The organism is Streptomyces sp. NPDC037203, from assembly GCF_055605065.1.
The window spans coordinates 335,608-390,262 of sequence record NZ_JBVJUC010000005.1 but is presented as its reverse complement, the minus strand read 5'-3'; the positions used below and the strand labels follow the sequence as shown (position 1 = coordinate 390,262).

Annotated in this window: 54 protein-coding genes, 1 pseudogene and 1 riboswitch (2 of these 56 running past the window's edge); of the genes and pseudogenes, 25 read left to right on the top strand and 30 right to left on the bottom strand. The window is 71.8% G+C overall.

The window, feature by feature from the left end:
* Positions 1-153: the 3' end of an alpha/beta hydrolase gene (locus ACZ7EC_RS17815; protein ID WP_471063470.1), read on the top strand. The gene continues 612 nt to the left of window position 1, outside the view; only the last 153 of its 765 coding nucleotides appear in the window; the start codon falls outside the window, past its left edge; it ends in the stop codon at positions 151-153.
* A gap of 23 nt (positions 154-176) precedes the next feature.
* On the opposite strand, the gene ACZ7EC_RS17810 is transcribed toward ACZ7EC_RS17815, so the two are convergent.
* Positions 177-1,130 carry a LysR family transcriptional regulator gene (locus ACZ7EC_RS17810; RefSeq protein ID WP_471063469.1) on the bottom strand — a complete coding sequence of 318 codons (954 nt, stop codon included), beginning with the start codon at positions 1,128-1,130 and terminating at the stop codon, positions 177-179.
* A gap of 62 nt (positions 1,131-1,192) precedes the next feature.
* On the opposite strand from ACZ7EC_RS17810, the gene ACZ7EC_RS17805 reads away from it, so the two are divergent.
* The 3 genes from ACZ7EC_RS17805 (at position 1,193) to ACZ7EC_RS17795 (ending at position 4,814) form a co-directional block, all read left to right on the top strand.
* Positions 1,193-2,464 (top strand): MFS transporter, encoded by a 1,272-nt coding sequence (locus tag ACZ7EC_RS17805; protein WP_471063467.1) that lies wholly within the window; start codon positions 1,193-1,195, stop codon positions 2,462-2,464.
* 102 nt (positions 2,465-2,566) lie between these two features.
* A complete protein-coding gene (gene dnaN, locus ACZ7EC_RS17800) occupies positions 2,567-3,691 on the top strand; it encodes a DNA polymerase III subunit beta (protein ID WP_471063465.1) in 1,125 nt (374 codons plus the stop codon).
* 106 nt (positions 3,692-3,797) lie between these two features.
* A complete protein-coding gene (locus ACZ7EC_RS17795; protein ID WP_471063463.1) occupies positions 3,798-4,814 on the top strand; it encodes a sigma-70 family RNA polymerase sigma factor in 1,017 nt (338 codons plus the stop codon).
* On the opposite strand, the gene ACZ7EC_RS17790 is transcribed toward ACZ7EC_RS17795, so the two are convergent.
* Positions 4,698-5,057 (bottom strand): STAS domain-containing protein, encoded by a 360-nt coding sequence (locus ACZ7EC_RS17790; protein WP_471063461.1) that lies wholly within the window; start codon positions 5,055-5,057, stop codon positions 4,698-4,700. The genes ACZ7EC_RS17795 and ACZ7EC_RS17790 overlap by 117 nt on opposite strands.
* 101 nt (positions 5,058-5,158) lie before the next feature.
* Here ACZ7EC_RS17790 and ACZ7EC_RS17785 point away from each other — a divergent pair, with 101 nt between their 5' ends.
* Positions 5,159-6,079 (top strand): AEC family transporter, encoded by a 921-nt coding sequence (locus tag ACZ7EC_RS17785; protein ID WP_471063459.1) that lies wholly within the window; start codon positions 5,159-5,161, stop codon positions 6,077-6,079.
* 104 nt (positions 6,080-6,183) lie between these two features.
* On the opposite strand, the gene ACZ7EC_RS17780 is transcribed toward ACZ7EC_RS17785, so the two are convergent.
* The 7 genes from ACZ7EC_RS17780 to ACZ7EC_RS17750 form a co-directional block, all read right to left on the bottom strand.
* Positions 6,184-7,467 (bottom strand): thymidine phosphorylase, encoded by a 1,284-nt coding sequence (locus ACZ7EC_RS17780; RefSeq protein WP_471063457.1) that lies wholly within the window; start codon positions 7,465-7,467, stop codon positions 6,184-6,186.
* Positions 7,468-7,545: 78 nt separating this feature from the next.
* Positions 7,546-7,950: a cytidine deaminase gene (locus ACZ7EC_RS17775; RefSeq protein ID WP_471063455.1), complete on the bottom strand. Its 405-nt coding sequence runs from the start codon at positions 7,948-7,950 to the stop codon at positions 7,546-7,548.
* Complete coding sequence (locus ACZ7EC_RS17770; RefSeq protein WP_471063453.1) at positions 7,947-9,239, bottom strand: ABC transporter permease; 1,293 nt, start codon at positions 9,237-9,239, stop codon at positions 7,947-7,949. Before ACZ7EC_RS17770 ends, ACZ7EC_RS17775 begins: the two co-directional genes overlap by 4 nt.
* A complete protein-coding gene (locus tag ACZ7EC_RS17765; protein WP_471063451.1) occupies positions 9,239-10,369 on the bottom strand; it encodes an ABC transporter permease in 1,131 nt (376 codons plus the stop codon). Before ACZ7EC_RS17765 ends, ACZ7EC_RS17770 begins: the two co-directional genes overlap by 1 nt.
* The gene (locus ACZ7EC_RS17760; protein ID WP_471063638.1) at positions 10,366-11,925 is read right to left on the bottom strand and encodes an ABC transporter ATP-binding protein; all 1,560 of its coding nucleotides are present in this window, start codon (positions 11,923-11,925) and stop codon (positions 10,366-10,368) included. Before ACZ7EC_RS17760 ends, ACZ7EC_RS17765 begins: the two co-directional genes overlap by 4 nt.
* A gap of 192 nt (positions 11,926-12,117) precedes the next feature.
* Positions 12,118-13,173, bottom strand: a complete 1,056-nt coding sequence (locus ACZ7EC_RS17755) for a BMP family lipoprotein (protein WP_471063449.1) — start codon at positions 13,171-13,173, stop codon at positions 12,118-12,120.
* Positions 13,174-13,534: 361 nt separating this feature from the next.
* Positions 13,535-14,764 carry an amidohydrolase gene (locus ACZ7EC_RS17750; RefSeq protein WP_471063447.1) on the bottom strand — a complete coding sequence of 410 codons (1,230 nt, stop codon included), beginning with the start codon at positions 14,762-14,764 and terminating at the stop codon, positions 13,535-13,537.
* A gap of 587 nt (positions 14,765-15,351) precedes the next feature.
* Between ACZ7EC_RS17750 and ACZ7EC_RS17745 the strand changes: the two genes are divergently transcribed.
* Genes ACZ7EC_RS17745 through ACZ7EC_RS17735 form a run of 3 tightly spaced genes read left to right on the top strand, consistent with a single transcriptional unit; the run spans position 15,352 to position 17,095 of the window.
* Positions 15,352-16,050 carry a dual OB domain-containing protein gene (locus ACZ7EC_RS17745; RefSeq protein WP_471063444.1) on the top strand — a complete coding sequence of 233 codons (699 nt, stop codon included), beginning with the start codon at positions 15,352-15,354 and terminating at the stop codon, positions 16,048-16,050.
* Positions 16,047-16,661, top strand: a complete 615-nt coding sequence (locus ACZ7EC_RS17740; RefSeq protein WP_471063442.1) for a DUF488 domain-containing protein — start codon at positions 16,047-16,049, stop codon at positions 16,659-16,661. Before ACZ7EC_RS17745 ends, ACZ7EC_RS17740 begins: the two co-directional genes overlap by 4 nt.
* Positions 16,658-17,095 (top strand): DUF488 domain-containing protein, encoded by a 438-nt coding sequence (locus ACZ7EC_RS17735; RefSeq protein ID WP_471063440.1) that lies wholly within the window; start codon positions 16,658-16,660, stop codon positions 17,093-17,095. The genes ACZ7EC_RS17740 and ACZ7EC_RS17735 overlap by 4 nt, the downstream gene beginning before the upstream one ends.
* 7 nt (positions 17,096-17,102) lie before the next feature.
* On the opposite strand, the gene ACZ7EC_RS17730 is transcribed toward ACZ7EC_RS17735, so the two are convergent.
* Genes ACZ7EC_RS17730 through ACZ7EC_RS17715 form a run of 4 tightly spaced genes read right to left on the bottom strand, consistent with a single transcriptional unit; the run spans position 17,103 to position 21,980 of the window.
* Positions 17,103-18,407 carry a hypothetical protein gene (locus ACZ7EC_RS17730; RefSeq protein WP_471063438.1) on the bottom strand — a complete coding sequence of 435 codons (1,305 nt, stop codon included), beginning with the start codon at positions 18,405-18,407 and terminating at the stop codon, positions 17,103-17,105.
* A gap of 35 nt (positions 18,408-18,442) precedes the next feature.
* Entirely contained in the window at positions 18,443-19,381 is a 939-nt protein-coding gene (locus ACZ7EC_RS17725) for an N-acetylneuraminate synthase family protein (RefSeq protein WP_471063436.1), read from the bottom strand.
* Positions 19,382-19,392: 11 nt separating this feature from the next.
* Positions 19,393-20,652, bottom strand: coding sequence for a cytidylyltransferase domain-containing protein (locus ACZ7EC_RS17720; RefSeq protein ID WP_471063435.1), 1,260 nt, complete (start codon positions 20,650-20,652; stop codon positions 19,393-19,395).
* Positions 20,653-20,669: 17 nt separating this feature from the next.
* On the bottom strand, positions 20,670-21,980 hold the full coding sequence (locus ACZ7EC_RS17715; protein ID WP_471063432.1) for a DUF6716 putative glycosyltransferase: 1,311 nt from the start codon (positions 21,978-21,980) through the stop codon (positions 20,670-20,672).
* A gap of 199 nt (positions 21,981-22,179) precedes the next feature.
* Here ACZ7EC_RS17715 and ACZ7EC_RS17710 point away from each other — a divergent pair, with 199 nt between their 5' ends.
* From ACZ7EC_RS17710 to ACZ7EC_RS17700, 3 genes are read left to right on the top strand one after another with little or no spacing between them, the layout of a single operon-like run.
* Positions 22,180-23,157, top strand: a complete 978-nt coding sequence (locus ACZ7EC_RS17710) for a glycosyltransferase family 2 protein (protein ID WP_471063430.1) — start codon at positions 22,180-22,182, stop codon at positions 23,155-23,157.
* Positions 23,154-24,488, top strand: a complete 1,335-nt coding sequence (locus ACZ7EC_RS17705; protein ID WP_471063429.1) for a polysialyltransferase family glycosyltransferase — start codon at positions 23,154-23,156, stop codon at positions 24,486-24,488. The genes ACZ7EC_RS17710 and ACZ7EC_RS17705 overlap by 4 nt, the downstream gene beginning before the upstream one ends.
* Positions 24,489-24,492: 4 nt before the next feature.
* Positions 24,493-25,635 (top strand): acyltransferase family protein, encoded by a 1,143-nt coding sequence (locus ACZ7EC_RS17700; RefSeq protein WP_471063427.1) that lies wholly within the window; start codon positions 24,493-24,495, stop codon positions 25,633-25,635.
* 13 nt (positions 25,636-25,648) lie between these two features.
* Here the strand turns inward: ACZ7EC_RS17700 and ACZ7EC_RS17695 are convergent, their stop codons facing one another.
* Positions 25,649-26,302: a TetR/AcrR family transcriptional regulator C-terminal domain-containing protein gene (locus ACZ7EC_RS17695; RefSeq protein ID WP_471063425.1), complete on the bottom strand. Its 654-nt coding sequence runs from the start codon at positions 26,300-26,302 to the stop codon at positions 25,649-25,651.
* Between the two features lie 72 nt (positions 26,303-26,374).
* Between ACZ7EC_RS17695 and ACZ7EC_RS17690 the strand changes: the two genes are divergently transcribed.
* Complete coding sequence (locus tag ACZ7EC_RS17690) at positions 26,375-27,760, top strand: FAD-dependent monooxygenase (protein ID WP_471063423.1); 1,386 nt, start codon at positions 26,375-26,377, stop codon at positions 27,758-27,760.
* A gap of 159 nt (positions 27,761-27,919) precedes the next feature.
* Here ACZ7EC_RS17690 and ACZ7EC_RS17685 read toward each other — a convergent pair whose 3' ends face one another.
* A complete protein-coding gene (locus ACZ7EC_RS17685) occupies positions 27,920-29,500 on the bottom strand; it encodes an acyl-CoA mutase large subunit family protein (protein ID WP_471063421.1) in 1,581 nt (526 codons plus the stop codon).
* A gap of 81 nt (positions 29,501-29,581) precedes the next feature.
* On the opposite strand from ACZ7EC_RS17685, the gene ACZ7EC_RS17680 reads away from it, so the two are divergent.
* On the top strand, positions 29,582-30,346 hold the full coding sequence (locus ACZ7EC_RS17680) for a L,D-transpeptidase family protein (RefSeq protein ID WP_471063418.1): 765 nt from the start codon (positions 29,582-29,584) through the stop codon (positions 30,344-30,346).
* Positions 30,347-30,588: 242 nt separating this feature from the next.
* Here ACZ7EC_RS17680 and ACZ7EC_RS17675 read toward each other — a convergent pair whose 3' ends face one another.
* From ACZ7EC_RS17675 to ACZ7EC_RS17645, 7 genes are all read right to left on the bottom strand, one after another.
* Positions 30,589-31,764 carry a serine/threonine-protein kinase gene (locus ACZ7EC_RS17675; protein ID WP_471063416.1) on the bottom strand — a complete coding sequence of 392 codons (1,176 nt, stop codon included), beginning with the start codon at positions 31,762-31,764 and terminating at the stop codon, positions 30,589-30,591.
* A complete protein-coding gene (locus ACZ7EC_RS17670) occupies positions 31,764-32,486 on the bottom strand; it encodes an RNA polymerase sigma factor (RefSeq protein ID WP_471063414.1) in 723 nt (240 codons plus the stop codon). Before ACZ7EC_RS17670 ends, ACZ7EC_RS17675 begins: the two co-directional genes overlap by 1 nt.
* A 405-nt stretch (positions 32,487-32,891) precedes the next feature.
* A complete protein-coding gene (locus ACZ7EC_RS17665) occupies positions 32,892-33,497 on the bottom strand; it encodes an RNA polymerase sigma factor (protein WP_471063412.1) in 606 nt (201 codons plus the stop codon).
* A 152-nt stretch (positions 33,498-33,649) separates the two neighbouring features.
* Positions 33,650-34,039, bottom strand: coding sequence for a hypothetical protein (locus ACZ7EC_RS17660; RefSeq protein ID WP_471063636.1), 390 nt, complete (start codon positions 34,037-34,039; stop codon positions 33,650-33,652).
* A gap of 225 nt (positions 34,040-34,264) precedes the next feature.
* Entirely contained in the window at positions 34,265-34,837 is a 573-nt protein-coding gene (locus ACZ7EC_RS17655) for a hypothetical protein (protein ID WP_471063410.1), read from the bottom strand.
* Positions 34,838-34,929: 92 nt separating this feature from the next.
* Positions 34,930-35,373 carry a DUF4328 domain-containing protein gene (locus ACZ7EC_RS17650; protein WP_471063408.1) on the bottom strand — a complete coding sequence of 148 codons (444 nt, stop codon included), beginning with the start codon at positions 35,371-35,373 and terminating at the stop codon, positions 34,930-34,932.
* Positions 35,374-35,777: 404 nt separating this feature from the next.
* Positions 35,778-37,400: a beta-N-acetylhexosaminidase gene (locus ACZ7EC_RS17645; protein WP_471063406.1), complete on the bottom strand. Its 1,623-nt coding sequence runs from the start codon at positions 37,398-37,400 to the stop codon at positions 35,778-35,780.
* A 157-nt stretch (positions 37,401-37,557) separates the two neighbouring features.
* Here ACZ7EC_RS17645 and ACZ7EC_RS17640 point away from each other — a divergent pair, with 157 nt between their 5' ends.
* The 9 genes and pseudogenes from ACZ7EC_RS17640 (at position 37,558) to ACZ7EC_RS17600 (ending at position 44,071) form a co-directional block, all read left to right on the top strand.
* On the top strand, positions 37,558-38,106 hold the full coding sequence (locus ACZ7EC_RS17640) for a 2-oxo-4-hydroxy-4-carboxy-5-ureidoimidazoline decarboxylase (RefSeq protein WP_471063404.1): 549 nt from the start codon (positions 37,558-37,560) through the stop codon (positions 38,104-38,106).
* Positions 38,107-38,298: 192 nt separating this feature from the next.
* A complete protein-coding gene (sdhC, locus tag ACZ7EC_RS17635; RefSeq protein WP_145483083.1) occupies positions 38,299-38,679 on the top strand; it encodes a succinate dehydrogenase, cytochrome b556 subunit in 381 nt (126 codons plus the stop codon).
* Positions 38,680-38,684: 5 nt separating this feature from the next.
* A complete protein-coding gene (locus ACZ7EC_RS17630; RefSeq protein ID WP_070026209.1) occupies positions 38,685-39,167 on the top strand; it encodes a succinate dehydrogenase hydrophobic membrane anchor subunit in 483 nt (160 codons plus the stop codon).
* Between the two features lie 19 nt (positions 39,168-39,186).
* Positions 39,187-40,941, top strand: a complete 1,755-nt coding sequence (gene sdhA, locus ACZ7EC_RS17625) for a succinate dehydrogenase flavoprotein subunit (RefSeq protein ID WP_471063402.1) — start codon at positions 39,187-39,189, stop codon at positions 40,939-40,941.
* Entirely contained in the window at positions 40,941-41,720 is a 780-nt protein-coding gene (locus tag ACZ7EC_RS17620) for a succinate dehydrogenase iron-sulfur subunit (protein ID WP_471063400.1), read from the top strand. Before sdhA ends, ACZ7EC_RS17620 begins: the two co-directional genes overlap by 1 nt.
* Positions 41,721-41,816: 96 nt before the next feature.
* Entirely contained in the window at positions 41,817-42,335 is a 519-nt protein-coding gene (locus ACZ7EC_RS17615) for a hypothetical protein (protein WP_471063399.1), read from the top strand.
* Between the two features lie 53 nt (positions 42,336-42,388).
* Positions 42,389-42,799 carry a VOC family protein gene (locus ACZ7EC_RS17610; protein ID WP_471063397.1) on the top strand — a complete coding sequence of 137 codons (411 nt, stop codon included), beginning with the start codon at positions 42,389-42,391 and terminating at the stop codon, positions 42,797-42,799.
* A 37-nt stretch (positions 42,800-42,836) separates the two neighbouring features.
* Entirely contained in the window at positions 42,837-43,577 is a 741-nt protein-coding gene (locus ACZ7EC_RS17605) for a TetR/AcrR family transcriptional regulator (protein WP_471063395.1), read from the top strand.
* A 90-nt stretch (positions 43,578-43,667) separates the two neighbouring features.
* Positions 43,668-44,071 (top strand): annotated as a pseudogene (locus ACZ7EC_RS17600) (Uma2 family endonuclease).
* A 9-nt stretch (positions 44,072-44,080) separates the two neighbouring features.
* Here ACZ7EC_RS17600 and ACZ7EC_RS17595 read toward each other — a convergent pair.
* Both ACZ7EC_RS17595 and ACZ7EC_RS17590 read right to left on the bottom strand, forming a co-directional pair.
* Positions 44,081-45,625 (bottom strand): ABC transporter substrate-binding protein, encoded by a 1,545-nt coding sequence (locus ACZ7EC_RS17595; RefSeq protein ID WP_471063393.1) that lies wholly within the window; start codon positions 45,623-45,625, stop codon positions 44,081-44,083.
* 227 nt (positions 45,626-45,852) lie between these two features.
* Entirely contained in the window at positions 45,853-46,101 is a 249-nt protein-coding gene (locus tag ACZ7EC_RS17590) for an SCO4848 family membrane protein (RefSeq protein ID WP_471063391.1), read from the bottom strand.
* Between the two features lie 16 nt (positions 46,102-46,117).
* Between ACZ7EC_RS17590 and ACZ7EC_RS17585 the strand changes: the two genes are divergently transcribed.
* On the top strand, positions 46,118-47,392 hold the full coding sequence (locus ACZ7EC_RS17585) for a D-alanyl-D-alanine carboxypeptidase family protein (protein ID WP_471063389.1): 1,275 nt from the start codon (positions 46,118-46,120) through the stop codon (positions 47,390-47,392).
* Here the strand turns inward: ACZ7EC_RS17585 and ACZ7EC_RS17580 are convergent.
* Positions 47,340-48,251 carry a YihY/virulence factor BrkB family protein gene (locus tag ACZ7EC_RS17580; protein ID WP_471063387.1) on the bottom strand — a complete coding sequence of 304 codons (912 nt, stop codon included), beginning with the start codon at positions 48,249-48,251 and terminating at the stop codon, positions 47,340-47,342. The genes ACZ7EC_RS17585 and ACZ7EC_RS17580 overlap by 53 nt on opposite strands.
* Positions 48,252-48,412: 161 nt before the next feature.
* Here ACZ7EC_RS17580 and ACZ7EC_RS17575 point away from each other — a divergent pair, with 161 nt between their 5' ends.
* The gene (locus ACZ7EC_RS17575) at positions 48,413-49,168 is read left to right on the top strand and encodes an SDR family NAD(P)-dependent oxidoreductase (protein WP_471063634.1); all 756 of its coding nucleotides are present in this window, start codon (positions 48,413-48,415) and stop codon (positions 49,166-49,168) included.
* 7 nt (positions 49,169-49,175) lie between these two features.
* Here ACZ7EC_RS17575 and ACZ7EC_RS17570 read toward each other — a convergent pair whose 3' ends face one another.
* The 5 genes from ACZ7EC_RS17570 to ACZ7EC_RS17550 form a co-directional block, all read right to left on the bottom strand.
* Entirely contained in the window at positions 49,176-49,760 is a 585-nt protein-coding gene (locus tag ACZ7EC_RS17570) for a 2'-5' RNA ligase family protein (RefSeq protein WP_471063385.1), read from the bottom strand.
* Between the two features lie 202 nt (positions 49,761-49,962).
* A complete protein-coding gene (gene trpS / locus ACZ7EC_RS17565) occupies positions 49,963-50,979 on the bottom strand; it encodes a tryptophan--tRNA ligase (RefSeq protein WP_471063383.1) in 1,017 nt (338 codons plus the stop codon).
* A gap of 170 nt (positions 50,980-51,149) precedes the next feature.
* Positions 51,150-52,598 (bottom strand): glycine hydroxymethyltransferase, encoded by a 1,449-nt coding sequence (locus ACZ7EC_RS17560; protein ID WP_471063381.1) that lies wholly within the window; start codon positions 52,596-52,598, stop codon positions 51,150-51,152.
* Between the two features lie 33 nt (positions 52,599-52,631).
* A riboswitch (ZMP/ZTP riboswitch) is annotated at positions 52,632-52,719 on the bottom strand.
* A gap of 84 nt (positions 52,720-52,803) precedes the next feature.
* A complete protein-coding gene (locus ACZ7EC_RS17555; RefSeq protein WP_471063379.1) occupies positions 52,804-53,988 on the bottom strand; it encodes a glutathionylspermidine synthase family protein in 1,185 nt (394 codons plus the stop codon).
* A gap of 13 nt (positions 53,989-54,001) precedes the next feature.
* Positions 54,002-54,382 carry a hypothetical protein gene (locus ACZ7EC_RS17550; protein WP_471063377.1) on the bottom strand — a complete coding sequence of 127 codons (381 nt, stop codon included), beginning with the start codon at positions 54,380-54,382 and terminating at the stop codon, positions 54,002-54,004.
* Between the two features lie 128 nt (positions 54,383-54,510).
* Between ACZ7EC_RS17550 and ACZ7EC_RS17545 the strand changes: the two genes are divergently transcribed.
* A protein-coding gene (locus ACZ7EC_RS17545; RefSeq protein WP_471063632.1) for a DMT family transporter crosses the window boundary here: on the top strand, positions 54,511-54,655 show its 5' end (the start). 698 nt of this gene lie beyond the right edge of the window; the window shows 145 of its 843 coding nt (coding positions 1-145); it begins with the start codon at positions 54,511-54,513; its stop codon lies beyond the right edge, outside the window.

The window sequence follows — 54,655 nt, the reverse complement described above, 5'->3', positions numbered from 1 at the left end:
GAAGTGGAGTGCCTGGCCGCCGACTTCGTGCGCGGCGCGCTGTTCGGGCACCCGTTCTCCCGGCCGGTCGAGGACGCGCTGGCGGCGCCCCCGCCGATCGGGCTGCGGATGCCGCTGGCGGTGGGGTTCGGCAAGTCGCTGCGGCAGCGCTGAGCCACCCGGTCCGCAAGGGGGGTTCAGGAAGGGAGCAGGTTTCCCCGCCTGGACAGCAGGAACTTCTTGAAGGCGGCGACCGGCGGGGTGTCCGGGCGGTCGGCCGGCCAGGCGACGCCGATCTCGCGGACGGCGCGCGGCGCGGTGACGGTCAGTTCCACCACCCCCGGCCTCGGCACCGTGGGCGGCGGCAGCAGCGCGACCCCGAGACCGGCCGCGACCAGGCCCCGCAGCGTCTCGGCCTCCTCCCCCTCGAAGGCGATCCGGGGCGCGAACCCGGCCTCGCGGCACAGGGCGTCGGTGATGCGCCGCAGGCCGTAACCGGGCTCCAGGGTCACGAAGTTCTCCTCGGCCGCCTCGGCCAGCCGGATCCGGCGGCGGGCCGCGAGCCGGTGGTCGGCGGGGACGACGAGACGCAGCTTCTGCTCGTCCAGGCGGCGGGCGACGAGGTCGGGGGCGTCCGGGACGGGCGAGGTCAGACAGAGGTCCAGGCGGCCGGCGCGCATGCCCTCCAGCATGGCCTCGCCGTAGTTCTGGACCAGGCTGAAGCGGATGCGCGGGTGCTCGGCGCGGAAGGCCCCGAGCAGTCCGGGCACGGTCTCGGCGCCCATGGTGTGCAGAAACCCGAAGGCGACCTTGCCGGTGGCGGGGTCGGCGTCGGCGCGGACCTCCTCGGCGGCGCGTTCCACCTCGCCGAGGGCGCGTTCGACGGAGGCGAGGAAGGTGCGGCCGGCGGTGGTGAGGACGAGGGTGCGGCCGCGGCGGGCGAACAGCTCCACACCGAGGTCCTGCTCCAGGCGGGCCATCGCGCGGGAGAGGGTGGACTGCGGGACGTTCAGCTCCTGAGCAGCGCGGGTGACGTGCTCGTTGCGGGCCACCCCGGCGAAGTAGGCGAGGCGGGGCGCGAGCAACAGCGCCATGTCTTCTGTGTCACTGGACGGTGACAGCCACTTCGGTGACCTCTGCTGATGCTCCATGGGAACGATTATGGCGATTCCATGCATTGGACGGATGAGAGGGACGTCCTTACGGTCGAAGCATGTCTCCCGCCAGTACCGGGGCGTCCACCACCCTGGACGCCGCGTCCCCTGTCAGCACCACCTCCTCCACCGACTCCCGGCTGACGCCTGGCGGCCCCGGCTACCGCCGGATGAGCTTCGCCCTCTTCCTCGCCGGGGTCGCGACCTTCGCCCTGCTGTACTCCACCCAGGCCCTGCTGCCGCTGATCTCCGACGACTTCGGGGTCGCGGCGAGCGAGGCGAGCTGGACGGTGGCGGCCGCGACCGGCGGGCTCGCGCTGTTCGTGCTGCCGATGAGCGCCCTGTCGGAGCGCTTCGGGCGGCGCACGGTGATGACGGCCTCGCTCGCGGTCGCCGTGGCCGTCGGCCTGCTGGTGCCCTTCGCCCCGTCGATCGGCGCGCTGGTCGCGCTGCGCGCGGTGCAGGGCGCGGCCCTCGCCGGGCTGCCGGCCTCGGCGCAGGCGTATCTGGCCGAGGAGGTGCGCCCGCGGGCGCTGGTCACCGCGATCGGCCTGTTCGTCGCGGGCAACAGCGTCGGCGGGATGAGCGGCCGAGTGATCACCGGCTGGGTGGCGCAGATGTGGGGCTGGCGGGTGTCGGTCGGCGTGATCGGGGTGATCGCGGTCGGGTGCGCGGTGGCGTTCCGGCTGCTGCTGCCCGCGCCCCGGCACTTCACGGCGGGCTCGCTGCGTCCGCGCGTGCTGCTGGGCACGGTCCGCACCCACCTCTCCGACCCGCTGCTGCGCCGCCTGTACGCGATCGGCGCGCTGTTCATGACGGTGTTCGGGGGCGTGTACACGGTGATCGGCTACCGGCTGACGGGCGCGCCGTTCGGGCTGCCGCAGGGCATCGTGGGCTCGATCTTCCTGGTCTACCTGGTGGGCACGGTCTCGGCGTCCACGGCGGGCCGCCTGGTGGGCCGGCTCGGCCGCCGCGGCGCGCTGTACCTGGCGGGCGGCACGACGGCGGCGGGCCTGCTCCTCTCCCTCGCCTCCTTCCTCCCCCTCGTCCTGGTCGGCCTGGTGCTGATCACCGCGGGCTTCTTCGCGGGCCACGCGGTCGCCTCCTCGGCGGTCAGCAAGACCGCCACCCACGGCCGCGCCCAGGCCTCCGCGCTCTACCAGTCCGCCTACTACATCGGCTCCAGCGTCGGCAGCACGGTCGGCGCCCTCGCCTTCCACGCGAACGGCTGGCCGGGCACGGTGGCCGTCGGCCTGCTCGCCGTCCTGGGCGTCGTCACCATCACGGTGCTGGGCTCACGCGCGGCGCGCCGAGAGCCGGTCACGGCCTAGCGCCCCGCCGCGGATCAGCGCGTTCCCCCTGCTCGGGGCCGGTTGTCAGTGGGCGCGGATAGCGTCCGGGGCAACTGGGCCGTCGAGCGGGGGGTTTGCCGTATGGAGTTCCGGATCGCGCGCGGGGAGCTGGCCGAGGCGGTGGGCCGGGCGGCGCGGGCGCTGCCCGCGCGGACGCCGGTGCCGGTGCTGGGCGGGCTGCTGCTGACCGCCGGGGCCGGGCGGCTGACGGTGGCGGGGTACGACTTCGAGACCGCGGTCCGGGCGGAGACCGAGGCGGAGGTGAGCGCGCCGGGCCGGGTGCTGGTGCTCGGGCGGCGGCTGCTGGACATCTGCCGGGTGGTGCCGGAGGGGCCGGTGAGCTGCACGCTGGAGGGGTCGCGGTTCACCGTGACGGCGGACGGCACCCGGTTCGGGCTGTCGACGCTGCCGTGCGAGGAGTACCCGGCGCCGCCCGCGGCGCCGGCGGAGTACGGCACGGTGGACGCGGAGGCGCTGGCGGCGGCCGTCGGGCAGGTGGCGGTGGCGGCGGGGCGCGACGACACCCTGCCGGTGCTCACCGGGGTCCAGCTCCGGCTGGCCGGCGGGGAGCTGACCCTGTCGGCGTCGGACCGGTACCGCTATGCCGTACGCCGGCTGGAGTGGAAGCCGGGGCCCGGGGCGGCCGGGGAGCCGGTGGAGGTGCTGGTGCCCGCGCGGCGGCTGCTGGAGACGGCGCGGGGGCTCGCCCGCTGCGGCTCGGTGCGGGTGCTGCTGGATCCGGGGGCGGCGGGCGCGGGGACCGCCGGGTTCGAGGGCGGGGGCGTGCGGACGGTGCTGCGGCGGCTGGAGGGGCGGCTGCCGGGGTACGGCACCCTGTTCGCGCTGGCGGATGCCTCGGTCGCCGAGGTGGACACCGCGGCGCTTGCGGAGGCGGTGCGGCGGGTTGCGGTGGTGGCGGACGGGAACAGTCCGGTGCGGCTGGACTTCGTGGCCGCGCAGGGGGCGCTGCTGGTGCGGGCCGGGTACGGGGACGATGTGGCGGTGCAGCGGCTGCCGGCCGTGCTGCGGGGCGCGCCCGAGCTGACCGTGGCGTTCAACCCGGCGTATCTGGTGGACGCGGTGGCCTCCTTCGACTGCTCCCGGTTGCGATTCGAGATGCTCGGGGCGGGGCAGCGGGTGCTGCTGAGTGGTGCCGGGGCGGCAGATCATCAACATCTGCTCATGTCCGTGAAGCAACTGGTCTGATCCGGTCGCTTTCTTGCTCCGGCGGTCGTTGTCCGTGGGCTGCGGTAGCTTCCGGAGTGCCGGGGCGCGAAGGCGCGTACAGGACGGCCACAGGGGTGGGTGGGCGATGGGTGACACGGGGGCGGCGGGGATCGACGCCGCGCTGGAGGAACACCGGACCGAGCTGACCGGGTACTGCTACCGGATGCTCGGCTCGTCCTTCGAGGCGGAGGACGCGGTGCAGGACACCCTGGTGCGGGCCTGGCGCGGGCACCAGCGGTTCGAGGGGCGCTCCTCGCTGCGCTCGTGGCTGTACCGGATCGCGACGAACGTGTGCCTGGACATGCTGGCGGCGGGCAGCAGGCGAGCCCGGCCGATGGATCTGACCGACGCGACCCCGCTCGCGCGGGCGGCGCTGTCCCCGCGCCCGGACCACACCTGGCTGGAGCCGGTGCCGGACGCGCGGGTGCTGCCCGCGGTGGCCGACCCGGCGGAGGCGGCGGTGGCCAAGGAATCGATCCGGCTGGCGTTCATGGCGGTGCTCCAGCGGCTGCCGCCCAAGCAGCGGGCGGTGCTGATCCTGCGCGAGGTGCTGGCGTGGAAGGCGAGCGAGGTGGCCGAGCTGCTGGACACCTCGGTCGCCTCGGTCAACAGCGCGTTGCAGCGGGCGCGGGCCACCCTCGCCGAGCGGGCGGCGGCGGACGCGGGCGCCGGGGGCGAGGTGTCCGATCCGCTGGACGCGGAGCAGCGGAAGCTCCTGGAGCGCTATGTGCGGGCGTTCGAGGGGTACGACATGGCGGCGCTGACGGCGTTGCTGCACGAGGACGCGGTCATGACGATGCCGCCGTTCGACCTGTGGCTGCGCGGACCGGCCGACATCACCGGTTTCATGAGCACCATCGGCGCGTCCTGCGCCGCATCCCGGCTGGTGCCGGTGCGGGCCAACGGGCTGCCCGCCTTCGCGCACTACAAGCCGGACCCGGAGAACGGCGGGTTCGGCCCCTGGGCGGTGCAGGTGCTGGAGCTGTCAGAGGGCCGGATCACCGGTTTCCACTGCTTCCTCGACACCCGGCGCTGGTTCCCCCTCTTCGGGCTGCCCCTCCGCCTGGAAGCGGAGTCCGGCGAGGGTGAGGAGCGCGAGTAGCTCGGGCGCGGGGGCGCGCAGCCGGATCCGGCCGCCGCAGCGGCGGGCGGCCAGTGCGAGACGGGCCAGCAGATCCACGTGGGCGAGGCCCGGCGGCCCGAACGCGGCCGTGTCGCAGACGACGAGGCGCCCGCCCGCGCCGGCGCGCGCCAGCGCGGACCGTACGGCGTCGCAGAGCGCCGGTACCCCGTCGCGCTCAACGGTCTGGGGCAGCACCAGCACAGGGGGTTCCTCGGCGTCCACGACAGGGTAGACGGCCGCCGCGAGCACAACTCATCGCACCGCCACCGGCATCACACACGTCACATTGACCAATTCCTCCCCCACCTTGGAGGGTTGAGGCCGTGACGGGGGTACTGAGCGGGTTCGCGGTGATCGCGATCGTCATCGGGGTGGGCTACGTACTGGGGCGGCGCGGAACGCTCGGACCGCAGGGCATGGAGGTGCTGACCCGGCTGGCGTTCACGGTGGCGGGTCCCGCGCTGCTGTTCACCACCCTGGCCAAGGCCGACCTGTCGGCGCTGTTCTCCGCCCGCCTGCTGGTGACGGCGCTGAGCACGGCGGCGGTCTCGGCGGCCTTCGTGGCGGCGGGGGTGGTACGCCGGTGGGGTGTGGGCCGTACGACGATCGGCGCGCTGTGCTCCGGTTACGTCAACTCGGGCAACCTCGGCATCCCCATCGCGGCGTACGTGCTGGGCGACGCCTCCCTCGTGGCGCCGGTGCTCCTCTTCCAGGTCGTCCTGGTCACGCCGGTCGCGCTCACCGTCCTCGACCTGTCCGGCACGGACGAGAAGGGCACGCTCGGGCGGCGGCTGCTGACCCCGCTGCGCAATCCGATCGCGGTGGGCTCGCTGTCCGGGGTGGTGGTCGCGGCGATGGGCTGGAAGCCGCCCGGCCCGGTGCTGGACCCGCTCACCCTGATCGGCGGCATGTCCGTCCCCGCGGCGCTGCTGGCGTTCGGCATGTCCCTGCACGGCAGCGCAGCGCCCTGGCGCGGCCGGGACCGTCGACTCGTCCTGCTCTCCGTGGCGTTGAAGTCCCTGGGGCAGCCGCTGATCGCCTGGGCCCTCGCCACCTCCCTCTTCGGCCTGCACGGCGCCCCCCTCCTCGACGTCGTCGTCACCTCCGCCCTCCCGGCCGCCCAGAACCTCTTCACCTACGCCAGCCGCTACCGCGTCGCCCAGTCCCTGGCCCGCGAGTCGATCCTCCTGTCGACGGTGGTGTCGGTGCCGGTGCTGGTGGGGGTGGCCGCGCTCCTGGGGTGATCCGCCCGGCCGGCGGATGAATCCCGTCCATGAGCCCGTCGGACACGCCGAACGGGACCGGCCAGTTCCGCCGGTCCCGTTCATCCGTACGAGGAAACCGCAGGTCAGGCGATGCGTTCCAGCACGACCGGCGTCGCCGTGAAGGACGTGCCCTCGGGGGCGATGTCGTAGGAGCCGGACACCGCCTCCAGGGCGTAGTCGAAACGCTCGGGGGTGTCCGTGTGGAGGGTCAGCAGGGGCTGGCCCGCGGTGACGGTGTCACCCGGCTTGGCGTGCAGTTCGATGCCCGCGGCGGCCTGCACCGGGTCCTCCTTGCGGGCGCGGCCGGCGCCGAGGCGCCAGGCGCCGATGCCGATGTCGTAGGCGTCCAGACGGGTCAGGACACCCGAGGACGCAGCGGTGACCACGTGCTGCTCGCGGGAGGTGGGCAGCGGCGCGTCCGGGTCGCCGCCCTGGGCCGCGATCATCCGGCGCCAGGCGTCCATCGCCGAGCCGTCGGCCAGCGCCTTCGCCGGGTCCGCGTCCTTCAGGCCCGCCGCGTCCAGCATCTCCCGCGCCAGCGCGAGGGTCAGCTCGACCACGTCCGCCGGGCCGCCGCCCGCGAGGACCTCCACCGACTCGCGGACCTCCAGCGCGTTGCCCGCGGTGAGGCCGAGCGGGGTGGACATGTCGGTGAGGAGGGCGACCGTACGCACCCCGTGGTCCGTGCCCAGGCCGACCATCGTGGAGGCCAGTTCGCGGGCGTCGGCCAGGTTCTTCATGAACGCGCCGGTGCCCACCTTCACGTCCAGCACCAGCGAGCCCGTGCCCTCGGCGATCTTCTTGGACATGATCGAGGAGGCGATCAGCGGGATCGCCTCGACCGTGGCGGTGACATCGCGCAGGGCGTACAGCTTCTTGTCCGCGGGAGCCAGGCCGTCGCCCGCCGCGCAGATCACCGCGCCGACGCCGTCGAGCACGCTCAGCATCTCCTCGTTGGAGAGCAGCGCGCGCCAGCCGGGGATGGACTCCAGCTTGTCCAGGGTGCCGCCGGTGTGGCCGAGACCCCGGCCGGACAGCTGCGGCACGGCCGCGCCGCAGGCCGCGACCAGCGGGGCCAGCGGCAGGGTGATCTTGTCGCCGACGCCGCCGGTGGAGTGCTTGTCGGCGGTCGGGCGGGACAGCGTGGAGAAGTCCATGCGCTCGCCCGAGGCGATCATGGCCGCCGTCCAGCGGGCGATCTCGCGCCGGTTCATGCCGTTGAGCAGGATCGCCATGGCGAGCGCGGACATCTGCTCGTCGGCGACCTCGCCGCGGGTGTACGCGTCGATGACCCAGTCGATCTGCGCGTCGGTCAGCTCGCCGCGGTCCCGCTTGGTGCGGATGACGGAGATGGCGTCCATGGCCATGGCTGGTGGCTTCCTTCCGGGAGGTGCAAGGAGTACGGCCCCCCTGCGCGCGGGCGCGGCAGGAGGGCCGTACGGGAGTTACTTGGTGAGATGGTCCGGGCCGAAGGCCTGGGGCAGCATCTCGGACAGCGGCAGGACGCCCGCGGGGGTGTCCAGGAGGAGCTCCGGGCCGCCGAACTCGTACAGCAGCTGACGGCAGCGCCCGCACGGCACGAGCAGCGAGCCCTGGCCGTCCACACAGGTGAAGTGCGTCAGGCGGCCCCCGCCGGTGCGCTGGAGCTGCGACACCAGGCCGCACTCGGCGCACAGGCCCAGGCCGTACGAAGCGTTCTCGACATTGCAGCCGGTGACGGTGCGGCCGTCGTCGACCAGGGCCGCCACGCCGACCGGGTAGCCGGAGTAGGGGGCGTAGGCGTGCGCCATCGCCTCCCGTGCCTCGGCGCGCAGCGCCTCCCAGTCGAATCCGGCCGCGTTCTCGGTCACTTGCCCTGGCCCTTCCGGTACCGCATGCCGTCCGCCTTCGGCATCCGCAGGCGCTGCGCGGACAGCGACAGCACCAGCAGCGTGACGACGTACGGCGTGGCGCCCACGAAGTCGCTCGGCACCTCGTCGGTGAACAGGTACCAGACCAGGACGACCGCCGCCACGACCAGGCTGATCGCGCCGTGCCACGCGGCCTTGCGGTACACCTTCCAGGCGGCCAGGGCGACGAGCAGCACGACCAGCAGGAGCAGCAGCGCGTGCACGGTCGTACCGCCGTTGCGCAGCTGGAGGGCGTCGGAGTAGCCGAACAGGCCCGCGCCCATGGCGAGGCCGCCGGGACGCCAGTTGCCGAAGATCATCGCGGCGAGGCCGATGTAGCCGCGGCCGCCGGTCTGGTCCTCCAGGTAGGTGTGCGAGGTGACCAGCGCGAGGAAGGCGCCGCCGAGGCCGGCCAGACCGCCGGACGCGGCCACGGCCGCGTACTTGTACGTGTAGACGTTGACGCCGAGCGACTCCGCCGCGACCGGGTTCTCGCCGCAGGAGCGCAGCCGCAGCCCGAAGGGGGTGCGCCACAGCAGCCACCAGCTGCCCACGAACAGCACCGCGGCCAGCACGGTCACCACGGACAGGTGGGTGACCAGGCCGCCGAGGATGCCGGCCAGGTCGGAGACCAGGAACCAGTGGTGCTGCTCCAGCGACTGGAGGCCGTCGGACAGACCCGGAACGGTGACGTCCGGCAGGGCGTCCACGGGCGGGGACTGCTTGGGGTTGCCGCCCGCGTTGGACGCGGCGCCGCCGGTGAAGCTCAGCTTGGCGAGGTACTGGGTGGCACCGAGCGCGAGCAGGTTGAGCGCGACACCGGAGACGATGTGGTCGACGCCGAAGGTGATGGTGGCGACCGCGTGCACCAGGCCGCCGAGGACGCCGAAGCCGATACCGCACAGCAGGCCGAGCCAGGGGCTGGTCTGCCAGCCAGCCCAGCCGGCGCCGAAGGTGCCGAGGATCATCATGCCCTCGAGGCCGATGTTGACCACGCCGGCCCGCTCCGACCACAGGCCGGCCAGACCGGCGAGGCCGATCGGCACGGCGAGCCCGAGGGCGGCGCTGACCTGGCCCGCGGAGTCCAGGTCCTGGGAGCCGGTGATCACCCGGACCGCGGCCAGGAGCAGCAGCGCGCCCGCGACGAGCACCAGGATCTGGCCGAGCGAGCGGCTCGAACCCTTGGGCGCGGCGGCGCCCGGAGCCTTGGGCGCCGCCGGCGGCGGCGCGTCGGTCATCGTGGCAGTCATCACGCCACCTCCAGCTTCTTCTTCGGGGCGGCGGCGGCCTGGGCGGCGAGTTCGGCGCCGACCTTCTGCTGCTGGCGCTTGAGGCCGTAGCGGCGTACGACCTCGTAGGCGATCACGACGCACAGGACGATGACGCCCTGGATCACGCCGAGGATCTCCTTGTCGTAGCCCTGGAACTCCAGGTGGTTGGTGGTGCGCTCCAGGAAGCCCCACAGCAGGGCGCCGAGCGCGATGCCGATCGGGTTGTTGCGGCCGAGCAGCGCGATGGCGATGCCGGTGAAGGCGATGCCGGTCGGGAAGTCGCTGCTGTACTGGTAGCTCTCGTTGAGCAGGGTCGGCATGCCGATCAGACCGGCCGCCGCACCCGAGATGATCATGCTGGTGACGACCATCTTCTTCACCGAGACACCGCTCGCGGTGGCCGCGCTCTCGGACTGGCCGACGGTGCGCAGGTCGTAGCCGAAGCGGGTACGGCCGAGGACGAACCAGTAGGCGACGCCGACGATCGCGGCGACGACGATGAAGCCGTCCAGATCGCCGCCCGGACCGGTGTTGATCAGGAAGAAGTGCGAGGCCGACGGGAGCGGCTTGGTGGCGACGACGGTGCCGCCCTGGTAGAGCTGGGCCAGCTTTCCGGGCTGGAGCAGGTAGCCGATGATCGCGGTGGCGATCGAGTTCAGCATGATCGTGGAGATGACCTCGCTGACGCCGCGGGTCACCTTGAGCACACCGGCGATGGCCGCCCACACCGCGCCTGTCGCCATCGCGCAGATGAGGATGAGCAGCATGGAGAGCCAGCCCGGCAGGGTCAGCGCCCCGCCGAGGACGGCGGCGAAGAACGCGGCGAGCCGGTACTGGCCGTCGACACCGATGTTGAACAGGTTCATCCGGAAGCCGATGGCCACCGAGATGCCCGCGAGGTAGTACGTGGACGCCTTGTTGAGGATGTAGACCTGGCTGTCGCTGGCGAAGCCGTAGGTCATCATGTCGCTGAAGGCGGGGCCGGGGTTCTTGCCGGTCGCGAGGATCACCAGGGCGGTGATGACGAGCGCGGCGACGATCGCGAGCAGCGGCGCCGCGATCCCGAGGAGCAGCCGCTCCCTGTCGATCCGTGAGGTCAGCTTGTTCATCGGGCGTCGTCCTCTGCGTGCTCCAGGTGGCCGGTGGCCGCACCCGTCATGGCGGAGCCCAGCTCCTCGGGGGTGATGGTGGCGGGGTCGGCGTCGGCGACCAGGCGGCCGCGGTACATCACCCGCAGGGTGTCGGACAGGCCGATCAGCTCGTCCAGGTCGGCGGAGATCAGCAGCACGGCCAGGCCCTCGCGGCGGGCCTCGCGGATGTGGTCCCAGATGGCCGCCTGCGCGCCGACGTCCACACCGCGCGTGGGGTGGGCGGCGATCAGCAGCTTGGGGGCGTGGCTCATCTCGCGGCCGACGATCAGCTTCTGCTGGTTGCCGCCGGACAGCGAGGCCGCGGTGACGTCGATGCCGGGGGTGCGGACGTCGTACGACGCCACGATCCGCTCGGTGTCGGCGCGGGCGCCCTTGGTGTCCAGCAGGCCGCCGCGGGAGTTGGGCTTCTCCGTGACGTGGCCGAGGATGCGGTTCTCCCACAGCGGGGCTTCCAGCAGCAGGCCGTGGCGGTGGCGGTCCTCGGGGATGTAGCCGATGCCGGCCTCGCGGCGCTGCCGGGTGGCGCGCCGCGAGATGTCGGTGCCGTCGAGGGTGATCGTCCCGGCCTCCGGGTCGCGCATCCCCATGATGGCCTCGACCAGCTCGGACTGGCCGTTGCCCTCCACGCCGGCGATGCCGAGGATCTCCCCCTTGTGGATGGTCAGGGAGATCTGGTCGAGGATGACGCGCTCGACGCCGTCGAGGTCGGTCTGGCTCAGGTGCAGACCCTCGATGGTGAGCATCGGGATGTCGGTGACCGTGGACTCCTCGGTCACCGGGGTGGGCAGCTCGCTGCCGACCATCATCTCGGCGAGCTGGCGGGGGGTGGTGGAGGCCGGCTCGGCGGTGCCGACCGTCGTACCGCGCCGGATGACGGTGATCTCGTCGGCGACGGACAGCACCTCGCCCAGCTTGTGGGAGATGAAGATGACCGTGAGGCCCTCGGCCTTCAGCTCGCGCAGGTTGTCGAAGAGGGCGTCGACCTCCTGGGGCACGAGCACGGCGGTCGGCTCGTCGAGGATGAGCGTCCTGGCGCCGCGGTAGAGGACCTTGAGGATCTCCACCCGCTGGCGGTCGGCGACGCCCAGCTCCTCGACGAGGACGTCGGGGCGCACGTTCAGGCCGTACGCGTCGGAGATCTCCCGGATCTTCGCGCGGGCCTTGCCGCCGATGCCGTGGAGCTTCTCCGCGCCGAGGACGACGTTCTCCAGGACGGTGAGGTTGTCGGCGAGCATGAAGTGCTGGTGCACCATGCCGATGCCGCGGGCGATCGCGTCGGCGGGGTTGTGCAGGACGACCTGCTCGCCGTCGATCGTGATGGTGCCCTCGTCCGGCTGCTGCATGCCGTAGAGGATCTTCATCAGGGTGGACTTGCCGGCGCCGTTCTCACCGCACAGGGCATGGACGGTGCCCTTGGCGACGGTGATGTCGATGTCGCGGTTGGCGACGACGCCGGGGAAGCGCTTGGTGATGCCGCGCAGTTCGACGGCAGCGGGAGGGCTGGACGCGTTGATGGCGCACTCTCCTCGGGGAAAGGGGCTGCGTAAGGGGAGGGAGGGCAGGCGTCGGCGACGCTAGCGCGGCAACTCGTAGCTACACGCGTAGAGTTGACACATTGTTATGGCCCGGCGAGGGGAGCGCGAACGGCCCCCCGCGCCGAGCCGGGGTCCGGCCGGGCCGGACCCTTACCTGTCACTCGGGTGGGATCAAGGGGTGGTCTTGACCTTGATCTTGCCGTCGACGATCTTCTGCTTCGCGGCGTCCAGCTTGGGCTGGATGTCCTTCAGGTAGCCACCGCTGGTGGCCAGGGAGACACCGCCCTTGGCGAGGGAGTACACGTTGTTGCCGGCGAGCGGCTTGCCGTTCTTGACGGACTGGATGAAGTCGAAGACACCGACGTCGACGTTCTTGACCATGGAGGTCAGGATCGAGCTCTTGTACTTCGCCATGCCCGGAATGTTGTACTGGTCCGAGTCCACGCCGATCGCCCAGGCGCCCTTGACGCCGTTCACGGCCTCGATCGCGCCGGTGCCGGAGGAGCCGGCCGCGGTGTAGATGACGTCGGTGCCGTTGTCGAGCATGCCCTGCGCGGCCTGCTGGCCCTTGTCCGGGCTGGAGAAGCCGGAGGTGTCCTGGCCGTGGGTCAGGTACTGGACGTCGACCTTCACCTTGGGGTTGGTGTCGTGCACGCCCTGCACGTAACCGGCCTCGAACTTCTTGATCAGCGGGGTGTCGACACCGCCGATGAAGCCGACGTGGTTCTTCTTGGTCTTCAGCGCGGCGGCGACACCGGCGAGGTAGGAGCCCTGCTCCTCGGTGAACGTGATGCTGTTGACGTTCTTGCCGTCCACGACCGAGTCGACGATGCCGAAGGAGGTCTTCGGGAACTGCTTGGCGACCTGCTGCACGGCGGGCGCGTAGGTGTAACCCACGGCGATGATCGGGCTGTAGCCGGCCTGGGCCAGGTCGGTGAGGCGCTGCACCCGGTCGGCGGGGGTGTCCGAGGTCTTCGCGGTCAGCTCCTTGATGGAGCCGCCGAACTGCTTCTCGGCCTTGTCGGCACCGCGCGCGGCGGAGTCGTTGAAGGACCGGTCACCACGGCCGCCGACGTCGTAGGCGAGACCGATCTTGATGCCGCCCTTGGCGCCGCCCGAGGGGGTCGAGCCGGCGTCGTCGGAGGACGTCTTGCCACACGCGGTGGCGGAAAGGGCGAGTGCTGCGGTGGCGAGACACGCAGCGGAAAGCTTGGCTACCCGGCGCACGGGAAGGCTCCTTCACCTGACCTGAGCGCCATGTCGGCGCTTGAGCCGAACACCCCGGCGGCGACGGCTTCGCGGCATCGTAACGCGCGTAGATGTCGCAAAAAACCCTCTCTCGAAGCCGTTATCGATTCGAGGCAAACAGCGTCTGAACACCTTCTCCGAGTCCTCCCACGGGGCTGTTGCGCCCAGCGAACGATTGGCTTGCGGGAGTGTTGCGCGAGGAAGGGGGAGAGGCTAGGGGCGGCCGGGTGCGGCGCCGGTGGGAGGGGGTGGGTACGGCGCCGGAGGTGCGGTGGGGCGGGGCGGCGGGCGTCACCGGGAGAAGCCCCCGAGCCCCCGCTCCCCCGCCCCTCGGGCGCCGTCAGCCGTCGTTCTCCTCCAGGAAGGCCGCGGCCGTGAACATCTCCACGCCGACCGTGATGGCGTCCTCGTCGGCGTCGAAGTCGCCCTGGTGCAGATCGCGCACGGTGCGCTCGCCGGGGCGGCGCACACCGAGCCGGGCCATGGCGCCGGGCACGTGCTCCAGGTACCAGGAGAAGTCCTCGCCGCCGAGGCTCTGCTCGGTGCCCTCCACGGCGTCCCGGCCCCGGCGGGCGGCCATCGCGCGGCGCAGCAGATCGGCGGAGCCCTTGTCGTTGACGACGGGGGGCACCCCTCGCACGTAGTTGATCTCGGACTTGGCCCGGTGCATGGTGGCGACCTCGTCGATGGCCGCGTGCACGATGTCGGGCGCCTGCCGCCACGCCTCCAGGTCCAGGCAGCGCACGGTGCCGGCCAGCTCGGCGTGCTGGGGTACGACGTTCGGGGCGTGGCCCGACTCGATACGGCCCCAGGTGAGGGCGAGGCCGACGCGGGTGTCGACGCGGCGGGCGATCAGCGCGGGGACGTCGACGGCGACGCGGGCGGCGGCGGTGACCAGGTCGGTGGTCAGGTGCGGGCGCGCGGTGTGGCCGCCGGGTCCGTCCAGGAGGACCTCCAGCCGGTCGCAGGCGCTGGTGATGGGGCCGTGCCGCAGTCCGATGCGGCCGGCGTCGACGCGGGGGTCGCAGTGCACGGCGAGGATCCGCCCGACCCCGTTGAGCACGCCGTCCTCGATGGCGCTGAGGGCACCGCCGGGCAGCACTTCCTCGGCGGGCTGGAAGATCAGCCGTACGGGGCGGCTGAGCAGCCCCTTCTCGTGCAGGTCGGCGAGGACGAGGCCGGTGCCGAGCACGACGGTGGTGTGCATGTCGTGTCCGCAGGCGTGCGCGCGGTCGGGCACGGTGGAGCGGTACGGGCAGTCACTCTTCGTGTCCGGGATCGGCAGGGCGTCGATGTCGGCACGCAGCGCGAGCAGCGGTACGCCGGGCCGCTCCCCCTCTTTCAGGCCGATGTCGCACACGAGTCCGGTTCCGGTGGCGAGGACGCGGGGGCGCAGCCCGGCCTTCTCCAGCCGCTCCTTGATCGCGGCGGTGGTACGGAACTCCTGGTTGCCCAGCTCGGGGTGCATGTGCAAGTCGCGTCGGAACGCGACCAGTTCGGCGTGCAGGGACTCGCTCAGCACGCCGGGGAGCGCATCCCCCGCGAGGCCGGACTCGGACTCTAGGGACATCAATTGCTTCACCCTCTGAAGGGTAGGACGCCCGGCTGGCCAACTGCCCCTGTATCAACAAAAGTTCAGCCCGTTAGGGGAAGAAAATCCGACCGCTGGACGCATGACTGTGGACTGTGATGGGTAAAACCACTTTTCTCTTCTTCCACGCATACCACGCCTCGGCCGGGTCACGCTCGTCATGTCCACGAACCGGACCTCCACTCGGCCCACAACCATCAGGTTCGTCCCCACCCGAGACGCGGACGACCCGCGCCTGCCACGACGCGCCCGCCAGGGCCCCCGCGACGCGCCCCCCTCCAGCCTCTCCCGCCCACCGCACCGGCCTTTGATCCCCACCGCAGCGAACCCCGGCCCCAACTCCGCTGCGAGACAGGCTCGGTGACCTTCCCGAACATCCCCACCACCTCCGTCGGCGGCACCCTCGCCTGCCGGACCGAGCACCCCGACGAGCCCGCGCTCATCCTGGCCGTCCGAACGCAACCCGCCCCGCCAACGAGGCATGTGCATCAGCTTGCCGGAACGGCAGACGCGCGCTGGACCCCCATCGTAAACTTTTGGCAGTCAGTTTCCTGGGGGGAGACCACATGGTACGGACGAAGACGTTCGTATGTCTGGCAAATTCTCGTAAGCTTTCAGGCCGGTGCGTGGCGGGCATAGTCAACGACGGATCAGCAGAATGGGTACGCCCGGTCAGCGCCCGCCCGACCCGCGAAGTCTCAGCCCATGAAAGGCAGTATAGAGACGGGACGGACCCGAGCGTCCTCGATGTCGTCTCGGTGCCGCTTCTTCGACCCCAGCCGCGCGACTTCCAGACTGAGAACTGGATTCTTGCGTCAGATTATTACTGGAAGAAAACTGGCAGGGTCGGGTGGAGGGAATTGCTGAGCCTGGAGCAGCGCCCCAGTTCACTGTGGATCAACGGGTCCAGCACCTATCACGGAGAAAACGATCGCATACCGGCCGAAGAAGCGGCGACTTTGCCGGACTCACTCAAGCTGATACGCGTCACCGGTCTGATGTTACAAGTGCATACGACCGGAGCGATGTTCGGAGAACAGAGGAGAGCCCTGCGCGCCCACTTCTCCTACAGGAGACATGCACATATACTGTCGGTAACCGATCCAGAATACGAGCTAAAATATTTCGAGAGGCGGGAAGGTCTTTACAAACTGGGCGAGTCCTTCCTCACGGTGAGTCTCGGCGAACCATATAATGGCTACGCCTACAAGTTAGTAGCGGCCATTATCGAGCGAGCAAAGATCTCAACAGGCAGCAGGCGATGACACCTCATACAGTATTCACTGTCGGCCACTCCACGCACAGCGCGTCCGGGTTCCTGAGCCTGCTGCACAAGCACGGGATCACGGCGGTCGCCGATGTGCGGTCGATGCCCGTCAGTCGATTCACGCCCCAGTTCAACCGATACGCTGTGGAGCGCATGCTGTCCGATGCCGATATCAAGTACGTATTCCTGGGAAAGGAACTGGGCGCGCGCACCGAAGACCTCACGTGCTATGTCGACGGACGGGTCCGGTATGACCTTCTCGCCCGGACCTCGGATTTCGTCAGCGGCATCGAACGACTGCAGAATGGTGCGCAGAGCGAGCAAATCGCCGTCATGTGCACGGAGCAGGAACCACTCGACTGCCATCGTTGCGTGCTCGTTTCGCGGGTCCTCGAAAAGTACGGAATCTCCGTCAAACACATCCATGGCGACGGGCACGTCGAAGATCACGAATCGACAATGCGACGCCTCATGACTAATTTCGGACTGGATCAGGAGGATCTGTTCCGAACTGCGGACGAGCGCCTCCAAGAAGCTCTCGACCGTCAGGAGAAACGCATCGCGTATGTCAATGAGGAGCTTCGCACCGGCGGGGAATCAGGACGATGAAGCTCTACACCATCGGGTTCACGAAGAAGTCGGCTGAAAAGTTTTTCGGGCTCTTGCGTGACGCCGGAGTGGCAACGCTTGTCGATGTTCGGCTCAACAACGTCTCACAGCTTTCTGGTTTCGCAAAGCGTGACGACCTCAGGTACTTCCTAAGCGAACTCTGCGGTGTGCAGTACACCCATCGCACCGAGCTGGCCCCGACTCAGGAGATGCTCGACGCCTACAAGAAACGGGGCATTGGCTGGGCGGCCTACGAAGTCAACTTCCTGGAATTGATGAGGGAGCGTCAGGTCGAAGGCGCCGTCCGGCAGGAAACGCTTGCCAATGCAGTCCTGCTTTGCAGCGAGGACAGTCCACGGAATTGCCACCGCCGGTTGGTCGCGGAGTATCTCGCACAGCAGTGGGGCGATGTCACCATCGAACACCTGGCGTGAACGGCGGTTACGCCAGGCTCACCGACGGCAGGCGGTGGACGTCGCGGGCGGTTCCGGTCACGTCCGACAGGAAGTCCCGCGCGCGGGGGGAGGCGGTTTCGGTGAGCCAGGCCGGATCGATGTCGCACACCGCGACGCGGACGCCGGTGCCGGCCAGGGCCAGCGGGAGGGTGTGGACGACGGTGGAGGGGAAGCTGAGGATCGTACGGCCGATGGGGCCGCGGCGGGCGATCAGTTCCAGGGGGAGATCGGGGCGGACGATCTCCAGGCCCGTCTCCTTGGCCAGTTGGTGGAGTTTCCCGGTGCTCTCGCGGCGGTGGGCGAAGTAGCGGGTGGTGCCGTGCGCCTTGGCCAGGGTGCGGACGGCCTCCAGGTAGGAGTCGCCGTCGACCACGCCCGTCTCCACCAGGGACGTGCCCACCATGTCGGCGCCCTTGGTGATGCGCGGCGGGCCGAACCGGGTCCGGGTCCAGGAGAAGTCGTTGGCGGTGACCGTGACGCCCTCCGGGATCTCGTGCACCGGCATGGAGGAGAAGACCTCCACCCGGCGGCGCGCACTGGGGGTCAGCCGGCGGCGGGCCGAGGAGGAGACCGGCGCGAAGACCAGGTCGCGGGGGCCGGGGCGGCCGCCCTTGCGGTGCCAGCGCACCAGGCGTTCCCCGCGGGCGAGTTGGGCGATGAACTCCATCGTGGCGGTGCCGTCGTCCACCACCACCAGGTCCCGCGCCCGTGTGATGGTCAGCAGCAGCTGGACGTAGCGGGAGAAGGGGTCGCCCATCACCACGCGGTCGGCGCGGCGCAGCAGTCCCGCGAGGCCGCCGATGGTGGCGAACGGCGCGGCCGGGCCGCCGCGGGCCTCCTCCCAGCGCACCCGGTGGCCCTCGTCCCGCGCCAGGTCGGCCATCCGGCGCAGCTGGCCTCGGGTCATGGGGTCGGTCGGGGCGAGGACGACGAGCGTGAGGTCCGCGCACACCGGGGGCGGCGCCTGGCCGGCCGGCGTCCGCCGTACCTGCGCGGGTACGGAGGGGAGCGGGGCCGGCACCGGAGCCGGGCCCGGCTCCGGGGTCCCGCCCGGCGGTACGGCCGCGCCCCCCGGCGCCCCGCCCGGCGGAACGGGCACGCCCGCCGGCTCCCCGCTCCCCGGCCGGGAGCCGTCCGCCCGCCGGGAGCCGCCGCCCGGTCCCGGATCGGGGGCCGCGCCGCGCAGCCCGTGCAGGTGCGCCCACTCCAGGACGTTGAGCAGCTGGACCGGGCTCTCCACGAAGGCGAGCGTGCGGGTGGGGTGGCCGGTGCGGCCGGTGCGGGGGCTCATCGGGGTGCGACCGTCCCGTCGTCAGTGACCTGGATTCACACCGTGACCGGCTCGCCGGCCGCGGCCGCGATCTCCGCCTCGGCGACGACGCCGGTGATGCGGCGCAGCTTCTTCATCGGGCCCAGCTCGGAGTCGTAGACCTTCTTGACGCCGTCGCCGAGGGAGGCCTCGATGGTGCGGATGTCGCGCACCAGGCGGGTGAGGCCCTGCGGCTCGACGGAGGCGGCCTGGTCGGAGCCCCACATGGCGCGGTCGAGGGTGATGTGGCGCTCGACGAAGGTGGCGCCGAGGGCGACGGCGGCCAGCGTGGTCTGCAGGCCCGTCTCGTGGCCGGAGTAGCCGATCGGGACGTTCGGGAACTCCTTCTCCAGCGTGTTGATCACGCGGAGGTTCAGCTCCTCGGCCTTCGCCGGGTAGGTCGAGGTGGCGTGGCACATCAGGATGTTGTCCGAGCCGAGGACCTCGACCGCGTGGCGGATCTGCTTCGGGGTGGACATGCCGGTGGAGAGGATGACGGAGCGGCCGGTGGCGCGCAGAGCGCGCAGCAGCTCGTCGTCGGTCAGGGAGGCGCTCGCCACCTTGTGGGCGGGCACGTCGAACTTCTCCAGGAAGGCGACGGCCTCGGTGTCCCACGGGGAGGCGAACCAGTCGATCCCCTTCTCCTTGCAGTACTCGTCGATCCGGCGGTACTCGTCCTCGCCGAACTCCACGCGGTGGCGGTAGTCGATGTAGGTCATGCGGCCCCAGGGGGTGTCGCGCTCGATGTCCCACTGGTCGCGCGGGGTGCAGATCTCGGGGGTGCGCTTCTGGAACTTGACGGCGTCGCAGCCGGCCTCGGCGGCGGCGTCGATCAGCTTGAACGCGTTCTCCAGCTCACCGTTGTGGTTGATGCCGATCTCGCCGCAGATGTAGACGGGACGACCGGGGCCGACCTCGCGCGAACCGAACGTACGCAGACGGGAGTTGGTGCTCATCAGGGGGTTCCTTACTTGGGGAGGGAATCGAGAGAGGGGCCGAGGATCCAGCTGGCGATCTCCCGGATCGCGCCGTCACCGCCGGGGAGCGTGGTGACCGCGCGTGCGGCGCCGCGTACGACGTCGTGAGCGCTCGCGACCGCCACGGGCCAGCCCACGAGGGCGAAGCACGGGAGGTCGTTGACGTCGTTGCCGACGTAGAGCACGCGCTCCGGCGCGATGCCCTGCTCCTCGCACCACTGCTTGAGGGCGAGGTCCTTGCGGTCGATGCCGTGCAGCACGGGGAGCCTCAGCTTCCGGGCGCGGGCGGCGACCACAGGGTTCTGCTCCGTGGACAGGATCAGCATCCGCAGGCCGCTCCTGCGCAGCGCGGCGATGCCGAGTCCGTCCCCGCGGTGCACGGAGACGAGTTCCCGTCCTTCGGAGTCGATCAGCACCCGGTCGTCGGTCTGGGTGCCGTCGAAGTCGAGTACGACCGCGTCGATGTCGTCGGCCGTGGGGAGTGCGCCGGGGCGGTCGGCGTCGAAGAGGGGGGCGAGGGCGCGGGCCCGCGCGAGGTCGTGCGGGTCGTCGATCTCCAGGACCCGCGCGGGGTCGGTGCGCACGAGTTCGGTGCGGCCGAAGAAGCGGTGCCCGTGCTCGCGGAAGCCGGCCGCGTCCATGGCGTAGGCGGTGCCGGTCTCCAGGAAGTCCTGCGGGCGGTCCTGGCGGCGCGGGCGGTACGACGCGTCGTGGTTCACCCCGACGCCGCCCCCGCCCCCGGTCCCGGCACCGCCCCCACCCGCGGCGTCGCTCCCGGCCTCGCGCCAGACGAAGCCGTGGAAGGGCGCCACGGTCACCGCGGTGTCCGCGCCGTTCTCCGCCACCGCGCCGGCCACCCCGTCCACGTCCTCGCGGACGATGAAGGGGCTGGTGCACTGCACGAGCAGGACCACGTCCACGGCCGCGCCGTGCAGCGCCTCGTGCGCGTCCATGGCGTGCCGCACGGCGGCCTCGGAGGTGGCGGTGTCCCCGGCGATGGCGGCCGGGCGGAGCACCACCTCGGCGCCGGCCGCGCGGGCCGCGGCGGCGATGGCCTGGTCGTCGGTGGAGACCACGACATCGGTCACCAGGCGGGCGGCGCGGCACTCGCGCACCGCGCGGACCACCAGCGGGACGCCGCCGACCGGGGCGAGGTTCTTCGCGGGCACGCCCTTGGAGCCGCCGCGGGCGGGGATCACCGCGAGCACCCGGCGCACCGTCGCGCCCTGGCTCGCTTCCGGGTGGGACATCCGATCTCCTTGAGAGGTCACAGCTCCCCCATCCGCCGGATCACCGGGGCGACCCGCTGGACGCCGTGCCGGTAGGCGCCGCGCGCGGCCCGGCGCACGATCTGGCGCACGGGTCCGGGGGCCTTGTCGGCGGTGGGCGCGCCGGGCAGCGGGGCGCCGTCGGGGCCGAGGTGATGGCGGGCGAGGATGCCGGGCAGATAGCCGGGCGCGGTCTCGGGGGTGTAGTAGGGGGCCAGGGGCGGCAGGCCGCCGGGGCGGTCGAGCAGCCTGGCGATGCGCTCGCGGGCCGTGTCGAAGGCGGTCTCGTACTCTCCGTCGGCCGCGACCCCCTGCCGGGCCACCCACTCCGCGTCCGGGGCGGGCCGGTGGCCGGCGTCGAGCTGGTCCCAGGAGGCGAGGCAGCCGGAGCCGGTGAAGTGGTGGTTGCCGAGCGCCTCGCGCACCCCGAGGTCGGTCAGTACGGCCGTCGGGATCCGGCGGTGCAGGGCCTCCAGGGCGGCCGTGGAGCTGATGGTGACCAGCAGGTCGGTGCGGTCGAGGACCTCGCCCATGTGGCCGTACACCAGGCGGAAGTTGCCGGGTACGTCCTTGCCCTGGACCAGTTTCTGGTAGGGCAGCTCCTCGATGTGGGTGGTGTGCTCGCCGGGCTTGGAGCGCAGTTTGAGCAGCACCTCACGCTCGGGGTGGGCGCGGGCGTGCCGGATGAGGCGGTCGAGGAGGTAGGCGCGGTCGCGGCGGTTGTCCGGGACGGACGGCTGGGCCGCGAACACCACGGTGCGGGGCTCGTGTTCACCGGTGTACGGCGCCCCGCCGAGGAAGGGCAGCGCGACCTCGGTGACCGCGGAGGCGTCCGCGCCGACCCCCTCGTACACGGCGCGGAACCGGTCCGCGTCGTGGCGGGAGTTGGCGAGGACCAGGTCCGCGCCGTGCCGCAGCAGCAGGCCGTCGGCGAGCTTCTCGTAGACGACGCCGACGTAGCCGGTGACGACGACGGGCCGCGGCCCGGTGCCCCACGCGTCGCGCAGCCCGTGCAGCATGGCCTGCACCCCGCCGCCGACGAGCGCCAGCACCAGCACGTCGTACGGCACTTGGCGCATCGTGTGCAGGAACTCGACGCCGGTGACCTCGCGGAGGGAGTCGGCCGGGACGCCGATCTCCTGGAGCTGGCGGGCGGTCGGGGTGGCTCGTCCGCGCAGGAGGTAGCCGTCGAGCCGGACCTCGGCAGCCGCCGGAGTGAGTCGCCGCGCGGTGAGCGCGCCCCACTTCCACCGGGTGTCGGAGTCCGCGAGGACGGCGACCCGCAGGGACTTCGTAGCACTTGCTGGCACGTCCAAGACGCTAGGAAGCGATTCCGCCGTTCCGCCCAACCGGAATGCAACAAACGGTTAACAGCACATCGCCGAATGAGGAATCGGCCCGCGTCCGGCCTTGAAAACAGCCCGGTTCACAGCTTCGCCACGTGCCATTCACCGGGTATCAAGCAAGGCGTCAAGACGAATGACGGGCATCCCACCTAACGTCCCTGACGTGGTCAAGCTCTCCGTCATCGTGCCGTTCTACAACGTGCAGTCATACGCGCCCGACACGCTCAGGAGCCTGCGGGCGAACGCGCGTGAGGACTTCGAATTCATTCTCGTCGACGACTGTTCCCGCGACGGAACACCCGCGATTCTCGCGCGCGCGGAGCGCGAGCTGCCCGGAGCGGTCCTCGTCCGGCACGAGCAGAACGGGGGTCTGGCGACCGCGCGCAACACCGGCATCGACCGGGCGCGCGGCGAGTATCTGACGTTCCTGGACGGCGACGACTGGCTCGCCCCCGGCTACTACTCCCAACTGGTCGAGGCCATCGAGGAGTTGGGGGTCGACTTCATCCGCACCGACCATGTGCAGTGCACCGCGCGGGCCCGCCAGGTGCAGCGCGTGCCGGTCGGCAGGCGCGGCCAGGCGCTCAGCCCGCGGGAGGCGATCCTGCCCGCGGACCGCTCCACCTCGGTGGACTACGCGTTCGCCTGGGCGGGCGCCTACCACCGCAGGCTGGTCGACAAGGGCCTGCTGCACTTCACCGACGGGCTGCGCACGGCCGAGGACCGGCCGTGGATCTGGAAACTGCACCGGGAGGCGGAATCCTTCGCCGCGGTGAGCCTGCTCGGCGTGTTCTACCGGCGCGGGGTCGCCTCCTCGCTCACCCAGATCGGCGATGTGCGCCAGCTCGATTTCATCCGCGCATTCGACCAGGTGATCGCGGAAACCGCGCAGGACCGGGACGCGGACGCGCTGCTGCCGAAGGCGGTGCGCACCTATTGCGCCATCATTTCCCATCATCTGGGATCCATCGAAAGGTTCGAGCCCGCGGTGGCGAAAAAGCTGAAATCCCTGAGTGCCGCCGCGCTGCGCCGCATGCCGCAGGACGTGCTGGACGACGCGCTGGACTCCATGGACCTCCTGCGCGCCACCAAGCTGCGCCGGCTGCGCCGCCGCCCCGCCACCGCGGGAGCCGCCGCGTGACCACCCAGATCTTCCAGGCGTCGACCCTGTACGGCATCGCCACCCTCGCCGCCGCCCTGGACTCCGGCTGCTTCGACCCCGCCGACCGGCGGATCCTGCTGGTCTGCAACAACGCGGCGACGCCCGAGACCACGCCGGGGCCGGACGAGATGCCCGGTTTCGAGCGGCTGCGCGACCGGTTCGACGAGGTGATCTCGTACAACGAGACGATCTTCCCCTTCCATCCGGGCGGCTGGGCCCCCCGCGTGGACGACATGCCGCTGTGGGAACGCTTCCTGCGCCACGAGTGGCGACTGGGCTCCGACGACGTGGCGTTGGCCGTCGAGTCGATCCAGGTCAACCCGGCACTGGCGCTCGGGCAGATCTTCAACGGCGCGCCGGTCACGGTCTACGCCGACGGACTGATGTCGTACGGCCCGACGCGCAACAAGATCGACCCGCTGGTCGGCACCCGCGTCGACCGGCTGCTCCACCTGGACCTGGTGCCGGGCCTCACCCCGCTGCTGCTGACCGAGTTCGGGGTGCCCGGCGAGCTGGTGCCGACCCCGGCCTTCACCAAGGTGCTCGCGGAACTCGCGTCGGCCGCCGGGGAGTTGCCCGAGGTGGCGGAGCCCGCGCTGCTGCTCGGGCAGTACCTGTCGGCGCTGGACATCCTCACCGCCGAGCAGGAGGAGGACCTGCATGTGCGGATGCTGAAGGGCGTGGCCGAACTGGGCCACACCACAGTCGTGTTCAAGCCGCACCCCACCGCCCCGGCCCGCTACACCCGCTCGCTGGAGCAGGCGGCGGAGCGGCTCGGCGTGGCGCTGACCGTCGTGGACACGCCCGTGCTCGCCGAGGTGCTGTACCAGCGGATGCGGCCCGCGCTGGTCGTGGGCTGCTTCTCCACGGCCCTGCTGACGGCCTCCGCGCTCTACGGTCTGCCGGTCGCCCGCGTGGGCACCGCCCTGCTGCTGGAGCGGCTGACGCCGTACGAGAACAGCAACCGGATCCCGGTCACCGTGGTGGACGCCCTGCTGCCCGATCTGGCGGACGCGGCCGCGGTCGCCGAGCGGCGTCCGGGCATGGACGTGGAGCGGCTGGGCGCGCTGGTGCGGGCGGTGGGCTTCGCGATGCAGCCGAAGATCCTGCCGGGGCTGCGCGCGGAGGCGGAGGCCTGGCTCGCGGCCGACTTCGGCCCGCGGACCTCGCGCTACTTCAAGCGCCGCCGGCTCACCTCACTGGCCCTGCCCGGCGGGATCCCCGCACAGCTGGCGTTCATCCCGCGCAACGCGACCGTGCGCAGGGTGGCGAAGAAGGCGCGCAGTCTGCGCAGAACGGTACGGAGCTGAGCCGATGACCTCGCCCTCCCCCGCCCTCGCCGACCTCCCGATACCCGCCCCGCGGGGGACCGGCGCGCCCGCGCCCACCGGGCGCTCCGGCCGCCTCCTCGCCCTCGACGGGCTGCGGCTGGTGGCCGCGCTGATGGTCTGCCTCTACCACTACGCCGGGCGCGGCGGCACGATCTCCGCCTCCTGGCACCAGAACCCGTCCGTGGTCTTCCCGACCCTGAGCCGGGCGGCCGTCTACGGCTGTCTGGGCGTGCAGCTGTTCTTCGTGATCAGCGGCTTCGTGATCTGCATGAGCAGCTGGGGCCGCACCCTGGGCGACTTCTTCCGCTCCCGCGTCTCCCGCCTCTACCCCGCCTACTGGGTCGCGCTGGTCCTGGTCAGCGCGGCGTCCCTGGTGCTGCCGGCCGTGGTGAAGCCGGTCCGCCTGGACGAGTTCCTGGTCAACCTGACGATGCTCCAGCAGCCGATGGGCGCGACACGGGTGCTCGGCGTGTGCTGGACGCTGTGGGCCGAGGTCCGCTTCTACGCGCTGTTCGCCCTGTTCGTGGTGGTGCGCGGGGTCAGCTACCGCCGCGTGGTCCTCTTCTGCTCCGTGTGGACCCTGGCCCTGGTGCTCTGCCGCACCACCGGCAACGCGCTGACCGACCAGGTCCTCATGCCCGAGTACGCGCCCTACTTCATCGGCGGCCTCGCCCTCTACCTGATCCACCGCTTCGGCAGCGACCTGCTGCTGTGGGGCATCGTCGCGGTGTCCTGGCTGCTCAGCCAGAGCGAGGCGACCCGCGGCCTGTGGCACCCCACCGGCCACTCCGGCCTGCACCGCGACCCCTACGTGGTGGTCCTGGTCGTCACCCTCTGCTTCGCCGTCGTCGCGGCGGTGGCCCTCGGCTGGACCCGCTGGGCCTCCTGGCACCGGCTGACCACGGCCGGCGCCCTGACGTACCCCTTCTACCTGGTCCACGAGCATCTGGGCTGGTTCGTCATCCGGGTCCTGCACCGGTTCCTCGGGCTGCCCTCGGAGGTGACCCTCGGGGCGACCGTCCTGATCATGCTGACCCTGGCCTGGCTCGTGCACCGCTTCGTGGAGAAACCGTTCGGCCCGCGACTGAGGCGGGCCCTGAAGACACGGAACCCGGCCGGGACTTAGAAGCCGCGCCCGCTCAGGGCGCCACCCCGTAGCGCGCCCCGATTCCCGCGATCACGACCGCCAGCCCTTCCTCGAACTGGCGGTCGTAGTCGTCGAAGAGGAATGCGCCGGCCGCCGCGGCGAGGGGATAGTCGGACATGCGGCGGGCGCGGTCGGCGATGTCGGTGCGGGCCTGCCCGTCGCCCGGTCCGGGGCGCATGCCCTGTTCCTCGGTGACGAAGCCGATGGTGTAGGCGTTGGCCGTGCGACCCGCGTCGACGGCCTGGGCGAGGGTCAGCCCGGCGCCCGTCAGCAGGCGGAGGTCCGCCTCCAGGGCGGGGGCGTGGTCGGTTCCGGTGAAGCGGGAGCCGCTGAAGACCTTGGCGCCGTCGCGGTAGCCGAGCAGCGCGGTGCGCAGACCGCGGTTGACCTTCAGCAGGCGTTCCCGCCAGGTGTCGGCGGGGTCGAGCGCGGTGCCGGCGACCATCCGCCGGTGCATCAGCGTCGCCATCTCGTCCAGCAGCGCCTGCTTGTCCTTGAAGTGCCAGTACAGGGCGGGCGCCTTGACGTCCAGCTCCTTCGCGATGGCACGCAGGGTCAGCCCGTCGAGGCCGACCTCGTTCAGCAGCCGCAGCGCCGTGTCGGCGACCCGCGCACGGTCCAGGGGCGATCGTCGTTCCGTACTCACACTTGACAGCTTAACAGCGTTAAGGGCACGCTCATGCCCAACGGAACTTAACGACGTTAAGGAGATGTGGCCATGGATACGACGGATGTCCTGATCGTGGGCGCGGGCCCGACCGGGCTCGCCCTCGGCATCGACCTCGCCCGGCGCGGGGTCGCGGCCCAGCTCGTGGAGCGCGCCGACGCCCTGTTTCCGGGCTCGCGCGGCAAGGGCATCCAGCCCCGCACCCAGGAGGTCTTCGACGACCTGGGCGTCATCGACGCGGTCCTCGCGGCGAGCGGTCCCTACCCGGACCGGATGGTGTGGCGGGACGGCCGGCGGGTCGGCGAGGAGTCGATGTTCGAACCGTTCGAGCCGGACGCGGGCACGCCGTACCCGGCGCCGCGGATGATCCCGCAGTGGCGCACCCAGGAGATCCTGTACGCGCGGCTCGCGGAACTGGGCGGCAAGGTCGCCTTCGGGCGCGAGGTCACGGGCCTGACGCAGGACGCGGAGGGCGTGGACGTGGTGTTCGCCGACGGTACGGCGGTCCGCGCGCGCTATGTCGTGGCGGCCGACGGCGGGCGCTCGGGGATCCGGCGCGCCCTCGGCGTCGGCATGACCGGAGAGAGCGTCGACCCGGCGCCGTTCGTGGTGGCGGACCTGCGGGTGCGGGGCCTGGACCGGGTGTACTGGCACGCCTTCCCGGCGGTGGACGGCAGCGTCCTCGGGCTCTGCCCGCTGGCCGGCACCGAGGAGTTCCAGCTGGCCGCGCGGCTGCCGGAGGGCTCGGAGCCGGACGTGAGCGCGGACGGCGTGCGCGAACTGGTCGCCCGGTACACCCACCTGGCCGCCGAGGACGTGACCGAGGTGCGCTGGGCCTCGGACTTCCGGCCGCGGGCGGCGCTCGCGGACCGGTTCCGGGTGGGCCGGGTCTTCCTCGCGGGGGACGCGGCGCATGTGCACTCGCCGGCCGGCGGGCAGGGCCTGAACACCAGCGTGCAGGACGCCTACAACCTCGGCTGGAAGCTGGACGCGGTCCTGCGGGGCGCCCCCGAGTCCCTGCTGGAGACGTACGAGGAGGAGCGGCGGGCGAACGCCGCGGCCATGCTGGAGCTGTCCACCGGCGTGCACCGCGGCGAGGTCCGGCGAGGCCGGGCCACCGTCCAACTCGGCGTCGGCTACCGGGAGTCGTCGCTCAGCGCCGAGACGCGGACCGGACCGGGGCCGGTACGCGCGGGCGACCGCGCACCGGACGCCGAGCTGCCCGGCGGACGCCTCTTCGACCTCCTCCGGGGCCCGCACTGGACCCTGCTGGGCGCCACCACCGCCCCGCGCACGGGCATCCGGACCCTGCCGTCGGCCCCCGCGCCCTACGGCCCCGGCGTCTTCCTGATCCGCCCGGACGGCTACGTCGGCTGGGCGGGCGAGACGGCGACGGAGGACCTGGCGGCCTACCTCGACGGCGTCGGCGTCCGCTGAACCCCGGCGCGCGGGGGCCGGTTCACGAGGCCGGGGACAGCTTCACCGCGAACCCGAGGAACAACGCGCCGGCCGCGGCGCGCCGGAACGGGCGTTCCCCGGCGGCGCCCGCCCCGCGGAGTCCCGGCCGGCGCTCTGCCGGGACCGGCCGACGGTTGCTCAGAAGGCGTCCGCCGGGACGTACGTCCCCCACACCTCCCGCAGTGCCCCGCACACCTCGCCCACCGTGGCCCGCGCCCGCAGCGCCTCCTTCATGGGGTAGAGGACGTTGTCCGCGCCCGCCGCGGCCTTCTTCAGGGCGGTCAGGGCCGTGTCGACCGCGCGCCGGTCGCGTCCGGCGCGCAGGGCGGCGAGCCGCTCGCACTGGCGGGCCTCGACGGCGGGATCCACCCGCAGCGGCTCGTACGGCTCCTCCTCGTCCAGCCGGAAGCGGTTGACGCCGACGACCACTCGCTCCCCGGAGTCGGTCTCCTGGGCGATGCGGTAGGCGTTGCGCTCGATCTCGGCCTTCTGGAAGCCCTGTTCGATCGCCGCCTCCGCACCGCCCAGCTCCTCGACCCGGTCCATCAGCGCGACGGCCGCCGCCTCCACGTCGTCGGTCATCCGCTCCACCGCGTACGACCCCGCGAAGGGGTCCACGGTCGCGGTCACGTCCGTCTCGTAGGCCAGCACCTGCTGGGTGCGCAGGGCGAGCCGCGCGGAGGCGGCGGTGGGCAGCGCGATCGCCTCGTCGAAGGAATTGGTGTGCAGGGACTGGGTGCCGCCGAGGACCGCGCCGAGGGCCTGGACGGCGACCCGGACCAGGTTCACCTGCGGCTGCTGCGCGGTGAGCTGGACCCCGGCGGTCTGCGTGTGGAAACGCAGCATCAGCGACTTGGCGTTCCTCGCGCCGAACTCCTCCCGCATCACCCGCGCCCAGATCCGGCGCGCGGCACGGAACTTGGCGACCTCCTCCAGAAGCGTCGTACGGGCCACGAAGAAGAAGGACAGGCGCGGCGCGAAGTCGTCCACGTCCATCCCGGCCGCCACCGCCGTGCGCACGTACTCGATGCCGTCGGCGAGCGTGAAGGCGATCTCCTGAACGGGCGACGCGCCCGCCTCGGCCATGTGGTAGCCGGAGATCGAGATCGTGTTCCATCCGGGGATCTCCGCGGTGCAGTACCGGAAGATGTCCGCCGTCAGCCGCAGCGAGGGCTTCGGCGGGAAGATGTAGGTGCCGCGGGCGATGTACTCCTTGAGCACATCGTTCTGGATCGTGCCGGTCAGCCGGCCGGCCGGGACGCCCTGTTCCTCCGCCACGAGCTGGTACAGGAGCAGCAGCAGGGCCGCCGGGGCGTTGATCGTCATGGACGTGGAGACCCGGTCCAGCGGGATGCCGTCGAACAGCACCCGCATGTCCTCGAGCGAGTCGATCGCCACGCCGACCTTGCCGACCTCGCCGTGCGCGAGGGGCGCGTCGGAGTCGTGGCCCATCTGGGTGGGCAGGTCGAAGGCGACGGACAGGCCGGTGGTGCCGTGGGCGATCAGCTCACGGTAGCGGGCGTTGGACTGCGCCGCCGTGCCGAAACCGGCGTACTGGCGCATCGTCCAGGGGCGGCCGGTGTACATGCTCGGGTAGACCCCGCGGGTGAAGGGGTACGACCCCGGTTCCCCGAGTTGCCCGGCCGGGTCCCAGCCGCTCAGCGCGTCCGGCCCGTAGACCGGCTCGATCGGCAGGCCCGACTCCGACTCACGCGCCATGACGCCTCCGCGGTACGCACCTTTGGTACCCCTCACCATGCCTCGTCGTTCGGCGGCGGTCACGCGGGGAAGCATCCGGGGATGAGGACCAGGGGCAGGACCCTCGCCGCGCTCACCGCGCTCGCCGCCCTCGCCGCGCTCTGCGGGTGCACCGTCCGGCCGCTGGGCGCCGACGGCCGGCCGCCGGGCGGGGACCCGCTGCCCGCCGGGTCGCCGGGGGTGCTGTGGCGGCCGGGCGACAGCGGACCGGGCGTACGGGAACTCCAGGCACGGCTGCGGCAACTGGACTGGCTGCTCGACGGTCCCACGGGGTCGTACGACGATCTCACCGAACGGGCCGTGCGGGGCTTCCAGGGCAAGCGCGGGCTGCCGGTCACCGGCGACACGGACGGCGTGACCTGGCGGCGGCTGGTGGCGATGACCCGTGCGCCGGGCCGGTGGGAGCTGTATCTGATGGGCGGCCAGCCCGCCGCCGCGCCCGATCCGCGCTGTCTGAGCGGCCGGGTGCTGTGCATCAGCGAGTCGAGCCGGACGCTGCGCTGGATGGTCGGCGGGCGGACCGTGTCCGAGATGGCCGTGCGCTTCGGCTCCCGCCACAGCCCGACCCGCGAGGGCGCCTTCCGCGTCTACTGGAAGTCCCGGCACCATGTCTCGACCCTGTACGACTCGCCGATGCCGTACGCGATGTTCTTCAGCGGCGGTCAGGCGGTGCACTACTCGTACGACTTCGCCGCGCGCGGCTATGCCGGGGGCTCGCACGGGTGCGTGAACGTACGGGACGAGGCGGCGATCGCGGGGGTGTTCGCCGAGGTGCGCGTGGGCGACAGGGTCGTCGTGTACCGGTGATCCGGCGGACGGCCGAGCGGCCGGGCATGTGGGGCGCGGGCGGGACCGGGGGAACATGTCCCGCCCGCGCCATGTGCACGAGCCGCGGGTACGGGGGGAACCCCGGCTCAGTGCTACGGCCGATGACCAGTCGGCTCACTCAGTACTGCGTCGGGGGAGCCGAAAGTGTCACACCCTGCGCGGAAAAACTTTCGCGAGCTCTGAAAATGGCAGGTCAGAGAGGTGCAGGCGATCGAAATCGATCAGCGGGCGGGGGCGTGTACGGTGCGACCCGGCCGCGGGTCGCCGGAGCTCGCGGAGCCACCGTGACCGTGCGGGGCGTGCGCCGGCTCGTGCGCCGAGTTGCGTTTCGGGTGGTGCGCCGGGCCGGGTTTCGGCGCCGGCGCGGCGGGACCGCGGTGCCGGATGCGCACCTTGCCGAGGGGGTCGCCGCCGGGCCGCGGGCCCGCGCCGTGTCCCCGGCCGGGGTGGCTTTCGTCGTCACCGCCCCGGCCGCCGCCCTGGCCGCCGCGGCCCTGGCCCTGGCCCGGTTCCGAGCCCCGGCCGCCGTGGTCGCGGCCCTTGCCCCGAGCGGGGTTGCCGGCGATCTGGTCGCCGGCGGCCAGGATGAGCTTGCAGTACTGGGCGAGCCGGGCCGAGCCGCCCGCGAGGTTCTCCAGGGCGCGTCTGCGGTCGGCGTTCAGCCCGGTGCCGGAGCGCAGCTCACGGCAGGCGGTGACGGCACCGTCCGAACGTCCGCCGCCCGGCGGGGAAGAGGAGCCGGAGCCGGATTCCGTACCCGTACCCGTACGGCCGTCCGCCGTACCGGCGCGGTCCGAACCGCCGGAGCCGTCGGACGGGCCGGAGTCCGCGCCGCCGCCGATGCCGCCGGACGCCCGCGGTGTGGCCGGGGCGGACGGCCGGCCGGAGGCGTCCGCGGTGGCGGTGACCGCGGGGCCGGGCTTCTCCACGTCGAACGGCGTGGGCAGCACCCCGCTGCCGGCGGCCACGGCGACCCCGCCGAGCGTCCCGGCGGCCACCACGGCGGCCAGCGCGAGCCGCACCGGACGGCCCCAGCGGGGGCGTCGGGCAGCGGCTCCGGTCCGGGTCGGAGCGCCGATGCGGATCAGGCCCGCGTCATGGCCGCGGGTGCCCGCGCGCGCGTCCGTACGGGTACGGCGGCCGGGGCCGCTCGCGGCGAGCGCGGCGGTGCGCTCGTCCGCCGCGGCCTCGCGGGCCTTGCGGAACGCGGCCAGGGCGGCCTGCTCGCCGGGGAGTTCACCGGTGGCCGGGGCCGCCTCCGCGGCCAGCGCGCCGAGCACCCGCGCCAGGCGTTCCGCCTGGTCACGGGCGCTGGGGTCGACGGCTTCCAGGGGCTCCCCGTGCAACAGGCGTTCCGCCGTCCTCGGGTTGAGCCACTTGTCCTGCTCGTCGGCCATCACATGTCCTTCTGCGTCCGCGCGCGCGTATGCGTCACAGTTGCGGACGTCACCGCGCGTGTACGCGGTTCTCGCTCGAGGTCCTGCCGGGCCGCTCGCCGCGAGGCCGGCCGGGGTGTCTGCTCGGGGTCCCGCTGGGGTGGCAGCGCGTCCAGGACGCCGGCCGTCTCCGGGTCGTCGCCGAGCAGTTCGGCGAGCCGTTTCAGGCCGCGGTGCGCGGCGGTGCGGACGGCGCCGGCGCGTTTGCCGAGGGTCTCGGCGGCGGTCTTGGCGTCGAGGCCGACGACCACGCGCAGGACGACCGCCTCGGCCTGGTCCTGCGGGAGCCGGGCGATCAGGGAAAGGGTCCTGCCGGTGGTGAGCGCCTCGATGGCCTCGCCGGCGGTGTCGGACTCGGCGGCGCGGCCGGCCAGCTCGGTCTCGTCGCCGCCGATCGCGGGGCGGCGGCCGCGCATCCGGATGTGGTCCAGGGCACGGTTGCGGGCGATCCGGGCGGCCCAGCCGCGGAACCGGTCGGCGTCGCCGCTGAACCGGTCGAGGTCGCGGGCGATCTGCAGCCATGCCTCGGAGGCCACGTCCTCGGCATCGGGGTCGCCGACGAGCGTGCGCACGTATCCGAGCAGCCGTGGATGCACGGCGCGGTACACCGCACGGAACGCGCTCTCGTCTCCGTCCTGTGCCGCACGCACCGCGGCGGTCAGCTCCGCGTCGTCCCCCAGCACCGCACTCCCTTTACGCCTGTCCTCTGGTCGGCGCGAATGGCACGTTACGGCGTGAAACCTCACTCCGTCCACGTCTGTAGAAGATGCAACTAACTCGTGACCGGGTACGGGTAAGCGCAGGGTGAGGACGGAACAGGCCGCGGGTGTGACAGAAAACGCTCCCACGGCGCTGTAGAGAGTACGGGTCGCCCAACGGCCCTCAGAGCGACGGCCGGGGCCTCTCCTGTGGGGGGTGGCGGCTCCGGCCGTCGCCCTCATATCACGGCCCCGACCTGCGGCTTCGCCGGATGTCTTCCGCCCGCGTGACCAGTCGCGCGGCCAAGGACGACGCCTCCTACGACCAATTCAAGATTCCTCCATAAATGCTGCTCCGTCACCGATAAACCGCGTGGTCGGCGCGAGTCATCACCCCAGCGCGTCAGGGCCCTGGGTCGTCGCGTCCCGTGTCAGCGTGCGGGCCAGGTGCCGGAGGCCGCGGTGGGTGGCGGTGCGGACGGCGCCGGGGCGTTTGCCGAGGACGCGGGCGGCGGCCGGGGCGTCGAGGCCGACGATCACGCGCAGCAGCACGGCCTCCGCCTGGTCCCGCGGCAGGGAGCGCACCAGTTCGAGGGCGCGCGCCGTGGACAGCGACTCCAGCGCCTGGTCGTGGGTGCCGTGCGGGGCCGCACGGTCCAGCGCGTCCTGGTCGAGCGCGGTGGTACGGGGCCGGGCCCGGCGGCGGCGCAGATGGTCCAGGGCGCGATGGCGGGCGATGGTCGCGGTCCAGCCGCGAAAGCCCGCGCCGTCGCCGCTGAACCGGCCGAGGTCGCGCGCTATCTCCAGCCAGGCGTCGGCGGCCACGTCCTCCGCGTCGTCGCCGACCAGACCGCGCAGATAGCCGAGGAGACCGGGCTGCACGATCCGGTAGGCCAGCGCGAAGGCGCCCTCGTCGCCGCCCTGCGCCCGCGCGACGGCGGCGCCCAGCTCCGCGTCCCGCGGCCGCCGGCTGCGGGACTGCCCTCCCTGGCCCAAGACCGTCCTCGTCGTGCCGCGTTCATGGCCACCGCGTGGCGCGTCCCGCACGGTGCGACACGCTCCGGCCGTGTCGGTCGCCTCCACGGTCATCAGCGTCCACGCTGACGGAAGTGTCACAGCGGACGGCCCGTCAAAGGCCCCCGGCCCGTTCAGGCGTCCGCCGTCGCGTCCCGGCACAGCAGGCGCAGCGAGCCATGGCCCAGGAAGCAGCGCCGGGCCTCCTCGACGGGGTCCCAGAGCCGGCCGTCGGGGGTGCGCACCCAGTGCTCGCCGCCGGTCGCCCACCACTCGGCGCCGGTGCGGCGGACGACCACCTCACCGGCGTAGGCGCCGAAGCCGCGCAGCACGGTCGCGACCGCCTCGATGGGCGCTCCCTCGCGCCGTATCTCCTCGATCACCCGGTCCACGCGCCACAGGCTCTGCGCCGAGTAGTCGAGCCGGACCCGCGCGCCCTCGCGCATCGCGGCCACCGCGTCCGCCGCCCAGCGCACGGGCTTCGCGGCGGCGTGCGGCCTGGTGTCCCGCGGGGCACTCGCCACAGCGGTCGCGGTCGCGGCGGTCGGTGCACAGGTCGTCGTACCGGCGTTCAGATGGGTGTTCGCATGAGCGTTCAGATGGGCGTTCACATAAGGGAAAGCGAACGGGGCGGAGCTTTCGTCACCCGCTGAGGAAGCGTTTCACCAACCGTCGCAGGACCACCCCACCGCCCCCGCACGACCGGCACAGGACTCGCCCACCCGGCGGGTTTGCCGCCGTCCCGGCCCTCACGTCCCGCTTCGCTCCGCGCTTCCCCGCGCCCGCCGCGACACCACCGCGCGCAGCACCCGGCGCCCCTCGCCCGACACGTCCAGGGCACGGCGCAGTCCCTGCTTGCCGTGGCCTTCGAGGAGTTCCAGCACGGTGATCTGGCGGCGCAGCTCGGCGGCGACGAGCGGCGGATCCTCCGCTGCGGCGGATTCCGGGGCGCCCTCGGTCGCGGGGTCGAGCAGCCGGTGGACGCGCAGGGAGACCGCGGAGCAGGACTCGGCCCAGGGCCGTACGGCCTCGGCGGTGCGCTCCGCCGGGGCCGTGTCGAGCATGTGGGTGACGAGCCGCACCGCCTCCCCGTGCGCGCCCCCGCCCTCCCCCGCCTCCTCTTCCGTTCCGAGCCCGAGGAGCGCGTCCCGCGCCTTCTCCAGCGAGTCGCCCCAGTCCGACCCGTCGGCGAGGCTCCCCCACAGCGGGCGCAGCAGTTCCCCGTCGCCGTCGAGCAACGGCAGGCACCGATCCAAACAGGCCAACCCACTGGCGGCCAGCCCCCGCTCGTCGGCCCGCGCGATCCGTTCCCCAAGGCTCATGAAAGCCTCCCTGATCTGGGCGCCGACCGGTACGGAGCCCGCACTTCCCCTTACTGCGTGCTACCGGACGGAAGTGTCACAGTGGCCGAGTTTCAGCCAAAGGCGGGCAGGGCACCGGGACCGGCCAGGCTCCTGCGCCGCTGCATCCGGGTCAGGTGTACGACGACCCGCACGGCGAGGATCGCGGCCGCGGCGTCCAGCGCGTCGGAGAACAGCATCAGCCGGGCGGCACCGGCGAGTTCGCCGGTGCCATGGGCGTCGCCGTACTGCCGGCCGGCGGCCCGGCTCACGAGGAGGCTGAGGATCCACAGCGTCCACCAGGCGTTGACCGGGGTGTTCCGGACGCGGGTGCCCGGCGGGACACTGGCCGTCCAGGTGTCCAGGACGACCCGGCGCGGGAACCACAGGTTCACGATCGGCACGAACCAGCCCGCGACGGCCCAGCCGCGCTTCATGCGGTGCCCGTGCGGCGCGAAGACACCGGCGTTCCGCCGCACCCGCCACAGCCAGCAGAGGTAGACCACGGCCGCGGCCACCAGGGTGGCCCCCTGCGTGATGCTCGCCGCGTCGTAGAGCGTGTCGGCACGGTGGGCCCGGCGGAGCAGGCCCTCGCCGACGCCGCCGCCGAGGAGTCCCGGGCGGCGCTCGCCTCCAGCTGGTCCGCGACGCAGGCGAACAGGTCGGCGGCGGCGACCAGCCCCAGCAGGAGGGCCGCGGCCAGGCCGAGCCCGGCGGGCGAGCGCAGCCGGTGGCCGGGCTCGGGCACGAAGGGCGGTGCGGGCGTGGGTGCGGCCTTGGTCGAGCTCCCCCGAGGTGAAGACGGCGACCGGCGGACCGCGTGCGATCCGCCGGAGAGGTGAACGACGGAAGATACGACCGAAGATCACTCCGCGTCCACAGGGTTCGCACAGCGCCACCCGCCCCCGGCGCCGCCGCCCCCTCAACCCAGCCGGTCCGCCAGGGACGTGAAGTCCGCCCAGGACAGGGCGGGTGTGCCCGGATCCCACAGCTTCTGGACGGTGGCCCGCAGCGGCATCCGGATACCGGCCGCCACCTGCTCCGGCGTCTGCGCGTGCGGGAAGTCGCCCCACACGGCGAAGCTGCCGCCGAGGATCTGTTCGTCGTACTTCGCCGGGACGGCGGTGGTGCCGCGCACCACCCGCGGGTTCCACTGCTCGTAGATCCGCCGCCCGGTCGGGTAGACGAAGGTCTGCGGCTGGCCGAGGACGTAGTAGAGGAACTCGTCGTTGTAGTTGATCAGCTCGCGGCCGGCGCTCAGATAGTCCTGCGGGAGCCGGGCGCCGATCTCCTTGCCGGTCCAGTAGGCGACCTGGAGATCGCCCGCGGGGCGTACGGCGGTGGCGCTGCGGTAGAAGCCGTCGTTCCAGGCGCGCAGGGTCTTGCCGTGGGCGCGGACGGTGGCGGCGCGGTCGTTCAGCCACTGGGTGGTGAGGTCGGCGATGTCGCCGTTCGCGCCGAACTTCTGCCGAGCGGCCGCGGCCAGCTGCGGGTAGGCGGTCTGCGGATCGGAGGCCATCAGCGCCTGGTACTCGTCGCCGCCGAGGTTCCACTGCCTGCCGGGGAACAGCCCCGCGTACTCGTCGAGCAGGTCGTCGATCAGCTTGGCCGAGGCCGGCTTGGAGATGTCGATCGCGCCCTTGGTCACCACCCCGTTGCCGTTGCGCAGCCGGAGGTCGGGGTGGGCGGCGAGGACCGCGCCCAGGTGGCCGGGCGAGTCGAGTTCCGGCACGACGGTGATGTGCCGGCTGTCCGCGAGGTCCACGATCCGCTTGACCTGCGCCTTGGTGAGGTGGTCCGGGGAGACGATCTCCGGGTGGGTGCTGGACTCGATCCGGAAGGCCTGGTCGTCGGAGAAGTGCAGCCCCAGCTCGTTGTACTTCAGGTCCCCCAGCTCCCGTATCCGGTCCTCTATCCAGGACTCGGTGTACGGCTTGCGCGCGATGTCCAGCATGAACCCGCGCACCGGCTTGGCCGGTTCGTCGTGGACGACGCCCTCCGGTGCGGTACCGCCGCCGTGGACCTCCTGCTTCAGGGTCCGGGTGCCGTAGAAGACGCCCGCCTGGCCCGGTCCGCTGATGTCCACCCGGCCGCCCCGGACGGTCATGGTGTACGACTCCTGATCGCCGCCTCCGCCCCCCAGGGACAGCCGCAGGTCGCCCGCCCGGCTGTCGTCCTTCCGGCCCGCGTAGCTCATCCCCAGCTCGCCGGCTATCAGCCTGCCCTCGTCGGCGAGACCCGCGTCGCCGATCACCACGCGGTCACCGGGCCGCGGGCGCCAGCCGGGCCCGCGCGCCGGGGTGTGGGAGCGCACCGCCGGGATCGTCCGCGGCGCCTCGGACATCGGGTACGACCGGGTGGGCGAGGGACTCGTCTCGGCGACGGTCGCCTGGCCGCCGGAGCCCTGGTGGCCGCCACCGCCGCCCGACGAGACCCACACGCCGATGCCCGTGCCGAGCGCGACGGCTCCGGCCACCGCCGCGGCCACCGCCGTCCGCTTCCGCTTCACCTGTCGCGCCGACGCCCGGCGCCTGTGCTGGCTCACCCGGCCAACGTACGACCGCCCACCGCTCGAACGGTCACTCGAAGGTTCGCAAACTCTCCCGTCCGGGTGAATTTCAGCCAGCACGCGGACACAGAGTCACCACTCTCGATAACCTGAGGGCACACCTTTCACGGCACTCCCCTGTTACACACGACCTGTGACGCGAGGACCCACGCTGCCCGCCCACCGCACCCCGCATCTGCCCCGGCCCCTCGACGCGTTCAACGCGGCGTGCGCCGCCGAGGCACGGGCCCTCCTCCTGCGCTGTCTGCACAGCCCGCGCTGGTCGCACCGCGTCGCGGCCCACCGCCCCTACCCCGACCTGGACGCCCTCCTGGCCGCGGCGGACGAGGCGGCGTACGACCTCTCCCCGGCGGACATCTCGGAGGCGCTGTCCCGCGAGGCCCTGCCGGCGCTGCCGGCGGACACGTATGCGGCCGCGCACATGGCCCTGGACGCGGCGCACGCGGCATACGAGGCGCGATTCGGACATGTGTTCGTCATCTATCTGGGGGACACAGCGCCGGCCGAGACCGCCGATCGCATCCTGGAAGCCATCCGGTCACGATCGGCGAACGATCCCGACGAGGAACGCGCGATAGCCGCGGACGAACTGCGCCGGCTCGCCAGGGGCCGATTGGGCACTTACCTCAGGAGCCCGGAAAACTGCGCTACCAGCCACAACGCACCCGCACCCGGTCGATAACAGGGCAGACCGCCCCCGTATCCGCCAGGCCGATACCCCATCCGGTGCCAGTTTGATCACACAGGTAGGCCCCCCGTAAGCCTCACCCCGCCGCACGGATACCATGCTGGGGGCCGGTGGACCGTACCCGGCCGGGCCCGACCGACAGTGAAGCCGGCGCGGCCCTAATCCCCGCTCCCGGAGGGTTCTTCCGTGCCGGCTGGAACGCTGTACCGCGGCCGGGAAGGAATGTGGTCCTGGGTGGCTCACCGAGTCACCGGCGTCCTCATTTTCTTCTTCCTGTTCGTTCACGTGCTGGACACCGCTCTCGTGCGTGTCTCCCCCGAGGCCTACGACAAGGTCGTGGCCACGTACAAGACGCCGATCGTCGCGCTGCTGGAGTACGGCCTCGTCGCCGCAATCCTCTTCCACGCGCTCAACGGTCTGCGCGTCATCGCCGTCGATTTCTGGTCGAAGGGCCCGCGCTACCAGAAGCAGATGTTCTGGACCGTGATGGGTGTCTGGATCGTGCTCATGCTCGGCGCGATCTACCCCGTGCTCGGCCACGCCGCTCGTGTTCTGTTCGGGAGCTGACGCCGATGTCTACCACTGAGACCACCGCCTCCGGGGTCGGCCCCGTCGAGGGTGCCGCCGTCTACAACGTGGACAACCCGGCGCCGCTGATCGAGGCCCCGCGCAAGCGGACCAAGAAGACCCCGAAGTCCACCCGCGGCAACTTCGAGCTGGCGGCGTGGCTGTTCATGCGCCTGTCCGGCATCGTGCTGGTCGTCCTCGTCCTCGGCCACCTGCTGATCCAGCTGGTCCTGGACGGCGGCGTCTCCAAGGTCGGCTTCGCCTTCGTCGCCGGCCGCTGGGCCTCCCCGTGGTGGCAGGTCTGGGACCTGGCCATGCTGTGGCTCGCGATGCTGCACGGCGCCAACGGCCTGCGCACGGTCATCAACGACTACGCCGAGCGGCCTGCGTCCCGCATGTGGCTGAAGGCCCTGCTGTACACCGCCACGGTGTGGACCATCCTGCTGGGCACGCTGGTGATCTTCACCTTCGACCCGAACATCCGCTAGGCACGGGGCTGCGAGAATCATGAAGATCCACAAGTACGACACCGTCATCGTCGGCGCCGGCGGCGCGGGCATGCGTGCCGCCATCGAGGCGACGAAGCGCAGCCGCACCGCGGTCCTGACCAAGCTCTACCCCACCCGGTCCCACACGGGCGCCGCGCAGGGCGGCATGGCCGCCGCGCTCGCCAACGTGGAGGAGGACAACTGGGAGTGGCACACCTTCGACACGATCAAGGGCGGTGACTACCTGGTCGACCAGGACGCCGCCGAGATCCTGGCGAAGGAGGCCATCGACGCGGTCCTCGACCTGGAGAAGATGGGCCTGCCGTTCAACCGGACGCCCAACGGCACCATCGACCAGCGCCGCTTCGGCGGTCACTCCCGCAACCACGGCGAGGCCCCGGTCCGCCGCGCGTGCTACGCGGCCGACCGCACCGGTCACATGATCCTCCAGACGCTGTACCAGAACTGCGTCAAGGAGGGCGTGGAGTTCTTCAACGAGTTCTACGTCCTGGACCAGCTGATCAGCGAGGTCGACGGCGTCAAGAAGTCCGCCGGTGTCGTCGCCTACGAGCTGGCGACCGGCGAGATCCACATCTTCCAGGCGAAGTCGGTCATCTACGCCTCCGGCGGCACCGGCAAGTTCTTCAAGGTGACCTCCAACGCGCACACCCTGACCGGTGACGGCCAGGCCGCGTGCTACCGCCGGGGTCTGCCGCTGGAGGACATGGAGTTCTTCCAGTTCCACCCGACCGGCATCTGGCGCATGGGCATCCTGCTCACCGAGGGCGCCCGCGGTGAGGGCGGCATCCTGCGCAACAAGGACGGCGAGCGCTTCATGGAGAAGTACGCTCCCGTCATGAAGGACCTGGCGTCCCGTGACGTCGTGTCCCGCTCCATCTACACGGAGATCCGCGAGGGCCGCGGCTGCGGTCCCGAGGGCGACCACGTGTACCTGGACCTCACCCACCTGCCGCCGGAGCAGCTGGACGCGAAGCTCCCGGACATCACCGAGTTCGCGCGCACCTACCTCGGCATCGAGCCGTACACGGACCCGATCCCGATCCAGCCCACCGCGCACTACGCGATGGGCGGCATCCCGACCAACGTCGAGGGTGAGGTCCTGGCGGACAACACCACCGTCGTGCCGGGTCTGTACGCGGCCGGCGAGGTCGCCTGCGTGTCGGTGCACGGCGCCAACCGCCTGGGCACCAACTCGCTGCTGGACATCAACGTCTTCGGCCGCCGCGCCGGCATCGCCGCCGCCGAGTACGCCCACACGGCCGACTTCGTCGAGCTGCCGGAGGACCCGGAGTCGTTCGTCGTCGAGCAGATCGAGCGGCTGCGCAACTCCACCGGCACCGAGCGGGTGGCCACGCTGCGCCGCGAGCTGCAGGAGACCATGGACGCCAACGTCATGGTGTTCCGCACCGAGCAGACGATCAAGACGGCGGTCGAGAAGATCGCCGAGCTGCGCGAGCGCTACAAGAACGTGTCCATCCAGGACAAGGGCAAGCGGTTCAACACGGACCTGCTGGAGGCCATCGAGCTGGGCAACCTGCTCGACCTGGCCGAGGTCATGGCCACGTCGGCGCTGGCCCGCAAGGAGTCCCGCGGCGGTCACTACCGCGAGGACTACCCGAACCGCGACGACGTCAACTTCATGCGCCACACCATGGCGTACCGCGAGGTGGGCGACGACGGCACCGAGTCCATCCGTCTCGACTACAAGCCGGTCGTCCAGACCCGCTACCAGCCGATGGAGCGTAAGTACTGATGGCTACCCCTGTTCTGGACAAGGCGGACGCGGCCGGCCGGCCCGAGCCCGGTTTCGCCGACTCCCCCTACATCACGGTCACCTTCCGGATCCGCCGGTTCAACCCGGAGGTCTCGGCGGAGGCCGTCTGGGAAGACTTCCAGCTGGAGATCGACCCGAAGGAGCGTGTCCTCGACGGTCTCCACAAGATCAAGTGGGACGTCGACGGCACCCTCACGTTCCGCCGCTCCTGCGCGCACGGCATCTGCGGCTCGGACGCGATGCGGATCAACGGCAAGAACCGCCTTGCCTGCAAGACGCTGATCAAGGACATCAACCCCGAGAAGCCGATCACGATCGAGCCCATAAAGGGCCTGACGGTCCTCAAGGACCTGGTCGTGGACATGGAGCCGTTCTTCCAGGCGTACCGGGACGTGATGCCGTTCCTGATCACCAAGGACACGAACGAGCCGACGCGCGAGCGTCTGCAGTCCGCGGAGGACCGGGCGCGCTTCGACGACACCACCAAGTGCATCCTGTGCGCCGCGTGCACGTCGTCCTGCCCGGTGTTCTGGAACGACGGCCAGTACTTCGGCCCGGCCGCGATCGTCAACGCCCACCGCTTCATCTTCGACTCGCGTGACGAGGCCGGGGAGCAGCGTCTCGAGGTGCTGAACGACCGGGACGGCGTGTGGCGCTGCCGTACGACCTTCAACTGCACCGACGCGTGCCCGCGTGGCATCGAGGTCACGAAGGCGATCCAGGAAGTCAAGCGGGCCCTGATCACCCGCCGCTACTGACGCGACACCTGGCACAATACGAGGGCCGTTCACCCGTCCGGGGGAACGGCCCTCGTATCTTGTCCACGCCTTTCACGACCGACCGGGGGCACCAGCGTGACCGAGCAGAACCCGTACCAGAGCGGCGCCGGCGACTGGGGCCCCGGCCATCCGCCCGCGGCGGCCGACACGCCGCCGCCGGGGTACGGCTACCCCGCCGCGGAGGCGCCCGCGCCGGGGTACGGCTTTCCGCAGCAGCCGGCCGCGGCGGGTGCCCTGCCGCCGGGCGGCGCTCCGGCGCTCGCCCTCGGCGACATCACGGTGATAGGCGATCAGATCATCACGCCGGCCGGGCAGATGCCGCTGCGCGGAGCGGTCTGGAACGCGACGGACATGTCGCGCACCGAGGAGAAGATACCGACGCACGCGATCGTCCTCGCGGTCGTGTTCGCCCTGCTCTGCCTGCTCGGACTCCTCTTCCTGCTGATGAAGGAGAAGCGGACCACGGGCTATATCCAGGTCACCGTGACCAGCGCGGGGCGGCACCACCAGACGATGATCCCGGCGTACGGCCCGGACGCGTTCGCGGCGATCATGGGCCAGGTCAACTACGCCCGCTCGCTCAGCAGCATGTGAGCCGACGGCCCGGTCATCACGGGATCCGGGGAGCGGCGTCCTAATCTGACGACATGTCAGACGAAGAGTCGTACGAACTGCTCGGGTTCGACAACGTACTGCTCCCCGTCGGGGATCTCGCGGAGGCCGTCGGGTTCTACGAGCGTGCCGGGTTCGGGGTGGGGTTCCGGTTCGACGAGGCCGGGATCGCGCTGCTCACGGCGGGGAAGGAGACGCCCGGCGTCCTGCTGCGGGTGGAGGAGGCGCTGGGCCACCGCAGTCCGCCGTGGCCCTCGCCGCGCCTGTGGCTGGAGGTGCCGGACGCGCGGGTGGCGGCGCGGCGGCTCGCCGCGGCGGGCATCGAGCCGCTGGACGAGGTGTTCCAGACGGCGACCGGCTGGACGGTGGAGATCGCGGACCCCTGGGGCAACGTGCTCGGCCTGACGGACTACACCCGGCGCCCGGAGCTGGGGCGCCGAGGCTGAGCCGGGCGCCCGGACGGCACTGGTTAGGCTCTGTGGCGTGCCCGTGAAGAACGACGGTCCCGCGGCGGCCGGTACCCCCAGCAGCAAGTCCGAGCAGACCCGTGCGCTGATCCTGGAGACGGCCATGCGGCTGTTCCGGGAGCGGGGGTACGACAAGACCACCATGCGGGCGATCGCCCAGGAGGCAGGGGTCTCCGTCGGCAACGCGTACTACTACTTCGAGGGCAAGGAACACCTGATCCAGGGCTTCTACGACCGGATCGCGGCCGAGCACCGGCAGGCGGTCCGGGGCATCCTGGAGCAGGAGACGGACCTGGAGACGCGGCTCGCGGGCGTGCTCACCACCTGGCTGGACATCGCGCGGCCGTATCACGAGTTCGCGGTGCAGTTCTTCAAGAACGCCGCCGACCCGGACAGCCCGCTGAGCCCCTTCTCGCAGGAGAGCGAGCACGCGCGCGAGCAGGCGATCCAGGTGCACCGGGAGGTGCTGGCCGGCTCGAAGGCCAAGGTGCCGGCCGAACTCCGGGACGTGCTGCCGGAGTTGCTGTGGCTCTCCCAGATGGGCCTCATCATGTACTGGATCTTCGACCGCACCGAGAACCGCGAGCGCAGCTACCGCCTCGCCCGCCGCGGCGCCCGCCTCACCACCCGCGGCGTCACCCTCTCCCGCTTCCGCGTCCTGCGCCCCCTGGTCCTGGAGGTCCACGAACTGTTCACGGACTTCCTGCCGGGGATGACGCGGCTGCTGCCGGCTCCGGGGCGAAACCCGGCCGAGTGATCACTTCCGGGTGAAGGTGCGGGAAACGGACGCCCGGCCGTCGGCCTGTCCACCACGATGTTCTCGATACCGGTCCCCAGGAGGCACCTGATGTCCGCAGCAGCAGTCGAGCGATCTCATGACCATCCGCTGACCGCGGAGGCCGCGCGGATCATGAAGCGCCTTCCGGGCTATCGCGTCGAGATCATCGACGGCCAGATCATCGTGCCCCCGCCCGCTGACGGCCCGCACGGCAGGGCCCTGACCAAGTTGATGCGCCCCTTTCCGGGACCGACCTGCGCACCAAGGTGGCTGCCTACGCGGAGGCCAAGATCCCGGTCTACGTCATCGTCGACCGCAAGCACCAGCGTCTGCACGTGCTCACGGAGCCGGCCGGGAGTGAGTACGCGAATCATCGCGTGCACGCCCCCGGCGAGACCGTCGCGCTCCCCGACTCGCTGGGCGCCAAGGTCGCCGTCGACGTCGAGCAGATCATCCAGACCGGGCAGAGCTGAGGCCGCCGGTCAGATCCAGTCCAGGCGCCACAGGCGGTACACGCCCGTGGCGTCCATCAGGTACTGGCCGCCGCCGACGTCCTCCGAGGTGACCGTGTATTCCTTGCGCTGCCACAGGGGGATCAGGGGGACGTCGCTGGCGATGGTGGACTGGATCTGCTGGAAGTCGGCGGCGGCGCGGCCGCGGTCGGCGAACTGCTGGCTGTTGCGGATGAGCTGGTCGACCGTCTTGTTGCTGTAGCCGGTGGCCATGGTGGAGCCGGTGCCGACGAGGGGCTGGCCGAAGGTGTCGGCGTCGGGGTAGTCCGCGACCCAGCCGACGGCCCACGCGTCGAGCTTGCCCGCGGCCATCCGCCTCTGGAAGTCCGTCCACTCGTAACCCTTGACGTCGACCTTGAACAGGCCGCCCGCCTCCAGCTGCTTCTTCAGCGCCGCGGCCTCCTGCTCGCCGGGGCCCTGGCCCTCGCCGTAGGCGAAGGTGAAGCGGACCGGCAGGCTCACCCCGGCCTCGGTGAGCAGGGCGCGTGCCTTCTTCGCGCTCTGCGTCGGGTAGGTGTCGAAGAAGGACGTGGTGTGGCCGGTGATGCCGGTCGGGATCAGGGAGTACAGCGGGTCGACCGTGCCCTGGTAGACGGTGGCCGCCAACTGCTCCCGGTCGACCAGCCAGGCGACCGCCTGCCGCACCCGCACGTCGTGCAGCGGGGAGCTGACGCGGGTGTTGAGGTACAGGTTGCGGGTCTCGGAGGAGTCGGACTCGGTCACCCGCTCCTTCGGGTCGCTCGGGTTCAGCCCGGCGAGCACGTCGGGCGGCAGCGTGCGCGACGCCACGTCGATGTCCTTCGCCTTCCAGGCGGCGTCCAGCTTCGCGGAGTCGCTGAAGTAACGCAGGTCGATCGGGCGGCCGGTGGAGGAGAGGTAGCCCTTGTAGGTCGGGTTCGGCGCGAGCCGGGCCTGCTCGCCCTTGGTGTACGAGGTGAGCCGGTAGGGGCCGGTGCCGTCGACCGCGGAGTCCTTGCGCAGCGAGTCCGCCGGGTAGGTCTCCCGGTCCACGATCGCGCCCGCGCCGGTGGCGACCTTCAGCGGGAAGGTGGCGTCCGGCGCCGACAGGTGGAAGGTGACGGTGCGCGCGTCGTCGGCGGTCACCGCGGACAGGATGGTGAACAGGGAGGAGGGGCCCACGTCGGAGTTGATCCGCTTGACCCGGTCGAAGGAGAACTTCACGTCCTGGGCCGTCATAGCCCGCCCGCTGGGGAACTTGATGCCGTCGCGCAGCGTGCACCGGTACGTCTTCAGATCGCTGCCGACGAAGGCGCAGCTTCTGGCCGCGTCCGGCACCGGCTGCACCCCGTCCGGCTCGAAGCTCAGCAGCGTCTGGAACACATTGCTGAACAGGGCCCAGGAGCCCGCGTCGTACGCCCCGGCCGGGTCGAGCGAGGTGACCGCGTCCGTCGTCCCGACCGTGATGGTCCTGTTCTTGTTCTCCTGTGACGGCAGCAGCTTCCAGCCGCCGATGCCCACGACAGCCAGCACGAGCAACGTCACGACAATCCGCATGCGAACAGATCGCACGGTGGTGCCCTCCCCAGACCCTTGTGAGGCCCTACCCCTGGTCAGCACAAATCCCGCCACTCCCCTGAGTGACGCGGCTCACCCAATCACACGTGTTTCGGCGTGGGAAGGGCTTTCTGACCAGTTGTGGAAGAACTTGCCCAAGACGTTGTCTCCGCCGGGCGTCCGCCGTGCCTTCACAGCGTCTCCACAAGTGGTGGGGGAGATTCCGGTCACATGGACGACGGCTCCCGGCGCAGGGCCCGCAGACCGCGCAACCCGATGCCCCCGATGACCGTCCCCAATACGAAGGAGACGATCGCCAGCACCAGGTGCACCCAGAAGTAGACGGTCGGCCGGCCGTCGTGAAAGGCGAGCCCGCTGCCGTCCTTGACCAGGTTCTTTACGAAAGTGACCCAGATGAACCAGCTCCACACCCCGAAGGCGAGCAGGAACCAGGAGACCGGGCGGCTGAGTTTCATACCTCCAGTATCCGGGGTGCGTTCCGGGAGCAGGGGCTGGGTCCGGTCCACCCGGTGGGCCGCGGATGCGTCCGGGGCCGCGCCCGCACTCCGCAGGACCGCCCGGCGCCCGCTGCTGGCCGGCGCCGCGACCCTGCTGACCCTGGCCGCCACCGCGCCCGCCGCCCTCGCCGCCCCCGCCCCGGCGACCGCGCCCCCGGCCCATATGTCGACGCTCGGCGGAGCCCGGCTCGGACGGCCCGGCACCCAGGTGAACCTCGCGCCCGGCGTCCCCGTGCTGCCCGAGGGACTGACCGCGCGCTCCTGGATCGTCTCCGACGCCCAGACGGGCGAGGTGCTGGCCGCGCACAACGCGCACTGGGCACTGCCCCCGGCGTCCACCATGAAGATGCTGTTCGCGGACACCCTGCTGCCCCGCTTCCCGCGCACGGCGGAGCACAAGGTGGCCGCGAAGGACCTCGCGGGCATGGGCGAGGGCTCCAGCGTGGTCGGCGTCAAGGCGGGCCGCAGCTACCGCGTCCGGGACCTGTGGCTGGGGGTGTTCCTGCGCTCGGGCAACGACGCCGTGCACGTGCTGTCCGCGATGAACGGCGGCGTCGCCCAGACCGTCCAGGACATGCAGCGCCACGCGGACGAACTCCAGGCCCTGGACACCCATGTGGTCTCCCCCGACGGCTACGACGAGCCGGGCCAGGTGTCCTCGGCGTACGACCTCACCCTGATCGCCCGCTCCGGGCTCCAGAAGAAGGACTTCCGGGACTACTGCTCCACCGTGAGCGCCGACTTCGACGGCCAGCAGATCCGCAACACCGACCGGTTGCTGAGCGGGGACACCGACGTGCCGGTCTACCAGGGCATCGCCGGGGTGAAGAACGGCAACACCACCCACGCGGGCGCCACCTTCACCGGGGTCGCCCAGCGCGGCAAGCGGGTGCTGCTGGTCACCGTGATGAATCCGCAGAAGCGGGAGCACAACGAGGTCTACAAGGAGACGGCGAAGCTGTTCGACTGGGGCTTCCAGGCGGTCGGCAAGGTCGAGCGGGTGGGTGAGCTGGTGCCGCCGCGGAGCGCCGCGCCGGCGAGCACGGCGCCGGACGGCTCGCCGAAGGCGTCGGCGCCTGCCGGGCAGGCCGGTTCCACGGCGGTGGCGGCCACCGCGACCGGCTCACGCGGGATCGGCACCGCGCTCGCCGTCGCGGGCGGGCTGCTCGTCCTGCTGGCGGGCGGCGTCTTCCTGGTCAACCGCCGGTGGCCGCTGCCGGACCTGATGCGCCGTCGGCCACGGCCGTGAGCTTCGGCAGCCCGCTCGGCGTGGCCGTCCAGGCGGCGCAGTACAGGACCAGTTTCGCGGTGAAGTTGATCCACAGCAGCAGCGCCACGGGGACCCCGAACGCGCCGTACATGCTCTTTGCGGCGACCCCCTGGATATAGCCGCTGAGCAGAAGTTTCAGCAGTTCGAAGCCGACCGCGCCGAGCAGCGCCGCGAGCACCAGGCGGCGGCGCGGCGGCTCCACGCCGGGCAGCAGGGTCAGCACGTAGAGCAGGACGAGGAAGTCGGCGAGCACGGCGACGGCGAAGGCGGCGACCTGGAGCAGCGCGGTGCCCCAGCCGTGCTGGGCGAGGCCCAGCCCGTCGGAGACCCTGCCGACGGCCGCCGTGGCGAGCGTGGACGCGGCGAGGGTGACGAGCAGGGCGCCGCCGAAGCCGATCAGGATGCCGGCGTCCTTGGCCTTGGCGACCAGCGGGTTCTGGTCCTTGTCCGGCAGCTCCCAGACCGCGCGCAGGCAGTCCCGCACCTGGCCGACCCAGTTGACGCCGGTGAGCAGCAGCACGGCGCCCGCGATGACGCCGACGGTGCCCGCGTTCCGGACCAGCGTGGTGATGTCCAGCTGCTGGGAGACGACCCCCGGAAACTGCTCGGCGATCTTGTGCTCGACGGTCTGCTGCCGGGCGGGGCCGAGCGTGGCCGCGGTGATCGCCGCGGCCACGGTGAGCAGTGGGAACAGCGCCACGAAGCTGACGAACGTCATGGCCGCCGCCAGCCGGGACCACTTCACCCGGTCGAGCCGCTCGTACGCCCGCCACGCGTGCGTGGCCGTCAGCCAGGTCACCAGCGGCCCGACGACGGGCAGTCTCTTCAGCCAGTCCATGATCCTTTCCTGCCCGGTGCGCGGTCTCCCATGTCCGGGCGGCCGCGACCGTTTCGCGGACCGGAGCCCGGCCATCCCACGTTCGGGTGGTCTTCGCCCTGGCAAGGTGACGTTCAGGGATGAAGGGCACACACCTGGACGATACGGTCACGGGCATGCCTGTGAAGGACGCCCTCGCGCTGCCCCAGTCCCTGCTCGTCCTCGGCGGCACCTCCGAGATCGCGCTCGCCACCGCCCGCCGGCTGATCGCCCGCGGGGCGCGCACCGTCTGGCTGGCCGGCCGCCCCTCCCCCGCGCTGGAGCAGGCCGCCGAGAGCCTGCGCGCGCTCGGCGCCGACACCCGTACGGTCGGCTTCGACGCCCTCGACCCCGCCTCCCACGAGACCGTGCTCGGCAAGGTGTTCGCCGAGGACGCCATCGACCTGGTGCTGCTCGCCTTCGGCGTCCTCGGCGACCAGGCCCACGACGAGCGGGTGCCGCTGCGGGCCGTGCGGATCGCCCAGACCAACTACACCGGGGCGGTCGCCGCGGGCCTCGTCGCCGCGAGCGCCCTCCAGGCCCAGGGCCACGGCTCGCTCGTCGTCCTGTCCGCCACCGCCGCCGAACGCGCCCGGCGCGCCGACTTCATCTACGGCTCCAGCAAGGCGGGCCTCGACACCTTCGCCCAGGGCCTCGGCGACGCGCTGTACGGCACGGGGGTGCATGTGATGGTCGTACGACCCGGATTCGTGCGGACGAGGGCGACGGCGGACCGGCCCCGCGAGCCGTTCGCCACGACCCCTCAGGCGGTCGCCACCGCGATCGAACTGGGCCTGCGCCGGGGCGCGGAGACGGTGTGGGTGCCGGGGGTGCTGCGGCTGGTGACGGCCGCGCTGCGGCACACGCCGCGGGCGCTGTTCCGCAGACTGCCGCTGTGACGGCCCGTCAGCGGCCGGCGACGGTCCCGCTGCCGATGTCGGCGGGGCCCGCCTGGGACGGTACGACCCGGCCGCCGAAGGCGTACTCGCGCAGCTTGCGCCAGGCCCCGTCGGCGCCCTGCGCGTACAGCGCGAACCCGGTGCACGGCCACTCGGCCTCGAATCCGGCCAGCTCCGCGAAGGCGCGGTCCATCGCCGCGTCCTCGATGCCGTGCGCCACGGTGACATGCGGGTGGTACGGGAACTGCAGCTCACGGGCGCAGGGCCCGGCGGACTCGCGGACCCGCTGCTGGAGCAGGGCGCACTCCTCGGCGCCCCGCACGACCCGGACGTAGACCACCGGGGAGACGGGCCGGAAGGTACCGGTGCCGTGCAGCCGCATCGGGAACGGGCGGCCGGCCGCGGCCACCTTGCCGAGATGGGCCTCGACGGCGGGCAGCGCGGCGCGGTCCACCTCGGTCGGCGGCAGCAGGGTGACGTGGGTGGGGATGCCGTAGGCCGCGGCGTCGCCGAAGCCCGCGCGCCGCTCCTGGAGCAGGCTGCCGTGAGGCTCCGGAACCGCGATCGACACGCCGATCGTTACGGTCCCCACGTCGTCTCCTGTCGTCGCGTCCGTCGTCTGCTCGGCCGACTCGTACGGGCCTTCGGCTCCGACTGTACGGCTATGGGTGTCCTGTGGGCAGGCGCAACGGAAGTGATGTGCAGCGCTCTGCCCACGTGGACGTGCGAACGGCCGTGCGCCGTCGCGCCGGTTCCGTGCCCCCCGGCGCGGGCCGTGCCGTCCGGTGCTCCGCTCAGCGCTTCGCCGGGAGGAAGCCGACCCGGTCGTACGCCTGCGCGAGGGTCTCGGCGGCGACGGCGCGGGCCTTCTCGGCGCCCTTGGCGAGGATCGCGTCGAGTGTCTCGGCGTCGTCCAGGTACTGCTGGGTGCGCTCCCGGAACGGCGTCACGAACTCGACCATGACCTCGGCGAGGTCGGTCTTGAGCGCGCCGTACATCTTGCCCTCGTACTCCCGCTCCAGCTCGGGGATCGGCTTCCCGGTGAGGACGGAGTAGATGGTGAGCAGGTTGGAGACGCCCGGCTTGGCCTCCGCGTCGTAGCGGATGACGGTGTCGGTGTCGGTGACCGCGCTCTTGACCTTCTTGGCGGTGGTCTTCGGCTCGTCCAGGAGGTTGATCAGGCCCTTCGGCGTGGACGCCGACTTGCTCATCTTGACCGCCGGGTCCTGGAGGTCGTAGATCTTCGCCGTCTCCTTGAGGATGTACGGCGACGGGATCGTGAACGTCTGCCCGAAGCGGCCGTTGAAGCGCTCGGCCAGGTCGCGGGTCAGCTCGATGTGCTGGCGCTGGTCCTCGCCGACCGGAACCTGGTGGGCCTGGTACAGCAGGATGTCCGCGACCTGGAGGATCGGGTACGTGAACAGGCCGACCGAGGCGCGCTCGGCGCCCTGCTTGGCGGACTTGTCCTTGAACTGGGTCATCCGGCTGGCCTCGCCGAAGCCGGTCAGGCAGTTCATCACCCAGGCCAGCTCGGCGTGCTCGGGGACGTGGCTCTGCACGAACAGGGTGCAGCGCTCCGGGTCCAGACCGGCGGCGAGGAGCTGGGCGGCGGCGAGGCGGGTGTTGGCCCGCAGTTCCTTGGGATCCTGGGGGACGGTGATCGCGTGCAGGTCGACGACCATGTAGAAGGCGTCGTGGGTCTCCTGGAGGGATACCCACTGGCGGACGGCGCCGAGGTAGTTGCCGAGGTGGAACGAGCCGGCGGTGGGCTGGATACCGGAGAGCACGCGGGGCTTTTCAGCGGGGGCCATGTGGCCCATTCTCTCATCGGCCGGGGGTGGGGTCGGCCCCAGGGAGGTGGGGGGTGGTGCGGGGCGTGGGGGGGGCCGCGGACCGTCGTGGCCGGTCGCGCCCCGCGGCGGGGCCGCACAGCGGATACGGCCCCGCGACCCCCTGGGCCGGCTGGCCCTCGGGGCGTTCGTCAGCCCAGGTCGACCTCGGGGTACAGCGGGAAGCCCGCGACCAGGTCCGTCGCGCGCTGGGCGACCTCGTCGGAGACCTTCTCGTCCAGGACGTGGGCGGCCTTGCTCGGCGCGCCGGACTTGGTGGTGCCCGGCTCGGCCGTGGTCAGGACGCGGTCGATCAGGCCGGCCACCTCGTCCATCTCCGCCGTGCCGAGGCCGCGGGTGGTCAGGGCGGGGGTGCCGATGCGGATGCCGGAGGTGTACCAGGCGCCGTTGGGGTCGGCCGGGATGGCGTTGCGGTTGGTGACGATGCCGGAGTCGAGGAGGGCGGCCTCGGCCTGACGGCCGGTGAGGCCGTAGGAGCCGGCGACGTCGATCAGGTTGAGGTGGTTGTCGGTGCCGCCGGTGACCAGGGTGGCGCCCCGCCGCATCAGGCCCTCGGCCAGCGCGCGGGAGTTCTCCACGATCCGCCGGGCGTAGTCCTGGAAGGAGGGCTGCCGGGCCTCGGCCAGGGCGACCGCCTTGGCGGCCATGACGTGCGGCAGCGGGCCGCCGAGGACCATCGGGCAGCCGCGGTCCACCTGGTCCTTGAGGGAGTCGTCGCACAGCACCATGCCGCCGCGCGGGCCGCGCAGCGACTTGTGGGTGGTGGTGGTGACGATCTGGGCGTGCGGGACCGGGTCGAAGTCGCCGGTGAGGACCTTGCCCGCGACGAGGCCGGCGAAGTGGGCCATGTCGACCATGAGGGTCGCGCCGACCTCGTCGGCGATCTCGCGCATGATCCGGAAGTTCACCAGGCGGGGGTACGCCGAGTAGCCGGCCACGATGATCAGCGGCTTGAACTCGCGGGCCTGGGCGCGCAGCGCGTCGTAGTCGATGAGGCCGGTCGCGGGGTCGGTGCCGTAGGAACGCTGGTCGAACATCTTGCCGGAGATGTTCGGGCGGAAGCCGTGGGTGAGGTGGCCGCCGGCGTCCAGGGACATGCCGAGCATCCGCTGGTTGCCGAAGGCCTGGCGCAGCTCGGCCCAGTCGGCGTCGGTGAGGTCGTTGACCTGGCGGGCGCCGGTCTTCGCCAGGAAGGGGACCTCGACGCGGTCGGCGAGTACGGCCCAGAAGGCGACGAGGTTGGCGTCGATGCCGGAGTGCGGCTGGACGTAGGCGTGCCGGGCGCCGAAGAGTTCGCGGGCGTGCTCGGCGGCCAGGGACTCCACGGTGTCCACGTTGCGGCAGCCGGCGTAGAAGCGGCGGCCGACGGTGCCCTCGGCGTACTTGTCGCTGAACCAGTTGCCCATCGCGAGGAGGGTCGCCGGGGAGGCGTAGTTCTCGGAGGCGATCAGCTTGAGCATCGCGCGCTGGTCGGTGACCTCCTGGCCGATGGCGTCGGCGACGCGCGGCTCCACGGCGCGGATCACGTCGAGGGCGGCGCGGAAGGCGGTGGACTCGGTGGACAGGTGCTGCTCTGGCATGGGGACCTCCGGACGGGGTGCGTTTCGGCGTTCACGTTCGGCCCAGGCGCACGGCACTGTTTCCCGCGGGCCGCTCCCCGATGGTCCGTCCCATCCCTGCGCGCCAGTCACGGCCCGTGGCTCAGCGTACCGGCCGGGTGGAGGCGGCGAGATCCGGCGTCCACCATGCGGGCGAGCGCGAGGGCGCGGGTGCGGACGGCGGCGCTCAGAGGATCACATGGGGCAGAAAGCGGGCGTACTCGTCGGTGACGGGGCTCGCCGACTCGCGGATGCCGAGGCCCGCGGGCTCGCCGTCGATGACCCAGGCGCCGAGGACGACGTGGTTGCCGTCGAAGGCGGGCAGGGTCGCGAGCTGCTGGTAGCAGCAGGGGTCGGGGCGGACGGCGGGCGGGCTGCCCGCCGGGTGCAGGGTGATGCCCTCCCCCTCGCGGCCCAGCAGCGGCTTGGCGGCGTAGCCGGTGGTGGCGGCGAGGTCGCGGGGGCCGTCGAGGTGGGCGGGCAGCAGGTTGGGGTGGCCGGGGTACAGCTCCCACAGGACCGCCAGCAGGGCCTTGTTGCTCAGGAGCATCTTCCAGGCGGGCTCGATCCACAGGGTGCCGCCGGTGCCGCCGCCGTTGTCCAGGGTGTCCAGGACATGCCCGCCGAATGCGTCGGTCGTGAGCCATTCCCAGGGGTAGAGCTTGAACAGGGCGCGGATGAACCGGAGCCGTTTGTCCACGAAGCGGCCGGAGAGGGTGTCCCAGCCGATCTCCTCCATGGCGAGCCAGTCGGTCGTGAGGCCCGCCTGCTCCGCGGTCTCCTTCAGGTAGGCGACCGTCATCAGGTCCTCGCCCAGCTCGTCGGCGGCGGAGTGCGCGAAGTGCAGGAGGCCGCCGGGCGGGAGCAGCGCGGACTGTCTGCGCCAGGATTCCACGAGGCGTTCGTGCAGCGAGTTCCACTGGTCGGCGCCGGGGAAGCGGTCCTCCATCCAGAACCACTGCGGACAGGCGGCCTCCACCAGGGAGGTGGGGGTGTCGGCGTTGTACTCCAGCAGCTTGGCCGGGCCCGTGCCGTCGTAGCGCAGGTCGAACCGGCCGTAGAAGGAGGGGAGTTCGGCCCGGCGGTGCCAGGACTCGGTGACGGCGGCGGCGACGGCGGGGTCGGTGATGCCGAGGTCGGCGAGGCGGCCCCGCGCCACGATGTGCTCCGCCGCCGCCAGGCACATGGCGTGCAGTTCGGCGACCGTCTCCTCCAGCGCCTCGACCTCGGGCAGCGAGAAGACGTAGTAGGCGCTCTCGTCCCAGTAGGGGCGCAGGCTTCCGTCGGGGTGGCGGGTGAGCGGGTAGATCAGGCCCTGCTCCTCGACGGTGCGCTGCCAGCCGGGGCGGGGGGTGGTGGTACGGCGTTCCATCCGGCGGTCCCGGTCAGCCGCCGGAGCTGTGCGAGCCGCCGCCGAAGCCGCCGCGGTGCACGCCGCCGGAGCCGGAGCCGTAGTGCGTCGAGGAGTGGTGCGTGGAGTGGCCCGTCGAGTGCCCGGAGCCGTGGCGGGGCTTGGTGAAGGAGCCGCCGTCCACCCAGGAGCCCTTCTTCCTGCCGCCGTAGTACCAGGCGCCGTCGACCGCCGACTTGACCGCCTTGCAGTTCTTGTCGGAGACGACCTTGTAGCCCTTGGCGTAGCTGTAGCTGTCCCGGTCCACGCAGCGCTTGTCCGGTTCCGAGGAGCAGGCGGTGAGCGCGGCGGCCAGCAGGCCGACGCTCCCGAGGACCACCGTGCCGGAGCGCAGCCGTCGCCTGGATTCGGCCATGTTCGTGTCTCCCCCGTGTGCGATGTGCGGTGCGGCAAGCCTAGAGACCGGTATGAGAACCGGCCAAGGGGGGTGAGCATGACAGGACGGTGGCGGGGCTCCCTTAGAGTCCCTTTGTGCTCTTTGGAATGGTGTGCGCCCTTGGCGCGGCGGTCTGTTTCGGTACCGCGACGGTGTTGCAGGCGGTGGCGGCGCGACAGGCCGGTCCCGGTGGCGGCGGTGAGGCGGCGCTGCTGCTGCGGGCGCTGCGGCAGTGGCGGTACATCGCCGGGC

Bases quoted from the DNA above. Each gene is read 5' to 3' on its own strand.
- dnaN (WP_471063465.1), top strand. From the start codon at position 2,567: ATGGAGTTCCGGATCGCGCGCGGGGAGCTGGCCGAGGCGGTGGGCCGG.
- ACZ7EC_RS17745 (WP_471063444.1), top strand. From the start codon at position 15,352: ATGGTACGGACGAAGACGTTCGTATGTCTGGCAAATTCTCGTAAGCTT.
- ACZ7EC_RS17685 (WP_471063421.1), bottom strand. From the start codon at position 29,500: ATGGCGCGTGAGTCGGAGTCGGGCCTGCCGATCGAGCCGGTCTACGGG.
- ACZ7EC_RS17680 (WP_471063418.1), top strand. From the start codon at position 29,582: ATGAGGACCAGGGGCAGGACCCTCGCCGCGCTCACCGCGCTCGCCGCC.
- trpS (WP_471063383.1), bottom strand. From the start codon at position 50,979: ATGGCCCCCGCTGAAAAGCCCCGCGTGCTCTCCGGTATCCAGCCCACC.
- ACZ7EC_RS17655 (WP_471063410.1), bottom strand. From the start codon at position 34,837: ATGAGCCTTGGGGAACGGATCGCGCGGGCCGACGAGCGGGGGCTGGCC.
- ACZ7EC_RS17675 (WP_471063416.1), bottom strand. From the start codon at position 31,764: ATGGCCGACGAGCAGGACAAGTGGCTCAACCCGAGGACGGCGGAACGC.
- ACZ7EC_RS17560 (WP_471063381.1), bottom strand. From the start codon at position 52,598: ATGCCAGAGCAGCACCTGTCCACCGAGTCCACCGCCTTCCGCGCCGCC.
- ACZ7EC_RS17725 (WP_471063436.1), bottom strand. From the start codon at position 19,381: ATGAGCACCAACTCCCGTCTGCGTACGTTCGGTTCGCGCGAGGTCGGC.
- ACZ7EC_RS17720 (WP_471063435.1), bottom strand. From the start codon at position 20,652: ATGTCCCACCCGGAAGCGAGCCAGGGCGCGACGGTGCGCCGGGTGCTC.
- ACZ7EC_RS17805 (WP_471063467.1), top strand. From the start codon at position 1,193: ATGTCTCCCGCCAGTACCGGGGCGTCCACCACCCTGGACGCCGCGTCC.
- ACZ7EC_RS17740 (WP_471063442.1), top strand. From the start codon at position 16,047: ATGACACCTCATACAGTATTCACTGTCGGCCACTCCACGCACAGCGCG.
- ACZ7EC_RS17765 (WP_471063451.1), bottom strand. From the start codon at position 10,369: ATGAACAAGCTGACCTCACGGATCGACAGGGAGCGGCTGCTCCTCGGG.
- ACZ7EC_RS17780 (WP_471063457.1), bottom strand. From the start codon at position 7,467: ATGGCCATGGACGCCATCTCCGTCATCCGCACCAAGCGGGACCGCGGC.
- ACZ7EC_RS17730 (WP_471063438.1), bottom strand. From the start codon at position 18,407: ATGAGCCCCCGCACCGGCCGCACCGGCCACCCCACCCGCACGCTCGCC.
- sdhA (WP_471063402.1), top strand. From the start codon at position 39,187: ATGAAGATCCACAAGTACGACACCGTCATCGTCGGCGCCGGCGGCGCG.
- ACZ7EC_RS17610 (WP_471063397.1), top strand. From the start codon at position 42,389: ATGTCAGACGAAGAGTCGTACGAACTGCTCGGGTTCGACAACGTACTG.
- ACZ7EC_RS17580 (WP_471063387.1), bottom strand. From the start codon at position 48,251: ATGGACTGGCTGAAGAGACTGCCCGTCGTCGGGCCGCTGGTGACCTGG.
- ACZ7EC_RS17810 (WP_471063469.1), bottom strand. From the start codon at position 1,130: ATGGAGCATCAGCAGAGGTCACCGAAGTGGCTGTCACCGTCCAGTGAC.
- ACZ7EC_RS17595 (WP_471063393.1), bottom strand. From the start codon at position 45,625: ATGCGGATTGTCGTGACGTTGCTCGTGCTGGCTGTCGTGGGCATCGGC.
- ACZ7EC_RS17620 (WP_471063400.1), top strand. From the start codon at position 40,941: ATGGCTACCCCTGTTCTGGACAAGGCGGACGCGGCCGGCCGGCCCGAG.
- ACZ7EC_RS17550 (WP_471063377.1), bottom strand. From the start codon at position 54,382: ATGGCCGAATCCAGGCGACGGCTGCGCTCCGGCACGGTGGTCCTCGGG.
- ACZ7EC_RS17770 (WP_471063453.1), bottom strand. From the start codon at position 9,239: ATGACTGCCACGATGACCGACGCGCCGCCGCCGGCGGCGCCCAAGGCT.
- ACZ7EC_RS17630 (WP_070026209.1), top strand. From the start codon at position 38,685: ATGTCTACCACTGAGACCACCGCCTCCGGGGTCGGCCCCGTCGAGGGT.
- ACZ7EC_RS17750 (WP_471063447.1), bottom strand. From the start codon at position 14,764: ATGTCCCTAGAGTCCGAGTCCGGCCTCGCGGGGGATGCGCTCCCCGGC.
- ACZ7EC_RS17735 (WP_471063440.1), top strand. From the start codon at position 16,658: ATGAAGCTCTACACCATCGGGTTCACGAAGAAGTCGGCTGAAAAGTTT.
- ACZ7EC_RS17555 (WP_471063379.1), bottom strand. From the start codon at position 53,988: ATGGAACGCCGTACCACCACCCCCCGCCCCGGCTGGCAGCGCACCGTC.
- ACZ7EC_RS17690 (WP_471063423.1), top strand. From the start codon at position 26,375: ATGGATACGACGGATGTCCTGATCGTGGGCGCGGGCCCGACCGGGCTC.
- ACZ7EC_RS17795 (WP_471063463.1), top strand. From the start codon at position 3,798: ATGGGTGACACGGGGGCGGCGGGGATCGACGCCGCGCTGGAGGAACAC.
- ACZ7EC_RS17590 (WP_471063391.1), bottom strand. From the start codon at position 46,101: ATGAAACTCAGCCGCCCGGTCTCCTGGTTCCTGCTCGCCTTCGGGGTG.
- ACZ7EC_RS17700 (WP_471063427.1), top strand. From the start codon at position 24,493: ATGACCTCGCCCTCCCCCGCCCTCGCCGACCTCCCGATACCCGCCCCG.